Source organism: Biomaibacter sp. TOL (assembly GCF_059717795.1).
This window is the reverse complement of sequence record NZ_AP046092.1, coordinates 634387-692057: the sequence shown is the minus strand read 5'-3', so window position 1 is coordinate 692057 and position 57671 is coordinate 634387. Positions and strand designations below refer to the sequence as shown.

At 43.3% G+C, this 57671-nt stretch carries 59 protein-coding genes, 4 pseudogenes, 1 riboswitch and 1 other annotated feature (2 of these 65 only partly in view); of the genes and pseudogenes, 38 read left to right on the top strand and 25 right to left on the bottom strand.

What is annotated here, in order from left to right:
• Positions 1-164, top strand: a pseudogene (locus AC6I1H_RS03530) (helix-turn-helix domain-containing protein) (its annotated part extends 165 nt beyond the left edge of the window); the annotation flags it as partial.
• 27 nt (positions 165-191) lie between these two features.
• Here AC6I1H_RS03530 and AC6I1H_RS03525 read toward each other — a convergent pair.
• Both AC6I1H_RS03525 and AC6I1H_RS03520 read right to left on the bottom strand, forming a co-directional pair.
• A pseudogene (locus AC6I1H_RS03525) lies at positions 192-601 on the bottom strand (type II toxin-antitoxin system HicB family antitoxin).
• 54 nt (positions 602-655) lie between these two features.
• Positions 656-730, bottom strand: a pseudogene (locus AC6I1H_RS03520) (type II toxin-antitoxin system HicA family toxin); the annotation flags it as partial.
• Positions 731-742: 12 nt separating this feature from the next.
• Here AC6I1H_RS03520 and AC6I1H_RS03515 point away from each other — a divergent pair.
• Entirely contained in the window at positions 743-874 is a 132-nt protein-coding gene (locus AC6I1H_RS03515; protein ID WP_497739636.1) for a hypothetical protein, read from the top strand.
• Between the two features lie 58 nt (positions 875-932).
• Here the strand turns inward: AC6I1H_RS03515 and AC6I1H_RS03510 are convergent, their stop codons facing one another.
• The 3 genes from AC6I1H_RS03510 to AC6I1H_RS03500 all read right to left on the bottom strand — a co-directional run bounded on the left by AC6I1H_RS03510 (position 933) and on the right by AC6I1H_RS03500 (position 2461).
• The gene (locus AC6I1H_RS03510) at positions 933-1556 is read right to left on the bottom strand and encodes a superoxide dismutase (protein ID WP_497739635.1); all 624 of its coding nucleotides are present in this window, start codon (positions 1554-1556) and stop codon (positions 933-935) included.
• A gap of 216 nt (positions 1557-1772) precedes the next feature.
• Positions 1773-2099 (bottom strand): nucleotidyltransferase domain-containing protein, encoded by a 327-nt coding sequence (locus tag AC6I1H_RS03505; protein WP_497739634.1) that lies wholly within the window; start codon positions 2097-2099, stop codon positions 1773-1775.
• Positions 2075-2461, bottom strand: a complete 387-nt coding sequence (locus AC6I1H_RS03500) for a HEPN domain-containing protein (protein WP_497739633.1) — start codon at positions 2459-2461, stop codon at positions 2075-2077. The genes AC6I1H_RS03505 and AC6I1H_RS03500 overlap by 25 nt, the downstream gene beginning before the upstream one ends.
• 175 nt (positions 2462-2636) lie before the next feature.
• On the opposite strand from AC6I1H_RS03500, the gene AC6I1H_RS03495 reads away from it, so the two are divergent.
• Positions 2637-3077 carry a hypothetical protein gene (locus tag AC6I1H_RS03495; RefSeq protein ID WP_497739632.1) on the top strand — a complete coding sequence of 147 codons (441 nt, stop codon included), beginning with the start codon at positions 2637-2639 and terminating at the stop codon, positions 3075-3077.
• Here AC6I1H_RS03495 and AC6I1H_RS03490 read toward each other — a convergent pair.
• Positions 3074-4219 carry a THUMP domain-containing class I SAM-dependent RNA methyltransferase gene (locus AC6I1H_RS03490; protein ID WP_497739631.1) on the bottom strand — a complete coding sequence of 382 codons (1146 nt, stop codon included), beginning with the start codon at positions 4217-4219 and terminating at the stop codon, positions 3074-3076. The two genes, AC6I1H_RS03495 and AC6I1H_RS03490, sit on opposite strands and share 4 nt — an antisense overlap.
• 268 nt (positions 4220-4487) lie before the next feature.
• Here AC6I1H_RS03490 and AC6I1H_RS03485 point away from each other — a divergent pair, with 268 nt between their 5' ends.
• Complete coding sequence (locus tag AC6I1H_RS03485; protein ID WP_497739630.1) at positions 4488-4733, top strand: hypothetical protein; 246 nt, start codon at positions 4488-4490, stop codon at positions 4731-4733.
• Here AC6I1H_RS03485 and AC6I1H_RS03480 read toward each other — a convergent pair.
• Positions 4719-5906 (bottom strand): GGDEF domain-containing protein, encoded by a 1188-nt coding sequence (locus AC6I1H_RS03480; protein WP_497739629.1) that lies wholly within the window; start codon positions 5904-5906, stop codon positions 4719-4721. The genes AC6I1H_RS03485 and AC6I1H_RS03480 overlap by 15 nt on opposite strands.
• 111 nt (positions 5907-6017) lie before the next feature.
• Here AC6I1H_RS03480 and rfbD point away from each other — a divergent pair, with 111 nt between their 5' ends.
• The gene (gene rfbD, locus AC6I1H_RS03475) at positions 6018-6947 is read left to right on the top strand and encodes a dTDP-4-dehydrorhamnose reductase (RefSeq protein ID WP_497739628.1); all 930 of its coding nucleotides are present in this window, start codon (positions 6018-6020) and stop codon (positions 6945-6947) included.
• Here the strand turns inward: rfbD and AC6I1H_RS03470 are convergent.
• Positions 6944-7906: a magnesium transporter CorA family protein gene (locus AC6I1H_RS03470; RefSeq protein ID WP_497739627.1), complete on the bottom strand. Its 963-nt coding sequence runs from the start codon at positions 7904-7906 to the stop codon at positions 6944-6946. The two genes, rfbD and AC6I1H_RS03470, sit on opposite strands and share 4 nt — an antisense overlap.
• A 143-nt stretch (positions 7907-8049) precedes the next feature.
• Here AC6I1H_RS03470 and AC6I1H_RS03465 point away from each other — a divergent pair, with 143 nt between their 5' ends.
• From AC6I1H_RS03465 to AC6I1H_RS03420, 10 genes are all read left to right on the top strand, one after another.
• Complete coding sequence (locus AC6I1H_RS03465; RefSeq protein WP_497739626.1) at positions 8050-9177, top strand: alanine racemase; 1128 nt, start codon at positions 8050-8052, stop codon at positions 9175-9177.
• Positions 9178-9335: 158 nt separating this feature from the next.
• Complete coding sequence (locus AC6I1H_RS03460; RefSeq protein WP_497739625.1) at positions 9336-10088, top strand: gamma-glutamyl-gamma-aminobutyrate hydrolase family protein; 753 nt, start codon at positions 9336-9338, stop codon at positions 10086-10088.
• A gap of 28 nt (positions 10089-10116) precedes the next feature.
• On the top strand, positions 10117-11334 hold the full coding sequence (locus AC6I1H_RS03455; RefSeq protein WP_497739624.1) for an ABC transporter substrate-binding protein: 1218 nt from the start codon (positions 10117-10119) through the stop codon (positions 11332-11334).
• Between the two features lie 77 nt (positions 11335-11411).
• Positions 11412-12290, top strand: a complete 879-nt coding sequence (locus AC6I1H_RS03450) for a branched-chain amino acid ABC transporter permease (RefSeq protein ID WP_497739623.1) — start codon at positions 11412-11414, stop codon at positions 12288-12290.
• A 10-nt stretch (positions 12291-12300) separates the two neighbouring features.
• Positions 12301-13179, top strand: coding sequence for a branched-chain amino acid ABC transporter permease (locus AC6I1H_RS03445; RefSeq protein ID WP_497739622.1), 879 nt, complete (start codon positions 12301-12303; stop codon positions 13177-13179).
• A 10-nt stretch (positions 13180-13189) separates the two neighbouring features.
• Positions 13190-13966, top strand: coding sequence for an ABC transporter ATP-binding protein (locus AC6I1H_RS03440; RefSeq protein ID WP_497739621.1), 777 nt, complete (start codon positions 13190-13192; stop codon positions 13964-13966).
• On the top strand, positions 13959-14687 hold the full coding sequence (locus AC6I1H_RS03435) for an ABC transporter ATP-binding protein (RefSeq protein WP_497739620.1): 729 nt from the start codon (positions 13959-13961) through the stop codon (positions 14685-14687). The genes AC6I1H_RS03440 and AC6I1H_RS03435 overlap by 8 nt, the downstream gene beginning before the upstream one ends.
• Before the next feature lie 100 nt (positions 14688-14787).
• A complete protein-coding gene (gene sspI / locus AC6I1H_RS03430) occupies positions 14788-15030 on the top strand; it encodes a small acid-soluble spore protein SspI (protein WP_497739619.1) in 243 nt (80 codons plus the stop codon).
• Positions 15031-15164: 134 nt separating this feature from the next.
• The gene (locus AC6I1H_RS03425) at positions 15165-15431 is read left to right on the top strand and encodes a hypothetical protein (protein ID WP_497739618.1); all 267 of its coding nucleotides are present in this window, start codon (positions 15165-15167) and stop codon (positions 15429-15431) included.
• A gap of 32 nt (positions 15432-15463) precedes the next feature.
• Positions 15464-15652 (top strand): hypothetical protein, encoded by a 189-nt coding sequence (locus AC6I1H_RS03420; protein WP_497739617.1) that lies wholly within the window; start codon positions 15464-15466, stop codon positions 15650-15652.
• Positions 15653-15747: 95 nt separating this feature from the next.
• Here AC6I1H_RS03420 and AC6I1H_RS03415 read toward each other — a convergent pair whose 3' ends face one another.
• A complete protein-coding gene (locus AC6I1H_RS03415) occupies positions 15748-15984 on the bottom strand; it encodes a peptidoglycan-binding domain-containing protein (protein WP_497739616.1) in 237 nt (78 codons plus the stop codon).
• Positions 15985-16132: 148 nt separating this feature from the next.
• Here AC6I1H_RS03415 and AC6I1H_RS03410 point away from each other — a divergent pair, with 148 nt between their 5' ends.
• Positions 16133-17758: a putative manganese-dependent inorganic diphosphatase gene (locus AC6I1H_RS03410; RefSeq protein WP_497739615.1), complete on the top strand. Its 1626-nt coding sequence runs from the start codon at positions 16133-16135 to the stop codon at positions 17756-17758.
• 75 nt (positions 17759-17833) lie between these two features.
• Here the strand turns inward: AC6I1H_RS03410 and mobB are convergent, their stop codons facing one another.
• Positions 17834-18349 (bottom strand): molybdopterin-guanine dinucleotide biosynthesis protein B, encoded by a 516-nt coding sequence (gene mobB, locus AC6I1H_RS03405; protein WP_497739614.1) that lies wholly within the window; start codon positions 18347-18349, stop codon positions 17834-17836.
• A gap of 283 nt (positions 18350-18632) precedes the next feature.
• On the opposite strand from mobB, the gene hisD reads away from it, so the two are divergent.
• Together hisD and AC6I1H_RS03395 are read left to right on the top strand one after the other, a co-directional pair.
• Entirely contained in the window at positions 18633-19901 is a 1269-nt protein-coding gene (hisD, locus tag AC6I1H_RS03400) for a histidinol dehydrogenase (RefSeq protein WP_497739613.1), read from the top strand.
• A gap of 11 nt (positions 19902-19912) precedes the next feature.
• Positions 19913-20059: a hypothetical protein gene (locus tag AC6I1H_RS03395; RefSeq protein ID WP_497739612.1), complete on the top strand. Its 147-nt coding sequence runs from the start codon at positions 19913-19915 to the stop codon at positions 20057-20059.
• Positions 20060-20392: 333 nt separating this feature from the next.
• Here AC6I1H_RS03395 and AC6I1H_RS03390 read toward each other — a convergent pair.
• Positions 20393-20675: pseudogene (locus AC6I1H_RS03390) on the bottom strand (UPF0236 family transposase-like protein); the annotation flags it as partial.
• Positions 20676-20810: 135 nt separating this feature from the next.
• Here AC6I1H_RS03390 and AC6I1H_RS03385 point away from each other — a divergent pair.
• The 19 genes from AC6I1H_RS03385 to AC6I1H_RS03295 all read left to right on the top strand — a co-directional run bounded on the left by AC6I1H_RS03385 (position 20811) and on the right by AC6I1H_RS03295 (position 44605).
• The gene (locus AC6I1H_RS03385; protein WP_497739611.1) at positions 20811-22214 is read left to right on the top strand and encodes a sodium:solute symporter family protein; all 1404 of its coding nucleotides are present in this window, start codon (positions 20811-20813) and stop codon (positions 22212-22214) included.
• 315 nt (positions 22215-22529) lie between these two features.
• Positions 22530-24065, top strand: a complete 1536-nt coding sequence (gene hutH / locus AC6I1H_RS03380) for a histidine ammonia-lyase (RefSeq protein WP_497739610.1) — start codon at positions 22530-22532, stop codon at positions 24063-24065.
• Between the two features lie 147 nt (positions 24066-24212).
• Entirely contained in the window at positions 24213-25019 is an 807-nt protein-coding gene (locus tag AC6I1H_RS03375; protein WP_497739609.1) for a histidine racemase CntK family protein, read from the top strand.
• A 127-nt stretch (positions 25020-25146) separates the two neighbouring features.
• Positions 25147-26433 (top strand): YjiH family protein, encoded by a 1287-nt coding sequence (locus AC6I1H_RS03370; protein WP_497739608.1) that lies wholly within the window; start codon positions 25147-25149, stop codon positions 26431-26433.
• A gap of 19 nt (positions 26434-26452) precedes the next feature.
• Positions 26453-28105 carry a urocanate hydratase gene (hutU, locus tag AC6I1H_RS03365; RefSeq protein WP_497739607.1) on the top strand — a complete coding sequence of 551 codons (1653 nt, stop codon included), beginning with the start codon at positions 26453-26455 and terminating at the stop codon, positions 28103-28105.
• A 10-nt stretch (positions 28106-28115) separates the two neighbouring features.
• A complete protein-coding gene (locus tag AC6I1H_RS03360; RefSeq protein WP_497739606.1) occupies positions 28116-29339 on the top strand; it encodes a helix-turn-helix domain-containing protein in 1224 nt (407 codons plus the stop codon).
• Between the two features lie 83 nt (positions 29340-29422).
• Positions 29423-31459, top strand: a complete 2037-nt coding sequence (gene hutU, locus AC6I1H_RS03355; RefSeq protein WP_497739605.1) for a urocanate hydratase — start codon at positions 29423-29425, stop codon at positions 31457-31459.
• Positions 31460-31533: 74 nt separating this feature from the next.
• The gene (gene ftcD / locus AC6I1H_RS03350; RefSeq protein WP_497739604.1) at positions 31534-32430 is read left to right on the top strand and encodes a glutamate formimidoyltransferase; all 897 of its coding nucleotides are present in this window, start codon (positions 31534-31536) and stop codon (positions 32428-32430) included.
• 49 nt (positions 32431-32479) lie between these two features.
• Positions 32480-33760: an imidazolonepropionase gene (gene hutI, locus AC6I1H_RS03345; protein WP_497739603.1), complete on the top strand. Its 1281-nt coding sequence runs from the start codon at positions 32480-32482 to the stop codon at positions 33758-33760.
• Positions 33761-33843: 83 nt separating this feature from the next.
• Entirely contained in the window at positions 33844-35517 is a 1674-nt protein-coding gene (locus AC6I1H_RS03340) for a formate--tetrahydrofolate ligase (protein ID WP_497739602.1), read from the top strand.
• A 41-nt stretch (positions 35518-35558) separates the two neighbouring features.
• Positions 35559-36185 carry a cyclodeaminase/cyclohydrolase family protein gene (locus AC6I1H_RS03335; RefSeq protein ID WP_497739601.1) on the top strand — a complete coding sequence of 209 codons (627 nt, stop codon included), beginning with the start codon at positions 35559-35561 and terminating at the stop codon, positions 36183-36185.
• Positions 36186-36247: 62 nt separating this feature from the next.
• Positions 36248-36351, top strand: a riboswitch (THF riboswitch).
• 68 nt (positions 36352-36419) lie between these two features.
• Positions 36420-36953 carry a folate family ECF transporter S component gene (locus AC6I1H_RS03330; RefSeq protein ID WP_497739600.1) on the top strand — a complete coding sequence of 178 codons (534 nt, stop codon included), beginning with the start codon at positions 36420-36422 and terminating at the stop codon, positions 36951-36953.
• A gap of 300 nt (positions 36954-37253) precedes the next feature.
• Positions 37254-37646: a 4Fe-4S binding protein gene (locus AC6I1H_RS03325; RefSeq protein ID WP_497739599.1), complete on the top strand. Its 393-nt coding sequence runs from the start codon at positions 37254-37256 to the stop codon at positions 37644-37646.
• A gap of 19 nt (positions 37647-37665) precedes the next feature.
• Complete coding sequence (locus AC6I1H_RS03320) at positions 37666-39825, top strand: aldehyde ferredoxin oxidoreductase family protein (protein WP_497739598.1); 2160 nt, start codon at positions 37666-37668, stop codon at positions 39823-39825.
• Between the two features lie 85 nt (positions 39826-39910).
• Positions 39911-40108, top strand: a complete 198-nt coding sequence (thiS, locus tag AC6I1H_RS03315) for a sulfur carrier protein ThiS (RefSeq protein ID WP_497739597.1) — start codon at positions 39911-39913, stop codon at positions 40106-40108.
• Positions 40109-40544: 436 nt separating this feature from the next.
• Positions 40545-41831: a [Fe-Fe] hydrogenase large subunit C-terminal domain-containing protein gene (locus AC6I1H_RS03310; RefSeq protein WP_497739596.1), complete on the top strand. Its 1287-nt coding sequence runs from the start codon at positions 40545-40547 to the stop codon at positions 41829-41831.
• Between the two features lie 107 nt (positions 41832-41938).
• Positions 41939-42505 (top strand): GDSL-type esterase/lipase family protein, encoded by a 567-nt coding sequence (locus tag AC6I1H_RS03305; RefSeq protein WP_497739595.1) that lies wholly within the window; start codon positions 41939-41941, stop codon positions 42503-42505.
• Positions 42506-42540: 35 nt separating this feature from the next.
• Positions 42541-43509 carry a 2-hydroxyacid dehydrogenase gene (locus AC6I1H_RS03300; RefSeq protein ID WP_497739594.1) on the top strand — a complete coding sequence of 323 codons (969 nt, stop codon included), beginning with the start codon at positions 42541-42543 and terminating at the stop codon, positions 43507-43509.
• 286 nt (positions 43510-43795) lie between these two features.
• Positions 43796-44605 (top strand): undecaprenyl-diphosphate phosphatase, encoded by an 810-nt coding sequence (locus AC6I1H_RS03295; RefSeq protein ID WP_497739593.1) that lies wholly within the window; start codon positions 43796-43798, stop codon positions 44603-44605.
• Positions 44606-44620: 15 nt separating this feature from the next.
• Here the strand turns inward: AC6I1H_RS03295 and AC6I1H_RS03290 are convergent, their stop codons facing one another.
• From AC6I1H_RS03290 to AC6I1H_RS03225, 14 genes are all read right to left on the bottom strand, one after another.
• Positions 44621-44803, bottom strand: coding sequence for a LytTR family transcriptional regulator DNA-binding domain-containing protein (locus tag AC6I1H_RS03290; protein ID WP_497739592.1), 183 nt, complete (start codon positions 44801-44803; stop codon positions 44621-44623).
• Positions 44804-44914: 111 nt separating this feature from the next.
• Complete coding sequence (locus tag AC6I1H_RS03285) at positions 44915-45118, bottom strand: hypothetical protein (protein ID WP_497739591.1); 204 nt, start codon at positions 45116-45118, stop codon at positions 44915-44917.
• Complete coding sequence (locus AC6I1H_RS03280; RefSeq protein ID WP_497739590.1) at positions 45111-45554, bottom strand: PIN domain-containing protein; 444 nt, start codon at positions 45552-45554, stop codon at positions 45111-45113. Before AC6I1H_RS03280 ends, AC6I1H_RS03285 begins: the two co-directional genes overlap by 8 nt.
• Before the next feature lie 27 nt (positions 45555-45581).
• Positions 45582-46091 carry a copper amine oxidase N-terminal domain-containing protein gene (locus tag AC6I1H_RS03275; protein ID WP_497739589.1) on the bottom strand — a complete coding sequence of 170 codons (510 nt, stop codon included), beginning with the start codon at positions 46089-46091 and terminating at the stop codon, positions 45582-45584.
• A gap of 540 nt (positions 46092-46631) precedes the next feature.
• Positions 46632-47528, bottom strand: coding sequence for a copper amine oxidase N-terminal domain-containing protein (locus AC6I1H_RS03270; protein WP_497739588.1), 897 nt, complete (start codon positions 47526-47528; stop codon positions 46632-46634).
• A gap of 22 nt (positions 47529-47550) precedes the next feature.
• Entirely contained in the window at positions 47551-48519 is a 969-nt protein-coding gene (locus AC6I1H_RS03265; RefSeq protein WP_497739587.1) for a hypothetical protein, read from the bottom strand.
• Positions 48520-48764: 245 nt separating this feature from the next.
• Positions 48765-49127 carry a LytTR family DNA-binding domain-containing protein gene (locus AC6I1H_RS03260; RefSeq protein ID WP_497739586.1) on the bottom strand — a complete coding sequence of 121 codons (363 nt, stop codon included), beginning with the start codon at positions 49125-49127 and terminating at the stop codon, positions 48765-48767.
• Positions 49128-49333: 206 nt separating this feature from the next.
• Entirely contained in the window at positions 49334-50236 is a 903-nt protein-coding gene (locus tag AC6I1H_RS03255) for a copper amine oxidase N-terminal domain-containing protein (RefSeq protein WP_497739585.1), read from the bottom strand.
• 22 nt (positions 50237-50258) lie between these two features.
• The gene (locus AC6I1H_RS03250; RefSeq protein ID WP_497739584.1) at positions 50259-50408 is read right to left on the bottom strand and encodes a hypothetical protein; all 150 of its coding nucleotides are present in this window, start codon (positions 50406-50408) and stop codon (positions 50259-50261) included.
• A 61-nt stretch (positions 50409-50469) separates the two neighbouring features.
• Entirely contained in the window at positions 50470-50862 is a 393-nt protein-coding gene (locus tag AC6I1H_RS03245; protein WP_497739583.1) for a hypothetical protein, read from the bottom strand.
• Complete coding sequence (locus tag AC6I1H_RS03240) at positions 50849-51319, bottom strand: DUF8814 domain-containing protein (protein ID WP_497740704.1); 471 nt, start codon at positions 51317-51319, stop codon at positions 50849-50851. Before AC6I1H_RS03240 ends, AC6I1H_RS03245 begins: the two co-directional genes overlap by 14 nt.
• A gap of 229 nt (positions 51320-51548) precedes the next feature.
• Positions 51549-52591 (bottom strand): IS630 family transposase gene (locus tag AC6I1H_RS03235; RefSeq protein WP_497740703.1). Its coding sequence is split into 2 segments (ribosomal slippage): positions 51549-52088 and positions 52091-52591, totalling 1041 coding nucleotides; the frame shifts between segments, so codons are not numbered across the junction.
• A 68-nt stretch (positions 52592-52659) separates the two neighbouring features.
• Positions 52660-52962, bottom strand: a complete 303-nt coding sequence (locus tag AC6I1H_RS03230) for a hypothetical protein (RefSeq protein ID WP_497739582.1) — start codon at positions 52960-52962, stop codon at positions 52660-52662.
• A 359-nt stretch (positions 52963-53321) separates the two neighbouring features.
• Complete coding sequence (locus AC6I1H_RS03225; protein WP_497739581.1) at positions 53322-54437, bottom strand: acyltransferase; 1116 nt, start codon at positions 54435-54437, stop codon at positions 53322-53324.
• Positions 54438-54686: 249 nt separating this feature from the next.
• Positions 54687-55055, top strand: a binding site (T-box leader).
• 110 nt (positions 55056-55165) lie between these two features.
• Between AC6I1H_RS03225 and AC6I1H_RS03220 the strand changes: the two genes are divergently transcribed.
• Positions 55166-57671, top strand: partial view of a valine--tRNA ligase gene (locus AC6I1H_RS03220; RefSeq protein WP_497739580.1) — the 5' portion only. 140 nt of this gene lie beyond the right edge of the window; only the first 2506 of its 2646 coding nucleotides appear in the window; it begins with the start codon at positions 55166-55168; its stop codon lies beyond the right edge, outside the window.

Here is a 57671-nt window from a genome sequence, read left to right as displayed (position 1 = left end):
AGGCCTACAGGCAAAAAGGCATTGATGGATTAATGCCAAAAGAGCGCTCCGATAAGGGACAAACAAGAGCCATACCGGAAGATATCCTAAAAGAAGCCATAAGTCTAAAACAAGAACTGCCCCAAAGAAGCATTGCAAGGATAATAGAGAGCCTGGAGGGGGAATGGGCATCCTGAAGGTAATTGTGCCTATTATGGCCTATCATGAATGCCGAGTTTTTCTTTTAGTGCATATTGAAGCACATGAGAAAAGTTAATATTTGCCTTTTCCGCCGCATCGTTCAGCCAACGGGAAGGGTGAGTGTTTTATTTATACTTTTATTCGCCATTTCATCTCGGACAGGTTGCATATAGACTTCAATGAGATTTAAAAAGGCACCTTTAGGGACTTTTATTTTTTCCGGTGGAGTAGGCGTTGGAATAGGTTCTTCATTTTCTTCTAAACTATATAAATAAAGCTCTAATGCATCCTTTGCCATATAAAGTGCTTCATCCAGGTTATCTCCCTCAGTAATGCATCCGGGGAAATCAGGAAAGGTGATTGTATAGCCTCCATCAACATCCGGATCAAAGATAGCAGGAAATATATATTTATCAGCCATTTTTTAAACCTCCATTTTATGATTTATTTTATAGTGAGACTTTAGTAAAAAGTATTATTTAAGCCCTGCTTGTTTTAATATTGAATTTAATGTTTTTGGCTTTAAATCTTTATTATGATATGGGATTTGAGGAGAAATATAATGTATAGACAGTTTTGCAAGAATTATAAAAATTTCATAAAGCTCAATAATACCGGTTTGGAAAAAAATGAGTACCGTCTAAAAATAGCAGAATCTATTAAAGGTCTAGTGGATTTAGAAATTTACAAATAGGTACAAGTTACTGGTCTGATAATACTGATAATACTGATAATGTCGATAAATAATGGACTCAAGAAGGATCTTGTTGCGTTGTCAGCTTTTCCCACCTTCTTTCTGCTGCCGTCCAATCCACATTTTGCATGAATGCCGTTATATAGTCAGCCTTTCTTGGACCGTAGTCTATAAAATAGGCATGTTCGTAGACATCCAGCACCAACAGGGCTGCGGTATTGATTATAATGCCCTGGTCATGGGCGTCCTGAAGGTAATTATGAAGGCGCCTATCGCGGGGGTTAAAAGCAAGCACCACCCACCCTCTGGCCGCCATCCCCGCTGCTCTGAAATCCTGGAGCCAGTCGTTAAAGGAGCCAAAATCATTTTCGATCCGGCGCAGCAGGCTTCCTTCAGGCATACCTCCAAAGCCACCCAGGTTTTCAAAGTAAAGTTCGTGCAATATGACACCATCCATGGCAAAAGTTTCTCCTTTTTTGAGACCCCTGTATTCACTGTAAGTCGCATTGGCTTCCCGGCGGTTAGCTGACGCCAATTTTTGCTGCACTTCGTTTACCTTGTTTACGTACCCCTTGTAAAGTACATTAAAATGCTCTAGGATTTGCCTTTCGGAAAAACCCGGCATGGCCAGAAGACGGGGATTTAGTGGAATTGGAGTTATGCTGGATCCAATGACAGGCATATTTTAACATCTCCTTATCTTTAAAAGTAGAGATCTATTTCAATTTATGGCACTTTCGGTGAATGAAGAAGATTGTAGCTATGAAAGCAAGAGTGCTATCCCGTTGCTTTTTCCATTCAAGCTTGAGCTACTTATAATATATTCATTAGGGATAGAAAAAGTTAGTTCATTTAGTTTACCGGGCAATATTGGATAGAGATTATGTGATGAGACAATTTATTGAAAAATATCTATACCCGTTTTTAATATTTCCGATACAAAGCTGATTTTTTTCGATTTTTCCTCAATTTCCTCAGGAGTATATCCCAGTATATCGGCACCTATGTCGTAACTCCATAACCTTTGGAGCAGTTCCAGTCTATCGAAGAAACTCATATCTTTAAAGTCCCGGGACACCACCAAAAAATCTACATCGCTGGAGCTCAATGCTTCATCTCTTGCATATGAACCAAACATGATAACTCTATCTATTTTTACGTAATCGCTCAACTTCGATATATAGTCATTAATCATTTTAATTATTTCATTTTTTGTCTTAACCATTCCAGCACCCTCTCAGTTTCTTTCAAAAACTCCAGAGCAATTTGCTCGTTATACATCTTATGGCTGGGGCCTCCAGCAGCATCCGGGTATCTTGAAACCATATAATGTGGATTTAATTTTAATATTATCGTTTCCATCTCTTTATCGGGGTTCTGGTCAATCGCTTCCAACAATATAATCAGATTGTGTGTCTTCGGCGGAAACTCTTTATTTAGAAAAATTATCAATGCTTTCAACAATTTTTCTACAGCCTGATGGCACATAAAAATACAGTAGTTGTATCTTTTGGCTTTAAGCATGGCTTTGGCTGTCTCAAAATCGTATTCGGAACTTTCTGTCCAGTCTATTACTTCCGGGCGCAATCAAAACAACTCCTTCAATTAATTTGATATACCTTTTTTATATTATATCAAATTATGGTAAAAAAGCCACGTATTATAATTTTTGCTGGCCTTTTTACAGGTATTTTTTAGTCCATTTTGTCCTATAGTTTCATGGCTTCTCAACCGCGGACCAGTAAGTAGATATTCTGAAAGTGTGTTTGACGTTTGGGTGGGCAATAAAGCACTAAAAAAGAAATATAAGACAAAGGAAGGGGAGTACGAGCAGATATTCTGGAGAACCCAGCAGGGATTAAAGGAGAGAAAGCCCAGGGTAAAGCTCACCGCCAGAGGAGATGCCCGTATCCATGTCCTGATAGATATCAACGAAAAATACCCCTGGAAATTTCAAGAATGCGTCGTGGAGAGAAAAGCCCTCCCGGCTGGCGATTATGCTCTATTGAGGGATGACGGGATTGCGGCGCTGGTGGTGGAGGCCAATTACTCTGATTTCTTGAATCCGAAAAAACTGACAGTTTATACTCCGACATATGCGGCTAAAGTCCTGGCAGAGCTTTCCGCACTGCATCCCGGCACCAAGAAAGGATTGATTACTTCAATGGGCAGGGGTAAGAAAAGCCGGTGGACAAAAGTTTAGGCATTTATGTTCCCTTTCGGCCTTGGCCCAAAATATTGGTAGTAATAGCATTTTATCATGCCGTTATAGAGCTTTCGGTTTTTATCCGCCTTTCTGCCGAAGAGTCTTTCAAAACCCTCGTGAGATGTAAGGATATAGTAAGACCAGGTATCGAGCTTTTTAAATATATGACCCATATCCCTGTAAAGTTTTTCAACTTCTTTTAATTCTCCAAGCCTTTCGCCGTAGGGCGGGTTGCAGATGATGCATCCATAGTCGTCCGGAGGAATTATGTTTCTCACATCTTTTTTTTCAAAAGTGATATATTGATCTACACCTGCCTTTCGGGCATTATCCCTGGAAAGTTTGACCGCCTTTTCATCTATGTCTGAACCGTAGATCTGAAGCTTTACATCTTTTACTTCAGATTCGTGGGCCTCTTTTCTAGCATCCCACCAGAGCTTTTTTGGTATGTTGGGCCATTTTTCAGCGGTAAACTCCCGCTCAATGCCCGGAGCTATGTTGGCGCCTATAAGAGCTGCCTCGATGGGTATGGTGCCGGAACCGCAGAAGGGATCGAGAAGGGGCCTGTCATATTTCCAGCCGGATAGCTGCACCATAGCGGCTGCCAGAGTTTCCCTTAACGGAGCTTCGTTGGAAAGGGCCCGGTATCCCCTTTTGTGCAGTCCTTCTCCGCTGGTGTCTATCATCAGCGTGGCCCTATCCTTCATGAGAGAAAACTGAATGCGGTAAAGGGGGCCTTTTTCCTCAAACCAATTCTTTTTGTATTTATTCTTGAGTTTTTCCACAACAGCCTTTTTCACTATGGCCTGACAATCGGGCACGCTGAAGAGCTTTGATTTTAGGGAATGGCCTTTTACGGGGAATGCTGCCTCCATGGGTATCCACTCATCCCAGGGCAATGCTTTAGTGCCTTCAAAGAGCTCGTCAAAGGTAGTGGCTTTAAACTCTCCTACTTTCACCAGTACCCGCTCGGCGGTTCGAAGCCATAGGTTCGCCCGGCATATGGCAGTCTCATCGCCTTTAAAGGTTACCCTGCCGTCTTCCACTTTTACATTCGTATATCCCAGCTTTTTCAGTTCCCGGGCTGCCACAGACTCTATCCCGAAAAGTGTTGGCGCCACCAATTCTACTTCTGTCATTTTAGCTTATTCTCCAATCATTCAGTTTTAACCTGGGTAAGGCGGTATTCATATATCTGTTAAACCTGCTACCATGACAATTATACCAGATTATGCATAAGATACAAAATCTGTGAGGATATTTTTAATGTTTACTCGATAATTATGTAAAAATTGTGATATAATAAGCTAATGAGCAAGTCCGTCTAGAAACTTCGTCCAGAAACGTATCAAATGCATGCTCTTGTGTGATGGATATTCAGAAATCTGAAACTGGATATGAGATATTATGGAAGAAAACGAAAAATACATTAAAATTGCCGTGTTGGAAAATGAGATTGAAGCGCGTCTTCTGGATTCCATATTGACCGAGCGGAGTATTCCGCACGTGATAAGATCTTATCATGATATTGTCTACAACGGCATATATCAGACGGTAAGAGGATGGGGTTATGTGGGCTCTCTGGAATCTTACCGGCAGGAGATAATGGAAATTTTGATGGATATCAGAAAAAGTCCGTCAGGAGATATCTGATTCTATTCTATTTCTTCCGCTGTTTTTCGCCTGGTAAAGGAAGTTATCCACTTTTTTTAAAAGCTCGATTAATTTTTCATTGTTGTATTGATAGACACCACCGCTGACGGTTATTTTCATATCCTGACCCGCCCAGGTTATATTTGAAATATCCTGCCTTATTCTTTCGGCTACAACAAATGCTTGCTCTTTATGAGTTTCAGGCAAAATCACCATGAATTCCTCACCGCCCAGACGACCGAATATATCCGTTTCTCTAATGTTGTTCTTTATGGTCCTGCATACTTTTTTCAAAACCTTGTCACCTGCAACGTGTCCAAAAGTATCGTTGATTGCTTTGAAATGGTCTATATCCAGGAGAATAACAGAAAATGTTTGGCCATATTTCTCAGCTGTTTTTCTTAGCGAATTCAGACATTTCAGAAGATACCTCCGGTTATATGTACCGGTCAGGCTGTCGATGACTGAGATTTCCCTGAGCTTAAGGTTCAGCTGTTCCGTTTTTTGTTTTGCTTCTTTCAGCTCTTCGTTGTTTTTTTCGAGAAGGTAATTTTTTTGTTCTATTTCTTTTCTCTGTTTTTCCACTTCGCTCAGATATAATATGACCCGCTCATGTTCCATGTTGTAACCGTTTATTACCGCTGCCATGGTCACTGCATTGAAAATGACGGCAATAATAAATCCGAAAAACACATCTAAGTATCTGGATAAGCTTGAATCATATCCATGAACAAACCAGGGAAATTTGTATTCAAATATAAAAAGAGCCATGATGGTTCCTAAAAACAGAATAATGGCCAGCACTCTTTTAAAACCTTTTAGCAAAACGGCAATAAATGCGGAATATACTATCAGATAATAGGGGATGCTTCCTAAGGACCCGCCGTTGATTAACCACATTGTGGGAAAAAATATAAAAGTCAACATGATGAGAGCTAAATATACTGAAAGTGTGTACTTTTTTTTGTACATTGATAAATAATAAAGATAAATCGATATGATACCGCAAACAAAAGGGATAATTACCGTAAAGATTCCAAGATCTAATAGATAGTTTATTATACTTGCCGAAAAAGACATGAAAAACCCTATAAGGGCAATGACGTGGAAAAATCTGTATTGTAGCGGAAAATTGGAAGTGTTACCAACCAGTTTGGAAAAAACAATCCTCATGTGGTCCTACCCCCTCTATTAGCTTTTGGGAACAATTTTTATGTTATTATAACAAAATTTTGATTGCTGGTCCAAGACTTATTTTATGAACCGAAATGTTGGATAAAAATTTTGAATTATGTTATACTGGAATTAAAAGACACAGTAAAGGGAAGGGTGATACTTACTATGAGAGTCTTAGTTACCGGTGCATCGGGGCTTCTAGGAGAGGCCATCTGCAATGCCGTCCAAAAAAATCATGAAGTAAAGGCGCTAAAAGGCAGAGCCGACGGGGATATCACCGATGCGGGGGATATTATTGGGAAAATAGATGATTTTAATCCGGATGTGGTAATCCATGCCGCTGCCATAAAGGACCCGGATACTGCCGAAAAGGACCCGAGGATGGCGTATCTTGTAAACTGTATCGGTGTCAGGAATGTAGCCCTGGCGGCCCAAAAAACCGGGGCAAAGATGCTGTACATATCCACCGAGTCGGTGTTTGACGGGGAAAAGAGGGCGCCATATTATGAATACGAGAAGCCCAACCCGGTAAATGTCTACGGACAGACAAAGCTCATGGGAGAGCAAATTACCATGAGCCTCATAAAAAATTATTTTATCGTGCGCCTGCCGCTTCTGTTTGGATATACCGGCAAGCCTCAGGATAATATCATTTTAAAAACCGTGGGCAAAATTAAAAATGGAGAAAAAGTGGTGGCTGGGGCCGACCAGTACAGCCAGCCCACTTATGTGGACATGGTGGCCGATGTCATTGCGAAGCTGATTGACACCGAATATTATGGTATATACCATGTTTCAAATTCCGGTTCAGCTTCAAGATACGAATTCCACAAGGCAGTGCTTGAATATTTAGGCATGGATGACTCCAATTTGATCCCGGCCTCGGATGTGAACATGAACCGGCCCGCTGTGAGACAACGGTATGTGGCCATGCACAACCTTGCTCTTGAAGCCACCCTTGGCATCAAGCTGCCGCCATGGGAGGAAGCCCTCAGAATGTGCCTCGATAAAATGAAATCCATGAATCTGGTGCCTTAAAACATCTTCCACTTGATAAACACAATTACCGTCACAAGTGATATGACAAAAGACGCAATCAAAATACCGGCAAATGCAAAGGGGGATTGCTGGAAAGGAATGGGCACATTCATACCGTATAAACTGGCAATCAGGGTTGGAATGGATAAAACTATGGTTATGGATGTGAGGAATTTCATCACTATATTTAAATTGTTGGAAATTACCGAGGCATAAGCATCCATGGTACCGCTCAGGATACTGGAGTAAATCTCACTCATTTCTATAGCCTGTTTATTCTCAGTGATCACATCTTCCAGCAAGTCCTCATCCTCTTCGTACATCTTTATAAGGCCGCTGTTTTCCGGCACATGTAGCCCTTTTAAAAGGCGGGATTTTAATAATTTTTCCATGACTATCTCATTGGCCTTAAGAGAGGTGGTGAAGTAAACAAGGCTTTTTTCAAGCTTTAAAAGTTGTATAAGTTCTTCATTTTTCATGGACTGGTGAAGTTTTCTCTCAATCTCCTCACTTTTTTTGTCGATTTGTTTTAAGTACCTCAAATAATAGGCAGCGGTTTTAAAGAGTATCTGCAAAAGGAATCTTGTTTTTTTGTAGGTATAAAAATCCCTCTGCCGGATTTTTATAAACTCGTCCATAATGGGATTGTCATTAAGGCACACCGTTACGAAGCAATCTTCGGTGATGATAATTCCCAGCGGCAGGGTATCGTATATGTCATTGTTTACAACCGGAATTTTTATAATGACCAGTACATAGTTATCGTCATAATCGATACGGGAGCTTTCTTCCTCATCGAGGGCATATTTAATGACTTCAGCGGGTACCTGGCAGACATTGCTGGTATAAGACACCTCTTCATCGGTGGGATTGGCAATATGTATCCAGGAGCCCTTTTCGAAAATATTGTTTAGATTTTTCAGCCCTTCACCTTCAAAGGTCTTGTATATGGTAAGCATTTTTTCACCCCATTTTCATAGGAGTATTATACCATTTTTATTTTTAATGATTCAAATATTTTTTGGGTAACTATTCATCATCTGTTTGAGGAAAAGTTACGCCGACTCAAGCAAGATGAATAGTACCCTACTGGAGGGATAGTATGGATATAAAAAATCTTTCCACACCGGCTTTTTTAGTAGACCTGGACCTTCTGGAATTTAACATTAAAGAAATGGCCAGCCTTTGCAAAAAAAATAATAAAAAGCTCTGGCCCATGATAAAGACTCACAAGAGCACTCAAATTGCGCTCATGCAGCAGACGGCTGGAGCTGAAGGCTTTCTTGTAGGAACTCTGGATGAGGCGGAAAAACTTGTGCAGGAAGGGTTTTTGAATATTATGCTGGCATATCCTGTGGCCGGGGAAGAGAATGTTGCAAGAGCGGTAAATCTGGCAAAAAAAGCCCGTGTTATCCTCAGCCTGGATGGCATTGATGCTGCAAGGGTTTTAAATGATGCAGCAAAGTGCCACGGCCTGACTCTGGAATATCTCATCATAATCGACAGTGGTCTTCACCGCTTTGGGGTTTTGCCTGAAGAAGCGGTGGAACTGGCCAGTAATTTATCGGTTTTGGAGTATCTAAAACTAGTCGGCATAGGCACCCATCCCGGCCATGTATACGGCGCCTCAAGTCCTGAGGAGGTCAGAAAAGTAGCAGGCGAAGAGAGGCAAGCCATGAAGCAGGCAAAGAAAAATCTGAAAATTGCAGGATACAAAGTTGACATCGTGGCCACCGGCAGCACTCCTACAGCGATGTATGTGGCTGAAGATGAAAACATCACGGTGCTTCGGCCCGGGAACTACGTGTTTTATGATAATATCCAAATGGCTCTAGGATTTGTTTCGGAATCGAGATGCGCTCTCACCGTGCTCGGCACGATTGTATCCCATCCCAGGGAAGATACTTTCATCATGGATGTGGGCAGCAAATGCCTGGGGCTTGATAAAGGAGCCCACGGCATCTCACTGGTGAAAGGATACGGGATGATAAAAGGCCATCCCGAGCTGCTCATAACAGATTTGTCTGAAGAAGTGGGCAAAATAAAATTATTGGGAAAAACCGAGATAAAGGTGGGCGATAAGGTACGGGTTATCCCAAACCACGCCTGCTCCACCGCCAATATGACGGATTATCTCATAGGCCATAGAAATGGCAGGATAGAAAAAACAATATACATCGATATGCGGGGCGGTTCCTTCCGCAAACCGCCGGGCCGGTTAAATAAATAACCCAATAGATTGCATAAATATAAATATTTATATATATTTATAATTTATCGTAAATGGACAAATGCTTGTTTTTGTGCTAATATTGAGTTAATATAATTACAATAATATATTAACTAAACAAATTATGAAAAATTAACAGTTGAGAAAGGAGTCCTCGTATGAAGCCAATTATAGGAATATGCGCTAATTATGCAACAGACGATAAGATAGGCATAATTACAGAATTGGGATTTCCGAGACAGGAGTGGCAGTTATTGGCCAATGATTATATTAAAGCTATAGAATTGGCTGGAGGTTCTCCTTTAATAATTCCCGTTGTGGAAGATTTCGAAAATACGGAAAGAATATTGCCCATTTTAGACGGCATATTATTTTCCGGAGGCTCAGACATAGATCCCTCATATTACGGGGAGTTGCCTCAATACGGTCTCAGAACGGTGACTCCTTTTAGAGATTCACATGAAATTGCTTTGGCAAAAAAAATTTTGTTTGAAACCTCAATTCCAGTATTAGGCATCTGCAGAGGAATACAATTGTTAAATGTAGCTGCTGGAGGTACCTTATATCAAGATCTGCAACAGTATAGGAGCGAGGGTTTTAATCATACTCTTATCAACGTCCCGAAAGACTATCCTATGCATGAAGCGGCAATCAAACCCGATTCCAAGCTTCATAAGATTTTCAAAAAAGACAAAATAAAGATAAACAGCTTTAATCATCAGGCCATTAAAACAATAGGAGGTGATTTCGAGGCGACTATGATAGCGCCGGATGGCCTTATTGAAGGAATTGAATCGCCAGGAAACAGATTTGTTGTAGCTGTGCAGTGGCATCCCGAAACTATGATAGAACGCTATCCGGAGTACCTGGTTTTATTTAAAGAGTTTGTCAGAAGCTGTAGTGTATCATAATATTTCAAAAAAAAATCGGAGGTGCATTATGAGAAAATTCTGGGGGATCTTTTTAGTTTTAGTGCTGGTAGTTTCTATCGTGGCTGCTGGATGCGGCCAGAAGCAGGAGGCTGCGAAGGAGGAACAAAAAACACAGGAGGCTCCCAAAGAAGAAGCCAAACAGGAAACTGCAGGAGATGTGGTGAAAGTCGGATGGATCGGTTCACTGACAGGAGACCAGGCTGTTTGGGGCCAGTGCGAATTTAACACGGTAAAGATGCTGGTGGAGGAAATAAATGCGCAAGGAGGACTTCTGGGCAAAAAACTGGAAGCCGTAGGATATGATACCCGGGGCGATGCCATGGAAGCGGTGAATGCCGTAAGACGTCTCACCAGCCAGGATAAAGTGGTGACCATTATAGGCCCCAATGCCAGCGGCCAGGCCATCCCCATTTCCACGGTGCTGGAGGAAATGAAGGTTCCGGATATCGCGACGGTGGCTACCAATCCCAAAGTTACTGTGGTAGACGGAAAGACAAAACCCTTCAACTTCCGGGTGTGCTTTATAGACCCTTATCAGGGTGCCGTTGCAGCGGGATATGCCGCCGATGTGTTGAAATTTAAAAAGGCTGCGGTGCTCTATGATGTAGCCGATGACTATTCCCAGGGGTTGACCGAGTTTTTCATCAAGACCTTCACCGAAAAGGGCGGAGAAATAGTGGCAAAAGAAGCCTTCAAATCAGGGGATACCGACTTTAGACCCCAGCTTTCCAAGATAAAAACCGCCAACCCCGATATAATATTTATGCCCTATTTCTTTAAGGAAGTGGCTCTTAGCGCCAATCAAGCCCGGGAGCTGGGAATCAAGGCCGTTCTCATGGGTGGAGACGGCTGGCCTTCTGAAGTGCTTCTGGAGATGGCCAAGGATGCAATAAACGGCAGCTACTTCGTAAATCACGTAGACTTTGATGACCCGGCAGTCCAGGACTTCAAGAACAGGTACATGAAAAAGTACGATAGAAAAGTGGAGTTGAACGGCTACCTGGCCCATGATGCGTTTCTAATGTTTGTAGACGCGGTAAAGAGAGCCAACAGTTTCGACCCAGTGGCGATCCGCGATGCCCTGGAGACCACCAATATTCAGGGTATAACGGGCAATATAAAGATAGGCAAAGATACCCACAACCCCGAGGGCAAAGAAGCCGCCATTATAAAGATAGTTGACGGTAAGTATGTATTCCAGCAAAAATATTCTCCAAGCAAATAATTTGAGGTTCGAAGTTAGAAGTTTTCAAACTTCTAACTTCGAACATTTAATATGTACGTAGTGAAGGAGCGATACCCTTGATTCAATTTTTACAGCAGATGATAAACGGTCTGTCTATCGGCAGCGTATATGCGCTCATGGCCGTCGGTTATTCGCTGGTTTACAGCATCATGAACTTTTCCAATTTTGCCCATGGCGGTATCATAATGCTGGGAGCTTATTTTGGTTTTTTCTTTTTAACGTTGTTTAACTGGCCTTTTGCAGTAGCTTTTCTTGGTGCGGCCATATGTGCGGCCATCCTGGCAGTGCTGGTGGAAAGAGTGGCGTATAAGCCCTTGAGGATGCGCAATGCGCCGTTTTTATATTTCATCATATCGGCCATGGGAGCCTCCATGTTCATAGAAAACTTTGTCATAGCTACCATAGGCCCTACTTTCAAGACATATCCCGCCGTATTTTCCCGGGAACCCTACCACTTGGGGCCGCTCTTTATCGGCAGGCTTGATACCATGATGTTTATCATTTCAGCCATATGCCTTGCGGCATTGATCTATTTCATCGATTTTACTAAAATAGGGAAAGCTATTCAGGCAACCGCTTTCAACCCCAGAGCCAGCGCTCTGATGGGAATTAATACAGACCTCATAATCATTACCGTCTTTGCCATAGGCGGGTTTCTAGCTGGCATTGCAGGAGTGCTTTTTGGTATGAAGTACACAGTTTACCCCCAGATAGGATTTATAACCATAAAATCCTTTATAGCGGCGGTTTTCGGCGGCCTGGGAAGCCTTCCCGGGGCGGTGATTGGTTCGGTGATTCTGGGCGTTTTGGAGACGCTGATTTCGGGATATTTTTCATCCCAGTTCCGGGACCTTATTTCCTTCAGCCTGCTCATCATCATCCTGGTGTTCAGGCCCATAGGGCTGATGGGCAAATCCACAGAGGAAAAGGCATAGGAGGGATAGCATGGACTGGTTTTACATCAAAGGCATCTTCATATTGTCCGGCATAAACCTCATGGCAGTTCTGGGGCTTTCCCTCTTGACGGGATTCACGGGCCTTTTTTCCTTCGGTCATGCGGGCTTCATGGCCATAGGGGCATATACTGCGGCCGCCATGGGGATAAAACTGGGATTGCCTCTTATTCCATCACTTTTAATCGGTGGGCTGACTGCCGGGATTTTCAGCCTCTTTATCGGTAAATTGACCCTCAACCTGAAAGGCGACTATTTCTGCATCGCCACCCTGGGATTTGGCGAAGCCATCCGCTTGATCCTGGATAATGTCCAGTACTTCGGCGGTGCCCGAGGTTGGCCGGGGATTCCGCTTAAGATAGATTTGTGGAATGTGATTATAATAAACGTTATTGGAATTCTTATCCTCATAAATCTCATAAATTCCCGCCATGGACGGAACATGATTGCCATCCGTGAGGAAGAACTGGCCGCCAAAACCATAGGGATAGATACTTTTAAATACAAGATGATTTCTCTTTTTATAAGTGCCGTATATGCGGGCATAGCTGGTGGCATGGTGGGATATTATACGGGGTTTTTACAGCCCAAAATGTTCAGCATGAACAAATCCACGGAACTTACCATCATTGTAATCTTCGGCGGCATAGGCAGCATTTCCGGCAGTGTGCTGGGGACCCTATTACTGACAGCCCTGCCTGAAATATTGAGGGCTTTTGCGCTGTGGAGGCTGGTAGCCTACGGAGCGGCAGTTATTTTCATAATGATAAGCAGGCCTGAAGGGCTTATGGGTGGAAAAGAGATTACTCTAAAAGGTATTATGAGGCTGCTGAGGCTGAAAAACCGTCCCGGAAAAGCTGCCGAGGGTTAGGAGGTATAAAATGGGAATGCTCGAGATGAAAAATCTAACCAAAACATTTGGCGGTCTGACTGCCGTAGAAAAGGTTAATTTTATGGTGAAGGAAGGTTCCATTTCGGGTCTTATCGGTCCTAACGGGGCGGGAAAAACCACAATATTTAATCTCATAACAGGCATCTATAAAGTTACCGAGGGGGAAATTATTTTTAAAGGGATACCCATTCAAAATCTTGAGCCTCATAGGATAGCAAGCATGGGTATCACCCGTACTTTCCAGAACATCCGGCTCTTTAAAAAACTATCGGTATATGACAACATCCTGACTGCATGTCACCACAATGCCGGGTATAATTTAATAGAATCGGTGTTAAGGCTGGGAAGATTTAAAAAAGAAGAAAAAGATTTGAGGCAGGATACCGAGGATTTAATGGAAATAATGGGCCTCGCCAAATGGCGGGACCATGCTGCCCACAGCCTTCCCTATGGACTGCAACGCCGCCTGGAGATAGCCCGGGCCCTGGCGGTAAAGCCGGAGCTACTGCTTTTGGACGAACCCGCAGCCGGAATGAATCCCGATGAAACCCTCCAGTTGATGAACCTTATCCGGGAGATAAGGGATAGATTCAAGTGTACAATTTTCATAATAGAACACCACATGGACCTGGTGATGGGGATATGTGAAAACATCATGGTGCTGAATTTCGGCAGGAAGCTCACCGAGGGTCCGCCTGAAAAAGTGCAGCGGGACCCGCAAGTCATACAGGCTTATCTGGGAGAGGGGGCGAAGTTGGGTGCTTAAGGTGGAAAACCTTCATGTGTATTACGGAGGCATTCACGCCCTCAAGGGAATTGATATTTCGGTGGAAAAAGGCGAGATAGTGACCATTATAGGAGCCAACGGAGCCGGAAAATCCACACTGCTCAATACCATATCCGGGCTTGTAAGGAGCAGGGAAGGCAGGATTATTTTTAAAGGCAGCCTCCTACGACCGGTGCCCCATCATATTGTGATGAAGGGCATATGCCAGGTTCCGGAAGGAAGGCTGGTTTTTGCAAACCTCACCGTGAAAGATAACCTCCTGCTAGGAGCCTATTTACGAAAGGATAAAAACGTAAAAAAAGATCTGGAGAAAGTTTACGAACTTTTCCCGAGGCTTGCGGAAAGGCAAAAACAGCTGGCTGGAACCCTTTCCGGAGGCGAACAGCAGATGCTGGCCATGGGCAGGGGTCTCATGAGCAATCCGGAGCTCATGCTTCTGGATGAGCCATCCCTGGGCCTTGCGCCCATTCTGGTGGATACCATCTTTACCGTCATACAGGATATAAAAAAAATCGGTAAGACCATACTTCTGGTGGAGCAAAATGCTTATAAAGCCCTTTCCACCGCCGACAGGGCTTATGTGCTGGAACAGGGGAAGATAGTCAAGGCCGGGAAGGCCGCGGATCTCATCAAAGACCCTACCATTCAGGAATCATATCTGGGACAAAAAGCAGAGGCCGGAGACCGGAAGTCAGTATAGAAGGATATTCTTTGCCTCGAAACGACACTGAATCGATTTTTTTTACATCGGAATAAAATATAAAATAAATTAGAGGGGAATTATAAGTAGAGAAAAATATATGAAAGGTAGGGATAAGATGACGGCACTTGATATTCGAAGCCTGGTACTGAAGAACCTGGCGGGCAGCACTCGGGAAGAAGTAGAGGGCTATATCACCGAAACCATTGAGACCCGAGAAGAAGAGGCCCTTCCCGGTATGGGGATTCTCTTTGAGACGGTGTGGCAAAAATCTAACGACAACGAGAGAAGCAGCATGATGGATAAGATTATGGAGACCATAAACAACCAGCCTATGTCTTAAACTAAACTTAAAAAAATATTTCAGAGCTCCGGCTTTAAGTCGGAGTTATTATTTTGCTTTTGCTTTAAACATAACACTTTAAGGGATATCTTCATATATTGTATTAGACCTGTAAGAGAAAGGGGGAAGATAGAATGGACTGGTATCACGGCATTCACAGAGCCTATGAGATAGATCTGGAGGAAATCCGGATTATGACCGAAGTGGCAAGAACTGCTCCGCCTCATGTAGCCCACAGTATATTGAGGATGATGATGGAGGAATTGATGGAAGCCATGCACTGGCATATGATGCTTATGATGAAGCCCGGATATTCCGATTCGGATTACGACTATGATTATGGCAAGCCTCATTACGGCGCCCCATTTGCGACCGAAGAAAAAAAGAGCGAGGGAGAATAAAATTCTATACTGCGATAAAAGGAGGGATAGAAATGGATTGGAGAGAGGGGCTGAACAGAATTTTACGGCTGGATGAACAGGAATTGGCCCTATGGGAAAAATTGATGATGACGGCTCCCAATGAGCACATGAGACGGATGATAAGGGGTGCGATAGCCCGTGAAAGGGAAGAAATGCGAATGATCAAAGAATTGATGATGGGTGAGCCTATGGACCCATAGGCAACCATTCATATAGATTTAATGAACCGGAGTGAGCAAGACTCCGGTTTGTTGCTTTTTTTGAAATAATAAATCCGCTATTACAGCGGATTTATTTACGGAAGGAGTTTATTGAGCATGTCATAAGTTTGCGGGCCTACTATACCGTCAACCTTTAGCCTGTTGTCTTTTTGAAACTGTTTTACAGCCCTTTCGGTAAGAGGGCCGAAAATTCCATCGATAGGTCCTACATCATATCCCAAGCTTTGAAGTTTGGTTTGAAGTTCTTTCACATCATTTCCCCGCATGCTCCGGCGTAAAATCCTGCTGCCGAATTCATACTGAAACTCCATGGCTGAATCCCTCCCCTATGCTTTCAATATATTATATTTCAAAAACTTGCCCTTGTTGCTTTTCTGCGCTATAATTTTTTACAACGTCTCAATATTTTTTAAGGCTGGAGTTTTAAAAGGCAATTTATTATGATGAAGAGGAGATTTTATGAGCACGGTATATATAATAGGGCACAAGAACCCCGATACTGACTCTGTTTGTTCGGCAATAGCGTATGCCGAGTTTAAAAGTTCATTGAAAAAAGAACATAATTTCATACCTGCTAGGCTGGGGCCCATAAACAGAGAAACACAGTTTGTCCTGGAATATTTTAAAGTGCCGGAACCGGAACTCATAGAGAATGTATACACCCAGGTTAGCGATATTACTTTTGACAAGCCCATAAACATTTTAAAAGATTCACCGCTGTCGACGACATGGGAAACCATGATGAAACATAATGCGCGGACGGTCAACATAATAGACGCAAGCGGAAAGTTCATAGGGCTTGCCACCGTAGGAGATATTGCAAAAGCGTATCTGGAATCTTCCGGGGATTTTTCAAGATTCAAAGTCCCCATGCAGAATATAATCAAGACGCTAGGCGGAGAAGCGGTGGTGCTTAAGGATGATGCTTTTAGCGGGAACATCGTGGTCGCGGCCATGCAGGCTGATGATGTGAGGAAAAGGTTAAGAAAAGGAGATCTTCTTATAACGGGCAACAGAGAAGATGTCCAGCTTCTGGCAGTAGAGTATGGCGCTGGAGTCCTCGTCATCACCGGTAATCACGACATTTCAGAACTTGTTCGGGAAAGGGCGGAACAAAAGGGCGTCAATGTAATAAAAGTTCCCCATGACACTTTTGACACTGTTAAACGCATAAATCAAAGCATCCCAGTTCACTATATCATGAAAACAGAAAATCTCGCTGTTTTTCGCACAGACGATCTGATACAAGATATCAAAGAGGCTATGCTGAAATATAAATACAGAAATTTTCCCATCCTGGGCCATGACGGCAAACCAGTGGGTATGCTTGCAAGGCGCCATATCCTCGACCATGCCCGTAAAAATGTAATACTTGTGGATCATAACGAGAAGTCCCAGTCGGTTAACGGCCTGGAAGAGGCAAGAATACTGGAAATAATAGACCACCACAGGATATGCTGCATGGAAACGGATCAGCCCATTGTTTTTATAAATCGGCCTGTGGGATGTACTGCAACGATAATTTTTGAACTGTACGAGCAGAAAGATTACATTCCCGACAGAATTATAGCTGGGTTGATGTGTGCCGCCATATTGTCCGATACTCTTGTTTTCAAATCACCAACATGCACCTGCCAGGACATCCGCGCCGCAAAGAAGCTGGCGGAAATTGCAGGCGTTGATATAGAACGTTTTTCTTCCGCCATGTTCCAGGCGGGCACATCTCTGGAAGGCAAGAGTGAGGAAGAAATTTTTTACACCGATTTTAAAGATTTTAATATAGGCAAATACAAAATAGGTGTCAGCCAGGTAAATATATCTCAAAAAATCTCCGAATCCTTGAAGAGCCGGATGATAAATTTCATGGAAAAGCTTAAGACTGAGAGGAATTATGACTTATTGCTCCTGATGCTAACGGACATCATTAATCAAGGATCGGAATTTTTGTGTGTTGGGGAACATAAAGAACTGCTCGGTAGGGCTTTTAACGTGGAAATCAGGGAGGAAAGTTTCCACCTTCCTCTGGTGGTATCCAGGAAAAAACAGGTCATACCCAGAATTATTTCCGCCATAAATTCCGGATGAGTCATGAGTCAGGGGACGGTTCTTTGACTCACAAAAAGTGAGTCAAAGAACCGTCCCCTGACTCAAAAAAGTGAGTCAAAGAACCGTCCCCTGACTCACTCTGATCCTGTCGATGTAATCCTGAATTTCTGCTGCTATGCCTTTTGCATCGTCTATATGATAGCAGGGTATGCCGATATCAAATTTCACATCGCTGGCTATGGCTATTAATTCTTCCGGCTTTGATAAAAATTCTGTGCCAACTTCCGACCTGATAACTTCTATTTTTGGATTATTCTCTTTTTTATATCCTTCTGTAAGAATTAAATCGACGTCTGAAATCCTGGAGGCAATTTCATCCAGGGTCATTTCTTTTTGGCGTTTTTCTATAAGGGCGAATTTATCCTCAGAGGATACAGCTACTATATCCGCTCCCGCCTGTGCATGCCGCCAGGAATCTTTCCCCGGGTGATCTATTTCAAATTCATGGGCATGCTTTATTACAGCAATCCTGAGACCCCGGTTTTTGAGTTCTTTTATCACCTTTTCCAGAAGAGTGGTCTTCCCGGTGCCGGATTTTGCCACAAATGAAATGATAGGTATATGGCTCATGCAAATATCCCCTGCCTAACGTCCTTTTTTTGATAATATAATTGACAAAATTATAATATGTTAAATTTCTTTATATGTCAATGTTACTTTCCTATGCTATGAAATGTTAAACAATAGCGAAGCCGATAAGTTGAGGCAAATTGGCTGAAAGTGAAAAAAGCTTGTCACCATTGACAAAGATTAACAGAATAAAGTATTATAACTGTAATGTAACCTGGAGATATTCTTCAGTTTGAGGTGTGAGGGAAATTTTTAAATTTATAAAAAACAGAGGTGTATAGAAATGATTAAGTTAAAGGAGCCGGCTATGACTGAAAACCAGAGGAATGAGTCTACTCAGCAGAGCGTTGCTGAAATCATAGATAAGGTTAGAAGGGAAGGCGATAAAGCTTTAAGAGAATACAATTTATTATATGATGGATGCGACAGGGAAAACTATATGGTTACTAAAGAAGAAATAGATAAGGCCTTTCAGGAGGTGAGCAGAGATATCATAGATGATCTGCACTTTGCCGCCCATAATATAGAAAATTTTGCCCGAAGGCAAATGGAAATCATAAAATCTTTAGAAGAAAAGGAAATAATGCCGGGGGTATTTTTGGGGCACAGGGCCATTCCAATAGAATCATGTGCCTGCTATGTTCCGGGGGGACGATATCCACTGCCGTCATCAGCATTAATGTCCATAATTCCGGCAAAAGTGGCAGGTGTCAAGAGGGTCATAGCATGTTCACCTCCGGCTAAAGACACAAAAGTTATAAACCCATTCACGTTGGCGGCCATGAGTATAGCCGGAGCCGATGAGATATATGTCATGGGGGGAGTTCAAGCCATAGCGGCATTTACCTATGGCACAAAAACCATCACACCCGTGGAAAAGATCGTAGGACCGGGCAATCAATACGTAACAGAGGCAAAGCGTCAGGTGAGCGGTGAGGTGGGCATAGATTTTTTAGCAGGTCCCAGTGAGGTAGTGGTCATTGCTGATAAAACCGCCAATCCTGTAAACATTGCCGCAGACCTGTTGGCCCAATCGGAACACGATCCGCAAGCCCGGGGCATATTGCTGTGCACCGATGAAGCCATAGGTAAAGCTGTTATAAAGCATGTAGAGGATTTTCTTTTCGATTTGTCCACGGCCGATATAGCCCGCCAGGCATGGATCAACAATGGTCAGGTTACCGTCTTTGATACCCTGGAAGAGGCAATAGATACGGCCAATGAAATTGCTCCAGAACACTTGGAACTCCAGGTGCAAAACCCTGACGAAGTGGTGCCTAAATTGACAAATTACGGTTCACTGTTCATTGGAGAAAAAGCCGCGGAGGTTTTTGGAGATTATGTTTCCGGGACAAATCACATATTGCCTACTATGAGGGCAGCCAGATACACCGGCGGAGTATGGGTGGGCACTTTTATGAAGATCGCGACAAATCAACGCTTGACTGATGAAGGAGTAAAAACCATTGCGCCGGTGGCATCGAGATTAGCACATCTTGAAGGCTTATATGCGCATAAGCTTGCCGCTGATGTAAGATTAAAAAATATGTGAGGAGGGATAGCATGGGTAGTAATTCTAATGGTGGAGACTCGTTACCAATAAATCCCAGCATTGGTGCACCGGCAAGATATTTATTCAGCATGGCTAGAGATGGAGTATTATCGCCGATTTTTGCAAAACTCCATGAAAAGTATAAAGCCCGTATGTAGCGGAGACATCCGAATTTATCCAGACCATACAAAGCCCCCGCCGGAATAGCGGGTGCGCTGATAAGCATCATCGCTTATCTAATAATGATGACACAGCTGCCGAAAGATGGTATAAAAACAGGCATTATATAGTGCGCTGTGGGGCTCGCGTTTTGTTTCATAAGAAATTATGCAAAAAAAGGATCTGATAATACACCAGATGTGAAAGAAGAAGATATATTGAGAGAAATTATCCCGGAAATGCCGTCATAGCCTGTTATGGATCAGTTAAATAAAGATACCGCCTATGGAAAAACATTGTAGGCATTGCTTTTTTAGCTGCACTATTGCTTTATGTTTTTCCTTATATGTGATATCTCCAAATTCTGTTGTCACTGTCCTTTGAAAGTCTTTTTGAACCACCATCCAGTTTTCCTTTTCTTGTTTTTTCTTTATATATTTTTTTATCATATATTTTTTTATCAAGTTCGTGAAGTATTTCTGTACAGATTTCTCCCCAGATCATTTAACATTTTTTCGGTTCCATTTTAAATTATGGATAGGTATATTTACCATCCAGCAAGTCAATTATTTTTTCTCCGGTAAGTATCTTTATTATATTAAATTGGTAACATATTAATACAGAAAATTCATACAACAGCAAAATAATGCTAATTTTTAAGTTTTAGTTTAGAGGAAAATATATAATTATATAGAAAAAAAATTAAAATAAAAATTAAAAACATAAATTAAATTAAGGGGGAAGATGGGAATGATTCTGTTTATTGTGATTCTTTACATGGCTTTAATGTTATTTATAGGTTGGTGGTGCAGTAAATATTATATCAATGGCATGACAGATTTCCTGCTGGCTGGCAGGAGGCTCGGGATATGGCTCCTGGCCGGAACGCTGGCGGCCACCCATTTTGGCGGAGGGGCCGTCATGGGTGGAGGTGAATATGGTTTTAATTATGGTATATCCGGTGCATGGTACGGCGTATCCTGCGGTATAGGTTTATTACTCCTGGCATTTATGACGGCCAGCAAATTCAGAGACCTGTCCCTATACACGGTACCTGATTATCTTGAACAAAGATATGGTGGCAAGACAGTTAGGGTCCTCGGAGCAATACTTTCATTGATAGCTCTTGTTGGCATCCTTGCGGCCCAGGTACTTTCAGCAAAAGGTGCACTGGGTATTCTTGGCATAAAAGGTAATGCCGGAGCAATCATAGCCACGTTGGTGTTTATAGTCTATACTACTTCGGGGGGATTATGGGCTGCTACCATTACAGACTTCGTTCAAATAATACTTGCTGCAGTTGGCGTTATTATAGCCAGCGCCGTGGTTTTAGCAAAAACCGGCGGATTTGGCGGGCTTTCTACAATGCTTGCGACAAAAGGTGTCGAAGCAGGTTACTTTAATATCTGGGGCATGGGTACAGCCAGCATTATGTGGGTTTTACTTCCCACTGTAATGTATACCCTCATAGGTCAGGATTTTTACCAGAGGCTTTTTGCTGCAAAAGACGCAAAAGTTGCAAGAAATGCTTCAATCGTGGGTGGGATAGTACTTGTAATCGTGAGCTTCTTCCCAGCTATCATAGGTATGGGTGCCAGAGCCCTTTCAAATATTGATGAGGCCGGCATGTCGGTACCATGGGTTATGGAAAACCTACTGCATCCGGTAATAGGCGGCATTGTGCTGGCGGCAATATTAGCTGCCATCATGTCTACTGCCGATTCTCTTTTAACTGCGGCCGCTTCTCATGTAGTAAAAGACCTTTGGGTAGAGACTTTCAAGCTAGATGAAGTAAGAGATGAAAAGAGACTTCTTAATATTTCAAGAAACTTTACTTTTTTAATCGGTATATTGTCTTTGATAATAGCTCTGCTGGTGCCTGGGATAATCGATGCCCTTATTTATTCATATACCATGTATACCGCCGGGGTATTTATCCCCGTAATTGGCGGGGTCTTATGGAAAGGTGCTACCAGGGCCGGTGCCCTATCATCCCTTATAGGTGGTTCAATAGTGGCCCTTTGGGGAATACTTTCTAAAGCCAATATTTTTGGCGCACCGGCAGAAATATATGCTGCCCTGGTTTCACTGGTGATCTTTGTGGTGGTGTCACTAGCCACCCAGAAAAAGCCGGTCGATGGAATAACGAAGTAAATTCGTGTAGCTTATTTCTATATCAGAAAAATCCATGCCGTACAGAGGTATAAAACTGCATATATAAAATTTCAAAACCAACTAAATAGGTTTTAAGGGAAACCCCTTCGAGATTTGAGACTCGAGTTTCGAAATGAACATCGAAAAGGGTTTCCCTTAATTCACTTTTAAGGGTCATTTACGATGTTAAAGTATCACAGTATCTCTATATTAATTAATAAAAAAATATCTGTTTTGCCGGCTAGTCTATGTAAAAATAAAATCTTTCCACTAATTTCATGCGGAAAATGGAAAAATATTGGGAGGTTAACCAACATGATAGTAAATGGAGAAAACTTAACTATTCAAGATGTAGTAAGAGTTGCGGTAATGGGAGAAAAGGTACAACTTTCACCCGAATCCATACAAAAAATCGAAAAATCCAGGAAGTATGTGGAACAAATCATACAAAGAGACGATATAGTTTACGGTGTGACGACAGGATTTGGGAAATTCTGCAATGTGGTCATATCTCCGGAAGATACCAGAAAGCTCCAGCTAAATCTCATTAGGAGTCATTCCGTAGGAATCGGTGAGTATTTCCCTGAAGAAGTGGTGAGGGCTATGATGCTTTTAAGGATAAATGCTCTTGCCAAAGGGTATTCGGGTATAAGGCTTTCTACATTGAAAACTTTGCTGGATATGCTAAATAAAGGGGTAATACCCCGGGTGCCAAGTCAGGGGTCACTGGGAGCCAGTGGCGACCTTGTTCCTTTGGCACATATGGTTCTTGTAATGATCGGTGAAGGTGAAGCAGTGTATAAAGGAGAAGTCTTGCCCGGGGAAAAGGCGATGGAAATAGCAGGAATAAAGCCCATAGCTCTGGAAGCTAAGGAAGGCCTTGCCCTCATCAACGGCACTCAGGCTATGTCGGCAGTGGGGAGTTTGGCCCTGGCTAAAGCTGTCAATCTTTCCAAAACTGCCGATATATGTGGGGCTTTGACTCTTGAGGCTTTAAACGGCATCATAGACGCATTTGATGAAAAGGTACAGACGGTAAGGCCACATTCCGGACAAAAGTTATGCGCCGCTAACATAAAAAAGTTGCTGGAAGGCAGTGAATTTATTACCAGACAGGGTGAGTTTAAAGTCCAGGATGCTTATGTTTTGCGATGCATCCCCCAGGTCCATGGAGCAGTGAAAGATGCCCTCTCCCATGTGAAAAATGTTATAGAAATTGAAATAAATTCCGCCACTGATAATCCCCTCATTTTCCCGGATGACTCAGCAGTAATTTCCGGTGGAAATTTCCATGGAGAACCTGTGGCCATAAATATGGATTATATGGGTATAGCCGTTTCAGAACTAGCCGGTATATCCGAGCGTCGCATAGAGCGTCTGGTGAATCCCAACTTAAATGAAGGCTTGCCCGCTTTTTTGACCGGACACGGCGGCCTAAACTCAGGACTCATGATAAGCCAGTACACCGCAGCATCGCTGGTGTCGGAAAATAAGGTTTTAGCACATCCGGCCAGCGTTGATTCCATTCCTTCCTCGGCAAACCAGGAAGACCATGTTAGCATGGGTACTATAGCGGCAAGAAAGGCCATGAAGATAGTGGAGAACACCCAAAATGTGCTGGCCATCGAGCTTTTATGTGCAACACAGGCTATAGATTTGAGAAGAGCAAAGATGGGTCGTTCTAAAAAACTTGGCAAAGGGACCCAGGTCGTATATGAATTGGTGAGAAAACAAGTACCTCAAATAGTAGAAGACAGAATATTGAGTGATGGTGTTAAAACCCTGGCAAAGTTGGTAGATAGTGGGCAATTGGCTAGAGCCGTAGAAGAATGGGTAGGTGAATTGGGATAACCCTGGCAAAATTGCCGGACAATTAACAAGGTGCCCGGCAATTCTTTATGTAACTGTTATTCCGGATTCTGATATATGTTCAAAAATCTCTGTTATATAAAAAAAGTTATGGTATGATTTTTTATAACAGGCTTAGGGAGTGAGGTTATGAAATTAAATTTCATTAAAATGAGTCCTTGTCAAAACACCACGGTGCTTGTTACGGAATATTGCCCGAAGAAATACTATATTGCGGTAGCCGGGCAAGCCATGAGCTATGACAGTCTATGTGCCGAACAGGTGGGATTTATTGTGCCGCCTAAAAACGCAGATTCGGTTTTGGGCATGGAGATGGCCGGAGGTGAATTTTGTGGTAACGCCAGCCTTTGTGCAGCCGTCTATGTGAGATATAGTGGAATTTACGAAAAAGACGATTTTTTTATAGATGTGTCAGGTGCAAGTGACCCTTTAAGATGTCGTGTGGAGGAAAAATCCAATTATGTTTATAGCGCAAAATGTGAGATGCCTTTTCCCATTTCGGTTAAAGATGCAAACATTGAAATTAACAAGAAAAAGATAAAAGGGAGTATCATAGATTTTAAGGGAATATCACATTTTATATTTAATTCATGGCGCGATTTTAATGATTATGATAAAGTTATAGATCTCCTTAAATCAAAAATAGAATCTGATGCCATCGGTATTGTCCCGTACATTGAACTGGGGAAAGGAGAATACGAGATAAAGCCTTATGTCTATGTTAGGTCCACCCAAAGCCACGTTTTTGAAAAAGGTTGTGGTTCGGGGAGCATGGCATTGGGGGTATACCTAAAAAAATATATGGGTTTAAGAGGTAAAATCGGGGTGATGCAGCCGGGAGGTACTATAGGTGTTGAAGTAGGAGATAAAAACTTTATATCCACCAAAGTTAAGATAACTTGTGAGGGATCTATATTGATATATATAGACAAGTAATAAAGATAATTTAGCAAAAATATGCTGTTTTAATATTATTTTATATGAAGGATTTGCAAGATTTTTTATTTAATATATAATCCAGTTCATTATTTTATTAAAAAATATAATATTTGGAGGGATTTATATGGATAGGTCCAAAGCTGCGTGGAAGTTTGTTGTTTACAGTGCTATCGGATTTTTTATGTTCTTTATCCCTATCAAGCTCAACGGAAGTTCTTCTATTCCTCTTGATCATGTGGTTACAGGGTTAAGGCAAGCTCTTCCTGGACTCGCACTACTTTATGGTCTTATTGTTACAATCATCGGCGGTGTAATGCCATGGCTCAATGGGACTTGGAAAAAATCCACGGTAGATAGGGTATTTTCGGTGTTCAAGGTTGCGGGCATAGTTATAGCCTTTATGGTATATTTAAAGATAGGGCCCGCATGGATGATGGACCCGGATATGGGGCCGTTTCTTTTCAATAAATTGGTGGTACCGGTGGGTATGATAGTACCAATAGGGTCCGTATTCCTGGCTTTTTTGGTTAGCTATGGCCTTATGGAATTTGTGGGAACCCTCTTAAGACCAGTAATGCGAACTATTTGGAAAACACCTGGAAGATCTGCAGTAGATGCCGTTGCATCTTTCGTTGGAAGTTATTCGATAGCTTTATTGATAACAAATAAAGTGTTCAAGGAAGGTAAATATACTATCAAAGAAGCGGCCATAATTGCTACCGGATTTTCCACGGTTTCTGCAACCTTTATGATAATAGTAGCAAAGACCCTTAAAATAATGGATATGTGGAATATATATTTTTGGGCAACTCTTGTTATTACATTTGTAGTAACTGCCATTACCGCCCGCTTGTGGCCGTTGGCTGCCAAGTCAAATGAATATGTGGGTGAAGCCTCTCCTGAAAAAGAGGAAAAAGGTAACCTTTTAGCTAGCGCTTGGGATGAAGCCCTAAAAGTGGCCGATGTAGCTCCAGGGATTTGGGATAATATTGTAAAAAATATAAAAGATGGTTTCAGGATGGCTACATCAATACTACCGACCATAATGTCTATAGGACTTCTTGGGCTTGTACTGGCAGAATTTACACCAATATTTGATTGGATAGGATGGATATATTATCCCTTTACGGCACTATTGCGCATTCCTGAACCTTTCCTGGCGGCCAAAGCTTCTGCCGTAGAGGTAGCGGAAATGTTCCTCCCCGCATTATTAACAGTAAGCGCGCCTCTGGCGACAAAGTTCGTGGTAGCTGTAGTATCCGTATCAGCAATACTATTTTTCTCGGCTTCGATACCGTGTATACTTTCTACTGAAATCCCCTTGACCATAAGCGAGATAATGATAATATGGATAGAAAGGACCATACTCTCGATTATATTTGCCGGTGTACTGGCGATGATATTGTTTTAAAAATATGACACTAAAGGAAATGAATCTCATGGATATTGTAAAATCTCCTATAGGAAATAAAATTACTTGTAAAGGCTGGCAGCAGGAGGGGCTTTTGAGGCTCCTCCTCAATTGCCTCGATCCGGATATCGCCAAAGCTCCGGAGGAGCTAGTGGCCTATGGCGGTCGGGGCAAAGTGGCAAGGGATATAGAGTCTTTAAAGGCCATCGTAAATGCTTTGATGAATCTTGAAAACGATGAGACTCTGCTCATTCAATCAGGAAAACCCGTGGGAGTTTTCAGGACTTTTGAATACGCCCCCAGGGTCATTATGGCAGGGGCGTTGCTGGTGCCCCACTGGTCCAACTGGGAGTACTTCCATAAGCTGGAGGAAAAGGGTTTAACGGCTTACGGGCAGTCGACCGCCGGTTCCTGGGCTTACATCGGAACCCAGGGGATACTGCAGGGCACGTGGGAGACTTTTGGCCAGGTGGCCAAAAGGCACTTTGGAGGTACTCTTAAAGGAAAAATGGTGCTCACCTCGGGATTGGGGGAGATGGGCAGTGCCCAGCCGCTGGCCATTGCCGCCAACGGAGGTGTTGCCATTGTGGCCGATGCGGACAGGAGCATAGTTAAAAAACGGCTGATGTCAAGTGTCATCGATATTATGGCCGATTCTCTGGAAGAGGCGCTGAAAATAGCGAAAGAATATATAACAAGAGAAGAGCCCGTATCCATAGGAGTGTGCGGCAATGCGGCTGATGTATATGGATATTTTGTAAGCCATAAAATTACTCCCGATGTGGTAACGGATCAAACACCGGCCCATGATCTGGAAAGCTATATACCATCGGGACTTTCGCCCCGAGAAGCGCACCTACTGGCTGAGGAAGACCCAGAACGATATGAGAAAATGGTTATGGAAACCATAAGGCGTCATGTAAGGGCCATGGTGGAACTTAAGAACATGGGAGCGGTGGTGTTCGATTATGGCAACAACCTGAGAGAGCAGGGGCGAAGGGCAGGCATTGAAGATGCTTTTTGTTTTCCGGGATTTGCTGCGGAGTACATCAGGCCGCTCTTTTGTGAAGGGAGAGGGCCTTTCAGGTGGGTAGCATTGTCGGGAGATCCTGAAGATATTTACAAGACCGATGAGGTAATCCTGTCGCTTTTTAAAGGAGACACAAGGCTTCACGACTGGCTGAATTTTGTGGAAAGAAGATTTATGTTCCACGGTTTGCCGGCACGGGTATGCTGGCTCAATTATAAGGAGAGATCGGTTTTTGGGAAAATTATAAACGAGATGGTGGCGTCGGGGAAATTAAAAGCCCCCATAGCCATTACAAGAGATCATATGGATGCGGCAGCGGTGGCTTCGCCTTTCAGGGAGACCGAAAACATGAAAGACGGCAGCGACGCCGTTGCAGACTGGCCGGTGCTCAATGCCCTTTTAAACTGCAGTTCCGGAGCCACGCTGGTAGGAATATATCAAGGAGGTGGGGTGGGTATTGGATATTCCATCCACTCCGGAATGACGGTGATTGCCGACGGCACGGAACAGGCGCAAAATAGGCTGGATCATGTCCTGAAGGCAGATCCCGCTCTTGGAGTCATACGTTATGCCGATGCCGGCTATGATGTGGCAAGAGAGATAATAAAAGACTCCGATTTTCCCGCAAAAGTTGTGAACTGAGGTGAGCGGGATGGGCGACTTTTTGAAGGATTATGCCAGGAAGGGGTTCCTCAAGGACCTGCTTTTCAATGATATTGTCAGCGTAAGGGATATATGGGAACTGCAAAAGATATTGAATATTGAGCATTTACCTGATGCAGTAATGGTGATAACCATAGACAACTATTATTCCGATACCATAAATAAAAGCGAAATCCAGAAACAGGCCATCAGGGTAAAAGTATACGAGTGCCTGAAAAGGTGTGCGGAAGAGCTCGATGCCATGGTGGTTAACATGGAGGAAAACCTGTTTGCGGTTTTATTCAGGATTGAAAAGGATAGGGTGTCGGAAGTTGAATACAGTGTAAACGCTGGTGCTTATTTGAAGGAACGGGTGGAAAGGGAGACCGGAATATCTGTTTCCGCAGGTATAGGCCGAAGGTATAAAGACATTATGGATCTGCACCTTTCATACAAAGAAGCCCTTTCAGCCTGCCATCATAAATTCTTCCTGGGCAAAAGCCAGGTGATCCACATCGATAATGTGCTCCCCTTTTCAGAAGATCTGGGCCTTTATTCCGTGGAAGTGGAATCCCAGCTCTCAGTGCGGGTGCTGGCCTGCGATGAGGAAGGAGCCATAAACATTCTCCGGGAACTGATGGGAGACACCCTGCAGCAAAAGGCCATAAATCCTCTGACGATGAAAACCCGGCTTATAGAGATTATAACCACTCTTATGAGGGTGGCGGTGGAGGCCGGGGCCGACCAGGAGAATCTTGCGGTGTTGAGCGGCAAATGCGTGGAAGGAATTTTAAAGAGCGATACAATGACAGCCCTTCAAAGTTTGATGCAACAAGCCATAAAGGGTGTCATTCAGGAAGTCTATCAGGGTCGCAAGCGCATGAATCTCGAAGTCTTTGAAAAGGCTCTAAATTATATCCGAGATAATTTCAAAAAGCCCATTACTCTGGAGGAAGTATCCGACCATGTCCATATAAGTCCCTACTATTTCAGCCATGGGTTTAAAAATTTCACCGGCATGAACTTTATCGATTATGTTACAAAGCTCCGCATAGATGAGGCCAAGAAGCTACTCCTGACTACGGATATGAGCGTAGGCGATGTAGGAAAGCAGGTGGGGTATTATGACCCCAATTATTTCGGCAGAGTTTTTAAAAACGTAGTGGGAATGCCCCCCAGCAAATTCAAGGTAAGCAAAAAAGTCCGCCTGGAAAGAATTTTTTCCGAAGGTTAAAGCTTTTTAAATATAGTATATATTTATGTAGCAAGCAAAACCGCAATGGGTTTGAAAATATTTTAGGGGGAGGAAATATTTGGATGCTAAGCAATTTTGACATATCAAAAGCTATGACGGTAAAACTGGACGATGAGTTGCCGGAAATGCCGGATTTTGTGGAGGGGATAAGGAGGGCGCCGGCCAGAGATTTCCGCCTTTCAAAGGAACAGACAAAAATTGCCCTGAAAAATGCGCTCCGATATGTGCCGGAAAAATACCATGAAAAGCTTGCTCCGGAATTTTTAAACGAGCTGATGACCCGGGGAAGGATCTATGCTTACAGGTTCAGGCCCGCAGGCAGGATTTACGGAAAACCTATAGACGAATATAAAGGCAAATGCCTTGCGGGTAAAGCCTTCCAGGTAATGATAGACAATAACCTTGATTTTGAGGTGGCCTTATACCCCTATGAACTGGTGACATACGGGGAAACGGGCAGCGTGTGCCAGAACTGGATGCAGTACAGACTGATAAAGAAGTATCTCGAAGTCCTGACCGAAGACCAGACCCTGGTCATCGAGTCGGGCCATCCGGTGGGGCTTTTCCCTTCAAAGCCCGATGCCCCAAGGGTAATTATCACCAATGCCCTGATGGTGGGTATGTTCGATAACCAGGATGACTGGGAAATTGCCGAAGAAATGGGTGTGGCCAATTACGGGCAGATGACCGCCGGAGGTTGGATGTACATTGGCCCTCAGGGCATCGTCCACGGCACCTTCAACACCCTTTTGAACGCCGGTAGGTTGAAACTGGGAATACCCCACGATAAGGATTTGAGAGGATATTTGTTTGTGTCTTCGGGCCTCGGCGGTATGAGCGGCGCCCAGGCTAAAGCCGTGGAAATAGCCGGGGGAGTCGGCATTATAGCCGAGGTGGATTACTCGCGGATTAAGACCCGCAAGTCCCAGGGGTGGGTGAGCAGGGTATCCTCCGATTTGGAAGAGGTTTTCAGGATAGCCCGCGAATATTTGCAGAAAAAAGAGCCCCTTTCCATAGCGTACTATGGAAATGTTGTAGATCTTCTTGAATACATCGTCAAAAACAATATAAAAGTCGACCTGCTGTCGGACCAGACTTCCTGCCACGTGCCCTATGATGGCGGATACTGCCCCCAGGGACTCACTTTTGATGAGAGGACCCGGATGCTCGCTGAAGACAGGGAGAAATTCCGGGAATTGGTGAATAAGAGTTTGAGGCATCACTTTGAATTGATCAAGACCCTGGTTGACAGAGGCACTTATTTCTTCGATTACGGTAATTCCTTCATGAAAGCAGTGTATGATGCCGGTGTCAGGGAAATTTCCAAAAACGGCGTTGATGAGAAAGACGGCTTCATATTCCCATCCTATGTGGAGGATATAATGGGACCGGAACTATTTGATTACGGCTATGGGCCCTTCAGATGGGTGTGCCTTAGCGGAAAGCATGAAGATCTTATAAAAACGGACAGGGCGGCCATGGAGTGCATCGATCCCAGCAGGCGGGGCCAGGACCGGGACAATTATATATGGATCCGCGATGCCGAAAAGAACAACCTGGTGGTGGGAACCCAGGCCAGGATCTTATACCAGGATGCCGAAGGAAGGGTCAGGATAGCCCTCAAGTTCAATGAGATGGTGAGAAACGGTGAAATCGGGCCGGTGATGCTGGGGAGAGACCATCACGATGTGAGCGGTGCCGATTCGCCTTTCCGGGAAACGGCAAACATCAAGGATGGAAGCAATATCATGGCAGATATGGCCACCCAATGTTTTGCCGGAAATGCCGCCAGGGGCATGACCCTTGTGACCCTTCATAACGGGGGTGGCGTTGGCATAGGTAAGGCTATCAACGGCGGTTTTGGACTACTGCTGGACGGAAGCCAGAAAACCGACAATATCATAAAATCTGCCCTGCTCTGGGATGTCATGGGCGGCGTGGCCCGGAGGTCCTGGGCCAGGAATCCACATTCCATAGAGACCGCCGTGGAATTCAATAAAAATTATCGTGGTCTCGGCCACATAACGATTCCTTATATTCCCGACCAAAAGCTTATTGATGAAGTCGTAGAAAAGGGGTTAGGAGAATCTACCAAGTAATTTCTGCCCGGCGGGCATCGCCACCCGCCGGGATTGCTTTAATACAATAAAATGTTGAAACTGGAGGAATGAAGATGGGTTCAATAGTAGAATGTATTCCAAACTTTAGCGAGGGCCGGAGGACTGAAATTATGGAAGCCATCGCCGGTGCGATAAAATCGGTGGACGGCATCCGGCTTTTGAATTATTCTTCTGACCAGAGCCACAACCGCAGCGTTTTTACATTCATAGGGGCTCCGGAATCTGTTAAAGAGGCGGCTTTTAAAGGAGCCGAGAAGGCAGCGGAACTCATCGATATGACAAAACACAAAGGGGAACATCCCCGCATGGGTGCCGTGGATGTAATACCTTTCGTGCCCGTAAAAAATGTAACGATGGAAGAGTGCATAAAATTGTCAAAGGAGCTAGGCGAAAGGATCGCCCGGGAGCTTTCCATTCCCGTATTTTTATATGAAGAATCAGCCACCAGACCCGAGCGCAGGAATCTGGCGGATATAAGGCGGGGGGAGTTTGAAGGAATGGCCGAGAAAATAAAAGACCCCGTATGGGCGCCGGACTTTGGAAAGGCCGAGATTCATCCTACCGCGGGAGCTGTTGCTGTTGGCGCCCGCATGCCCCTGATAGCGTACAATGTAAATTTGGGCACAACGGATATTAATATTGCCAAACAGATAGCCAGAATTATCCGTGAAAGCAGCGGAGGTCTCAAGTATGTCAAGGCCATAGGAGTGATGCTGGAAGACAGGAACCTGGCCCAGGTCTCTATAAACATGACCAACTATGAGAAGACTTCACTTTACAGAGTTTTTGAGCTAATTCGCACAGAAGCCAGGAGATACGGTGTCCACATTGTGGGCAGTGAAATCGTGGGGCTCACCCCCATGAATGCATTGATAGATGTGGCAAAATACTACCTGCAGCTGGAAGGATTTGATGATAAAAAGCAAGTGCTGGAAAACTATCTGCTCTGAAAAAACTTGCCTTTATAAAAAACATTTTTATAAACTTTAGAGGTGAATCATGAATAATTTTTATGATATGATAGTAAAAAATATAGGTCTGCTGGCTACGCCGGAGGGCAAATGTGCGAAGAAAGGCAAAGATCAGGGCAGAATAAAATTTATGGAAAATGCCTTTATAGCCATTGATGGGGAAACCATAAGCGAAGTAGGTGCTGGGGAACAGCTGAAAGCACTTGAAAACCAGGGGAGGATTTGCAGCAAAACCAGAATTGTAGATGCTGGTGGCAGTCTTGTGACACCTGGCCTGGTGGACCCGCACACTCACCTTATCTTTTCTGGATGGCGGCAAAAGGAGCTTTCCCTCAAACTCAAAGGTATGAGCTATCTTGAGATCCTGAAGATGGGCGGGGGGATCCTAAATACCGTAAAAAATACCCGCCGGGCAAGTTTAGATGAACTGATAGAATATGGCAGAAAGGCCCTGGACAGAATGATGGCCCACGGCACCACTACCTGTGAGGCCAAGAGCGGATACGGGCTGAATGTGGAAGACGAGATAAAATCGCTGAAAGCCATCCGGGAACTGAATGCGATTCATCCTGTGGAGCTGGTGCCCACTTTTATGGGTGCCCATGCAGTGCCGGAAGAATACAATGGAAAAACGGCGGAGTATTTAGACTTAATAAATAGTGAAATGCTTCCGAAAGTGGCCGAAGAGCATCTTGCGGAGTTTTGCGACGTTTTCTGCGAGCAGGAGGTATTTAGTGTAAATGAATCCAGGGAGATTCTGGAGTGCGGCAAAAATCACGGTCTAATCCCGAAGGTCCATGCCGATGAAATAACCTCCCTGGGAGGAGCAAGCCTTGCGGCAGAAGTGGGAGCCATTTCCGCCGATCACTTAATCCATGCTTCCGATGAGGGTCTTTTTGCCATGGCGGAAAAGAACGTAATTGCGGTGCTTTTGCCGGGCACATCGTTCTTTTTAAATGAGGCTTTCGCCCGGGCCAAGACCATGATGGAAATGGGAATTCCGGTAGCACTGGCCACCGATTTTAATCCCGGTTCATGCCCGACCGAATCCCTGCAGCTTGTGATGAACCTTGCGTGCATCAAATATAGAATGACACCGGAAGAAGTCCTCACTGCGGTGACCCTCAATGCAGCATCGGCCATAAACAGGGCTTCTACCATCGGTAGCATCGAGCCGGGCAAACAGGCGGATATTGTGATATGGAATGCCCCGGACCTGGACTTTATCATCTACCACTTTGGAGTTAACCTGGTAAGAACAGTTATCAAAAAAGGAAAAATCACGGTCAATGACGGACAGATAATATAAGAGCCGGGCCGTCACCAACCACCCAAAGCGACTTTTACACTGGAATCAATATTTATTTTACATGAAAGCAAGGAGGGTTTTCCGTGAAGACAGACATTGAAATTGCCCAGGAATCAAAACTCAAGCCCATAAAAGAAATCGCAAAATCCATCGGCCTTTCGGAGGAAGACATTTCCCTGTACGGCAAGTATAAAGCAAAGGTGGACCACAGGATTCTGAAGAAATTAAACGACAGGAAGGATGGGAAGCTGATCCTTGTCACAGCCATAAACCCTACACCAGCTGGTGAGGGCAAGACCACGACTACGGTGGGCCTGGGGGATGCCATGAAAAAACTCGGCAGGAAAGCGGTGATAGCGCTCAGGGAACCATCCCTCGGCCCTGTCTTCGGAGTGAAGGGCGGTGCCGCCGGTGGCGGGTATGCCCAGGTAGTACCTATGGAGGATATAAATCTGCATTTTACAGGAGATTTTCATGCCATAGGGGCCGCCAACAACCTGCTGGCGGCCATGCTGGACAACCATATCTACCAGGGAAATGCATTGAATATAGATCCCAGGAGAATTACATGGCGTCGCTGCATGGATATGAATGACCGCCAGCTCCGATTTATTGTGGACGGCCTGGGAGGGAAGGCCAACGGTGTTCCCCGGGAGGATGGGTTTGATATAACGGTGGCATCGGAAGTCATGGCAGCGTTCTGCCTTGCTATTAGTTTGCAGGATTTAAAGGAACGCCTTTCAAAAATAATTGTGGCCTATACGTATGACGGCAAACCAGTGACGGCAGGGGATTTAAAGGCTGAGGGAGCCATGGCGGTTCTATTAAAAGAAGCCATAAACCCCAACCTTGTTCAGACCATCGAGCATACTCCTGCTTTCATCCATGGCGGTCCTTTTGCCAATATAGCCCATGGCTGCAACAGCTTGATTGCCACAAAGCTGGCGCTTAAACTGGCGGATTACGTGGTGACCGAGGCAGGATTCGGTGCGGACCTGGGTGCCGAAAAATTCGTAGATATCAAGTGCCGCCTTGGAGGAATAAAACCCGATGCTGCTGTCCTGGTAGCAAGCATAAGAGCCCTGAAACACCACGGCGGGGCTTCAAAACAGGAACTTTCAAAAGAAAATCTACCGGCCCTTGAAAAAGGAATACCAAATATGATAAAACATATAGAAAATATAAAAAATCAGTATGGTCTCCCGGTGGCGGTGGCCATAAACCGCTTCCCTTCCGATAGCGAAGAGGAGCTCAATATGGTCTTTGATGCATGCAAGACTATGAATGTACCTGCAGCCGTCTCCGAAGTCTTTACAAAAGGCTCCGAAGGTGGCATTGATCTGGCTGAAAAAGTATTAAAATTGATTGAAAAAGGGCAAAATGAATTTAAATTCGTATATCCCCTCGATATTAACTTAAAAGACAAAATTGAAACCATAGCCAGAAATGTCTACGGAGCCGAAGGCGTGGATTTTACCCGGGAAGCGGAAAAGGAGATAGAAAATCTGGAAGCTCTGGGTTACAGGCATTTACCCATCTGTATGGCAAAAACCCAGTATTCCCTGTCCGATGACCCCAAGCTTCTTGGAAAACCCGAGAGATTCAGGATTACGGTAAGACAGATTAAAATTTCTGCAGGCGCAGGCTTTATTGTGGCGCTGACCGGCGACATTATGACGATGCCGGGCCTGCCCAAAGTTCCTGCGGCAGAAAAGATAAATATAGATGAAAATGGAAGAATAACTGGTTTATTCTGATTATGATAGCTTTATGATTTTACAAAATAAAGGGGATGAGCATGTTGTTATCTGCGCTTCCGATCAAAGATTTTATATCACTGCTCGCCTCAAAGGAACCCGCCCCCGGAGGCGGGGCCGCTTCTGCACTGGCCGGGGCTATCGGAAATGCCCTTTCCTCCATGGTGGCAAACCTCACTCTCGGCAAACAGAAATTCCAGGGAAAAGAGTCCCTTATGCAGGAGATATTGAGGGAAGGAGAAGAATTGCAGAAAACCCTGATTTCGTTGATTGATAAAGACACCGAAGCCTTTAACCAGGTGGCCGGGGTTTTTAAGATGCCCAAAGAAACCGAAGAACAAAAAGCCGTAAGGAGTAAAGCCATGCAAAAGGCTCTAAAAGAAGCTACCCTGGTTCCATTTAGCATAATGGAAAAAAGCGTTTCAGCCCTTCGCCTTCATGAAAAAGCCCTTTGCAACTCAAACCCTTCCGCAGCAAGCGATCTGGGAGTGGGGGCATTGTGCCTCAAGACCGCTCTGCAAGGCGGCTGGCTCAATGTAATGATAAATTTGAACAGCATCAATGATACTGATTTTGTCCGAGAATATAAAAGTAAAGGCGAAAAGTTATTAAAGGAAGGAATGAAATTAGCCGATAGAATTTATCAACAGGTACTTGAGAATTTATAAAATTAGTGCCCAGGCTTATCTTGCAAAAATATAAAAAGAATGATAAAATGTTGACTAACATGAGCAGAGTAGGTGTCCCGCGTCAAGTGCCGGGGGATGGGACGTTGCCTCCGGACGAAAAGCCAAAAATAAACCGAGCTTGCGGTGGGCCACCGCGTTCGCTGCCACATCAAGAGGAAGCCCTTTCCACCGGTGTGGCAGTTCTGCCATACCTAAAGTGGAAGGAGGCTGAAAATGAAGAAGATTACCACTCGAGAATTGGTCTTTATGGCCTTGCTGGTAAGCCTTAACATTGTTTTAACACGGGTTGCCAGTATTAGGCTGAGTATTGGCGGTGTGGAGGGCATAAGGATTGGCTTTGGAGGGTTTCCGGTAATCCTTGCGGGCATTATGTTTGGTCCTGCCGCAGGAGGAATTGTCGGTGCTATCGGCGACGCAATGGGGTATTATATCAACCCCATGGGGCCATACATGCCTCACTTTACGCTGACGGCAGCGCTCACCGGTATTATCCCCGCAGTGATACTTGCTCCTATAAAAAAACCAGTTCCTTCTTTCTGGCAGCTTCTGCTGGCAATCAGCGTCGGGCAGATAATTACATCAATAATCCTCGTGCCGTATTTTTTGCAAACGCTCTTCAAAATGCCGATGGCTGTAACACTTCCGGGAAGAATTATAGGGCAGGCCATACACGTCCCGGTTTATGCCCTGTTTGCGGAAGTGCTGCTCAAAAGGATAAATATGGTATTGCATTACAATACCCGATAGGCAAATCATTGGTGATAGCAAAGTCTATCACCTTTTTATATGTGCTTGAAACAAAAATTTTGACGAATCGTTTGCTAAACGCTGCACAGCTCTTTTAGCTGCTGCACAGTTATAAAAATTTTTTATATCAGCAGGAAAAATTTAAAATGTATAGAATATAATTATAAAAGAAGTTATTATATTAATGTATTTTAGGTGAACTGGACTACTAAGTAACCTAGATTTTATATGCGGCAGAAGAATCCACAGCGGGCAAGATACTGCCGCAGTTGCTATAAAAATTGGCTGGGGGTGACTTTTATGAAAATTGTGAAAACAAAACCAGAACTCTGCAACGGTTGCGGAGCGTGCATGACAGCGTGTTCAAAAACCCGTTACAAGGTGGAGGACCCGCAAAAATCGGCTATTAGAATTAATGAAAAAGCAGAAAAACCGGGTAGTTTTGAGATTGTTGTATGCAATCACTGCGGCGAATGCATACCAGTTTGCAACACAGAAGCGCTGTACCAGGCCAAGAATGGGACGGTAAGGATTGATGACAAGAAATGCGTGGGATGTTATATTTGTGTGGGCTTTTGTCCAAACAATGCCATGTTTACTCATCCAGACATCAACGAACCCATAAAATGCATCGCCTGCGGTGTATGCACCAGGGTATGTCCCACCGGGGCCATTTACATGGAAGAAAAATAAATTATACGGAGGTGTTAAAATGGTAGGGAACGTAATCGAAATGAAAAAAGCTCATAAACTTCTGGCAAGAATGGATTACGAGTTGGGAAAAGTCGAAAAAGGCTATACCAACCGCACCCTCTATATAAATCTTTCCGACAATACCATAAAATCAAAACCTGTTACTGAGCAAATGAAAGAAATTTTTATAGGCGGCAGGGGGTTCGGATTGTGGTACCTGTGGAATGCCATCACGGATAAAACAAAATGGAACGACCCTGAAAATGAGATAATAATTTCCACCGGGCCCATAGGAGGGACAACGCAGTACCCTGGAGCGGGCAAATCTCTGGTGGTCAGCCTTTCTCCTACAACGGGGTCTGTCATAGATTCCAATGTGGGAGGATATTTTGGCCCTCTCCTGAAGTTTGCTGGATGGGATGCGCTCGAGATTCAGGGCAAGGCTGAAAAAGATGTCATAATATATATTGACGGAAACAACGGATATGTGACCATTGAGGAAGCCCCTGAAGAAGCTGTAGACTCTCATTTAGCGGCAGAACAGTTTACAGCCATGTACGCTGATTCCGAAGAGGATAAAAGGAATGTGGCGGTGGTTTCAGCAGGGCGCGGTGCGGAAAATACACTAATCGGAATGCTCAACTTTTCTTTCTTTGATGTAAAACGCGGTGTGCCCAGATTGAAACAGGCAGGAAGAGGCGGCATAGGTACGGTTTTCAGGGATAAAAAGATAAAAGCTCTAGTGGTAAAATACACGGGTGTAAAGGGAGATACCAATGGTCCCGCCGACAAGCAGAAAATTGTTAACGCGGGTCTCAGACTTCATAAGGAAATCCATGATCTTGATAAGGTGCAAAACCGGATGAGGGAAGTGGGTACGGCTCACCTGACCGAAATAATGAACGACTATGACCTGCTGCCTGTCATGAATTTCCAATACGGTTCCCACCCAGATGCCGTGAAACTTAGCTCCGATATATTCAAAGAAAAATACTTTACCCAGGGGTTGCCGGACGGCTGCTGGTATGGCTGTTCTATGGCGTGCGCCAAAGCGGTGGATAATTTTGAATTAAAAACAGGACCGTACAAAGGGCAAAAAGTATGTGTAGACGCGGCGGAGTATGAGACCATAGCAGGTATAGGTGCCAATTGTGGTATATTTGACCCCGAATATGTAGTAGAAGCCAATTTTTACTGTGATACTTATGGCATTGACAGTATTTCTACGGGTACATTGATGGCTTTTGTCATGGAATGCTATGAGAGGGGAATAATAAACAAGGAGATAACCGGTGGATTGGAGCTTAAATTTGGCAATAAAGAGGCGGCGCTGGAACTGATTCACCAGATGGGCAACGGCTACGGCTTTGGGAAGATCGCCGGGCAGGGCGTGCGCCGAATGAAAAAAATATTCGCCGAAGAATATGGCGCAGATCCGAACCTGCTTAATGACATTGGGATGGAGGTCAAGGGCCTGGAGTGCTCACAATATGTGAGCAAGGAGTCTCTGGCCCAGCAAGGAGGATATGCCCTGGCAAATAAAGGACCGCAGCATGATGAGGCATGGCTCATATTCATGGATATGGTGAACAAGCAGATTCCGACTTTTGAGGATAAAGCCCAGGCGCTGTTTTATTTCCCGCTTTTCAGGACTTGGTTTGGATTGAACGGTCTTTGCAAACTGCCGTGGAATGATATTGAGCCAGCGGATAACGGACTTACCGACGAACCCGCCAAAGTGCCCGAACACGTGAGAAACTATGTGGATATTTTCAATGGCGTTACCGGCAAGAACATTACAAAAGAAGACCTGATCCTGCAATCCGAGAGAGTCTACAATTTCCAGAGAATATTCAACCTTAGAATGGGGTATGGAACGCGAAAATACGATATTCCGCCTTATCGTTTCATGGGACCGGTGACAAAGGAAGAATATGAGTCCAGGGCGGAAAGATACGATAATCAGTTAAAAGAATTGGGATATGAAATAGAAGGAAAGACTGTGGAAGAAAAAATGAAGTTGCTCCGGGAATACAGAGAAGATCAGTATCAAAAACTGTGCGATGCGGTCTATAAGCGCAGAGGATGGACGCAGGATGGCGTGCCCACCCTGGAAACCGTAAAGCGACTGGGCATCGATTTCCCGGATGTTGTGGAACTCATAAGTAAGTTTCAGTGATTAAATCGTTGTTCAAGGTTTATCTAAGACATGAAAGGATCGACATACAGTTCCAGAATGACCGGAATTTGGGAGGTACGGGATTTTGATAAAAGTCAACAAAGAGGACATGGAGTATCAAGAAGGTATGACTGTGGAAGATATTCTACAAAAAAAGAAATACACCTTCCGGATGATAACGGTGATTGTAAATGGCAGGGTGGTGCCCAAAGACCAGTATGCCACATACAGGATAAAGGACGGCGATAACGTTGATGTGGTGCACATCATGAGCGGAGGTTGATGCACACGTCAGATAAAAGGGGGTGTGGTATGAGAGCGGAAACTTCCTCGTGGCTTAAGGCTTATATCAGGGAACATGGCGGAGTCATGAACATTACCCGTCGTATTAACATCCATGGGTGATGAAACGCGTTCTATTCCCCGTCAGGTTTGGCGGGCAAACCAGAAAAGCCGGATAATTTTACAAAATTTAACATAGGAGAAGACATCGAGATATATGTTGACAATGAAGTCTTGAGCAAATTGGAACCAGGAACAAAGGAGCTAAAATTTGTTTTGCCCGAATATGGATGGCAACACTTGACGTTTTTAAAAGAGGATGATGCGTAAGCATCCTTTTTTTTATTACAGCTTGTGATATAAGGCGGATTGTGCTAATATTTTATTTGAATAGTGTGGCAAACATATTCTTACAAATTCAAAGCGAGGTAACAAAATTGAGGGAAGAAAAACTGAAATTAAGGCGGAAGATATACAGGCTGGTGGCGGAACATGCAAAAAAGCTGGATAACCTTCAGGATGTTTACAGTGCCGTGATGGATTCTATTGGCGAGGACATAAATCGGGAAGAAGCTGAAGCCAGAGTAAGGGCTGCTCTTGGTACCTTCGAGGAAGGTGAAATTCCCAAAGAGGTGGATTTTCCTTTCATATCAGTTATAGAAAAGGCCTGTGATAGGTATGATGAAAACTGCGGCTGCCATATGTCTTGCGAACCCGGAGCCATTAAAAGGGATGAGAGGGGAAAACCTGCCATAGATATTGACAAATGCCTTTCCTGCGGGCTTTGTATAGTGGCATGTCCCGAAGGCGCCATTGCGGACAAAACCGAAATAGCCCAGACAATAGATTTAATTAAAAAGCATAAAAGGGTCTATGCCGTGCTGGCGCCCGCCTTTGCAGGGCAATTCGGCCCGGATGTAAGTGAAGGGCAAATAAAGACGGCGCTTTTAATGCTGGGATTTTATGATGTGCTGGAAGTTGCTTTGGGAGCCGATATGATTACGGTAAAGGAAGCGGAAGAATTTTTGCGCCGCATGGATCGGGGGGATAAATTCATGATAACCTCCTGCTGTTGTCCTCCCTTTGTGCGCATGGCCAAAGGCTACAGGCCGAAGATAGCCGGCCTCGTGTCCGACTCGGTTTCACCAATGGTGGCCATCGCCCGGTTTATAAAAGCCGAGGATGAAAATGCAAAAGTTGTCTTTATCGGGCCATGTATTGCAAAAAAGACTGAAGCAAAGCTTCCGGAATTAAAGGATGCGGTGGATTGTGTGCTCACTTTTGAAGAGCTTTCGGCCATTTTTGAAGCATATAAAATTGAACTTGATAAGCTTGAAGTTAAAATGCCGATGACGGATGCATCCCATGACGGAAGGATCTACGGTCATACCGGCGGCGTTTCGACAGCAATCATGGCCAGCATTAAAAACCTCAGGCCTGGTACCAATGTCAAAGCCCGTCATGGCAATGGGATAAAGGAGTGCAAGCAGATACTGGATGCCGTGGAGCAGGGCTTTCTGGAGGCAAATTTTGTGGAGGGCATGGCCTGTATCGGTGGATGTGTGGGCGGTCCCGGGAAACTGGTGAACCCCGAAGAAGGGGCGAGAGCGGTGGATGAATTTGCCCAAAAGAGTGGCGTAAGAGAAGCTGTCGCAAATCAGACTGCAAATATATTATTTCAGAAATATAAAGATAGAGTAAAACTGGAATCGCCGAAGATGTGATCAAATTATGAGACGCCTGCCGCATGAAATATATAGGGTCAGGCTCGCATAAGTACGAAATATTACTTTGCGATGGGGACTATTTTGGAAAGGAAGTCAGAAGATTAATGGGAGCAAATATTAAAAAGGATTTAAAAATAGTAGCACTGGGAGACTCCATCACTCAGGGATATCCATTTGATGCGGATGCTTCCTGGGTACATATTTTAAATGTTGAAAAGGGATTTAACATTATAAATAAAGGCATAAACGGCGATACCCTGGAAGGCATGTTGAAAAGATTCGAAAAAGATGTGATATCCCTTTTGCCTCACATGGTCATTATCATGGGAGGTACCAATGATGCCTTTGACGGGTATTCCATTTCCTCTATGGAATATAATCTAAAGGAAATGATAAAAAAGACCAGGGTATCAAAAATAGTTCCGGTGATAGGTATACCTATACCCGTAGACGAACCTGGAGTAGAAATAAAGCTACAGAAATTTAGGAATTTCTTGAGAAATTTCTGCGAAGAGGAAAAAATTGCCTATATAGATTTTTATAAAACCATGGCGAATGAATGTAGTAAGATAAAAGATGAGATGGATTTCGATGGTATTCATCCCAATAGGGATGGCTACAGGGCGATGGCGGATACAGCGTACGATATATTAATTAAAATGTCAAAATGATTACTGTTGAAACCATTTAACAGGAGGAGGGCAAAATGTATACTCAAAAGCCTAAAGTATTAGTAACCAGGAATATTCCAAAAGAAGGGCTCCAGGAGCTTTTTGAAAAGTATGAAGTGGACTATCATGATTCCAACGAGGTGATCCCAAAAGAGGAGCTCTACGAGAGGGTCAAGGATATTGACGGCCTACTGGCGGTTTTTACAAAGGTAAATGAGGAATTTTTGTCCCATGCCCCAAAATTAAAGGTCATAAGTAACTACGGTGTAGGTTTTGACAACATTGATATAAAGGCGGCCTCCCGCCGGGGTATCATTGTGACCAACACTCCCGATGTGGTGACCGAAGCCACAGCGGAGCTGGCCTTCGGCCTGATGCTGGCGGTGATGCGGCGCATTGCTGAAGCTGACAGGATTTTGCGGTTCGACAGACCCTACCGATGGGGCCCCATGGCTATGCTGGGTACGGAACTTTTAGGTAAGACCCTCGGGATAATAGGCTTCGGAAGGATAGGGAAGGCTGTAGCAAGAAGAGCCCGGGCATCGGGCATGAAAATAATATACTTCCAGCGAAATCCGAGGGAGGCATCTCAGGATTTGGAAGATAGTTGTTACTACAGGCCTCTGGACGACCTCCTGGCAGAATCCGATGTAGTAAGCATCCATGTGCCTTTGACTGAGGATACCCGTCATCTTATAGGGGAGAAAGAACTTGCAAAGATGAAGAGAGGGTCATACCTCATAAATACGTCCCGAGGGCCCGTAGTAGACGAGGAAGCACTGGTGAAAGCCCTGGAATCGGGTCATTTGAAAGGGGCCGGCCTTGATGTCTTTGAAAAAGAACCCAAGATACATCCTCGGCTGAAGGAACTGGAAAACACCGTGCTCACGCCCCATATAGGGACATCTACCTATGAGACCAGAGTTGAAATGGCCCGCATGGCTGCCCGGAATTTGATAGATGCCCTGGAAGGCAGAAGACCGGTGCACACTATAAACATTTAAAAATATCTTTATCACAAATTCATGATAATTAATTCATACCGCAGCAAAGCTGCAATCAAAAAAATAAGGACAGTAGCCGTCCCTCAATAATAAAATCGATGACTTGCTCACCAGAAGCGAATGGTTTAAAATAACCTTAAGTGTTTGGCCAAGCCAGTGACACAATCGCTTAGGAGGTAACGGCTATGCAAGCCGCACAGTTAGTGGCTTCTGAAGAACTTTTTGTATGAAAGTTTGTTTTTCTTTAAGACTTTATTAATGAAGAACGCGGAAGGGAAGATTTAATGTGTCGATATTCATAAAAGCGTTTATAATGGGCATCGTCGAAGGATTGACGGAGTTTTTACCGATTTCTTCTACAGGGCACCTGATTATCGTCGGAGACCTTATAGGATTTAAGGGTAGCAGTTTTACTGTTATGTTTGAGATTGTGATTCAACTGGGGGCAATACTGGCAGTGGTCTTTTATTACAGAAAGAAAATAGTTGACTCCCTGTTGAACATCTTGCCTGGCCGGTGGGGTTTTAATCTATGGTTTAAGATGCTTATTGCTTTTATACCGGCAGCAGTGCTGGGAGTGCTGTTCAATGACTATATAGAGGCGCACCTTTTTTCATCCTTCACTGTGGCTATAGCACTGATTCTTGGCGGCCTTTTAATGATTCTGGCAGAAAATGTTTTCGGCCGCTACGGTATGGACGACATGGGCAAGACGAGTTTGGGCCAATCTTTTGCTATAGGCGTTGCTCAATGCCTCTCCCTCTTCCCAGGCATGTCCAGGTCTGCCTCCACCATCATGGGCGGCCTTGCTGCAGGCCTTTCTGCCAGGGCGGCGGCGGAATTCTCATTTTTTCTGGCGATTCCAACCATGCTGGGTGCAACCGTTTATTCTCTCCACAAGGGTATATCGAGTATGACTCCATTGGAATGGAAGGCTATCGGAGCGGGATTTGCCATGTCTTTTATAGTGGCGCTTTTTGCGGTGGATAAATTCTTATCTTACCTTGGCAAACATTCCCTGAAACCCTTTGCATATTACCGGATAGTTGTTGGAATTTTAATGATAGTGCTTATTACAGCCGGGATAGTAAAATAGGTGCATGGCATTTACTCAGTAACTCGTGCAATTTTCAGATAAATATCTTTCTATTATCATTTTCCTGCCCCGCCCGCTAACAGGCGCTTTTTCTTTTATATAATTGAACTCTATTTCCCAGGTGCCCAAATTGTTGGCGATTCTTTTTATGAAATCGGTATTTATCAGGTATGACTTATGGCATCGGACAAAATTCAAAAAAGTTACATCAAATTTAAAAGAATATAAAAAAAGCCTTTAGTTATCTACGAAAACAAATAACTAAAGGTTTTTATACATATAGGTAATCGGGGGGCCTGTAGGGATATATCAGTTCCTTTTTGCTTCCACCTGCTTTACGATTGTCTCAATATCTATTCCGTCAAGCCATTTGTGGCGTTCTTTGGTATAATCACCATAACCGGAATCAAATTGCCGTATAAATTCAACCATACCCACAGGGCCAAGCTTTTCGATTAAGGCCTCAATGCCCATTCTGCGTATAGTGCTTAAATCTCTTGTTGTGCTATTCATTTTCATCCACCTCCATAAACCAATTTAACGGATTTGCTGTTTTAATATTTAGTTTTAACCGTTCTGCTGCATGTAATAATTTTCTATCGGTAGTTAAAAATACATCTGCTTTTGAATATTCAGCTGAGGCCACATGCAAACTGTCAAATGATTTTAATCCAGAATTTTGAATCTCAAATGCTCGTTTTATGATTTTATCATTCAACATTATCTTTTGTTTGGCCAATTTATAAAGCTCATAAACCTTACTCTTTTTCCATTTATCTGGCGTGTTTTCAATTTCAATATCAAGCACTTCACTTGATAGCAACTGCCATTCTCCTGAAATGCATTTTGACAAAATAGCGAGTATAGCATCGCTTTCAATTCGTATCTTATCCTGCGTTTGATCATCAAATGGCCTACTGAGACAACACACATCCATATAAATTTTCATTAGCAATACCTCGCTTTATACTTCACTTCATATTATACAGCAATTTCGGTAAATTGACAATCCGCTCGTGCCGGATACTCGTAGAGCTTGTATACCATCGGTTATGGTGACCGGCGGCTTTACCAATTTACTTCCTTTCCTGACGTAGATGACTGTGCGCGTATCGTTGTCCCAGGTTATGGTATCTCCAGTTACTGCGGACAGAGCACGCAACGGAACGAAATAGCTGTTGTTCATTAGGAGCAGGGGCATGTCCGTTGTTTTATCGCCGACAGTTATTTTGTGTGTAGCTTTGTTCAGGATCATCTTATCGCTGTCGTTGTATATGGTTATATTGTCGTCATCCTTTTTCCAATCGATTTTATATCCCAGAATGTGGAAGGTCAGCCTCAGCGGCAGGTATGTCTTTCCGTCCTTTATGAAGGGCCGCTGAGACATGAGCGGGAAGATGTATCTCGGGACGTTTTCGACGACCCGGATTTGCCCATCCATAAAAGCGGTTAAAAAAGGCCCTACTTTCGGTTTAGATTTATTCAAATGATTAATTTTTTTCCGGATCAATGACGTAAGTGACTGCCGCTTTTTTCAAAATGATTACGCTTTTAAAGTTCCGAAAAAAGCAATTATGTCATTGTATGATTTTGGGAACGCCTTTTTCCAAGCGCTTTTCACCCCATACAGCCCCTATTCCCGGAAAATTTCATCTTAGACCTATCACTATTATAAATTATACCATTAGCTTATGCTAATTTTATGTCATTTTCGCCTTACTCCCTAACTGGTTGGATTTACTGCCTTAAATGCAGGTTTTGCTGCCTTATCGGTCGGTTTTACTGCTTTTTCGGTCTTGCGGTTGGGACAAATAGGGACGCACACAAATTGTCAACAAATTATATCATGATATTTTATTTGCTTTGATTTGTCCTTTATAATAATAGACGAAGAAAATCAAAAAAAGTTCCATTAAATTTTAAAGAATATAAAAAAGCCTTTAGTTTCGTGAAAGCAAATAACTAAAGGCTTTTTGCATGATATCAAAAGGGGAACACCACCGGGGTGCTCCTGATGGTCCACTGTTTAAGATGGAGGGACGGGCACCCAGTATAACTTCATGTATGGGTCGTTATCCCTTCCTATTATATACGCTTCATAAGCTCCTGAACCATCAAATTGAGGCACACCGTTTATAAGTGTGACGGAAGTGGTTAGATACGTTGAATCGGATATCGTTTGACCATTGATCAGATCTTTATTCTCGTTGAGGCAATATCTTGACAACCAAGTATACAGCATTATATCTTCGTCTGTTCGTGCCGGATACCTTATGGAGCTTGTATACCAAAGGGCGCCCTTGGGTATGGTCTCTCCCGATGTGTTTTTGATGGTAAAGTAGATATCGACCGTTTCATTATCTTTATCTTCAATACGACGTTTATACTTTATGTCGGTTATGGTGACCGGAGGCTTTACCAATTTACTTCCTTTTCTGACGTAGATGACTGTGCGCGTATCGTTGTCCCAGGTTATGGTATCTCCAGTTACTGCGGACAGAGCCCGCAGGGGAACGAAATAGCTGTTGTTCATCAGGAGCAGGGGCATGTCCATTGTTTTATCGCCGACAGTTATTTTGTGTGTGGCTTTGTTCAGGATCATCTTATCGCTGTCGTTGTATATGGTTATATTGTCGTCATCCTTTTTCCAATCGATTTTATATCCCAGAATGTGGAAGGTCAGCCTCAGCGGCAGGTATGTCTTTCCGTCCTTTATGAAGGGCCGCTGGGACAAGAGCGGGAAGATGTATCTCGGGACGTTTTCTACAACAATGCTATCTTTCCCGCTCATAAAACCGTTTAAGAGAGGCCCCACATACAGCAGCTTTATGTTGTCGTAGTTTATGTTGTCTTTGGCCAGGGCAAGAGGAGGGCTGAACACGGTACAAATGATGAGCAACAGTGACATCAGTATTTTTTTCATGTAACCATCTCCATCCACGGTTTTATCTGTAATCTATATCTACTGCTTCTTCATAATCCGGGTGAATAGTGTTTACTTTAACAATAGACGCATCATTAGGATAAGACTTTGCCTCTGATGTTAGTTCAGGCTTCCATAATGTCATCTTTTTGGTATTGGCGATATATATGTCCAACCATTTGCTTCCAAGAGAGTATTCACCTGTATCAAAGTCATTATACTGTTGTGCAAGAGTTGTCAATCTCTTCATTTTCACTCCTTTTCCGTCTTCGTTCCATGTATTTTTGGTTTCGAACGGATATGTTTTTGAATCACCACTGGATTGCTTTACATAGAGCACGATGCGGTTGGAATCTTGAATATAAAATCGTAAAAATACCTGCTTACCAGGTTTTATCTGATATTCTGTATCTCTAAATATGTAGTTATTACCGGACTCCTTTACAAAAGGTATCCAAGCTTTCAGATCAATACGGTATAACAACCCCGCATCAATTTCTCCATTGGATGAACTGCAACCCAAATAAAGATATGGGGTAGTATTAGGTTTGCCTGTAGCATGAGGGTTAATGTTGATTTTATTTGCTGTATTGACGTATCCCTCTACTTTTCGGTAACCGGAATTTGATTTTATGCGTCTATAGGCCCCTGTACCGCTTTCTTTTACGGCGGAAGAATTACCGTCCGGTATAAGCCAGTCTTGGGGAACAGCGTATTCGATTCCATTTAATTTAAAGGAACCTTTTTCCTGGTCTAAATTCATCGGATGGATCCCCTTGGCCAAGCCCGGCTTGTTGGAATAAACCTTGCCGTTTTTGTCTATATATACAACATTTTCTTTTTCTTCCTCACTTTCTAAGCCTGCGATAACTTCTTCCATTATTTCTGCTTCCGTTTTTTGCACATCCTGAGTATTATCCTGCGCCAACACGAAAACAGTTGATGTTACGATTAAAAAACTTACTATCACAGCAACCCATTTCTTTAGCATTTCAAATTAACCTCCTTTAAATTTTGTGGATTTTTCAACTTATTGAACTGACATTAGATATCCCAACGGAACCACCCTCTTTCATATAATTTTACTTCATGCAACGCTGTCCTTTAGCAAATTCATCATAGTCCTTTCACTATTCCCAATTATATCACTAATTTTATGTAATTTTCGCCTTACTCCCTAACTGGTTCGATTTACTGCCTTAAATGCAGGTTTCGCTATCTTATAGGCCGGTTTAACTACTTTTTTGGACTTTGTTTGATTATTTGCATTATCATTTTCCTGCCCCGCCTGCTCAGCGGCGCTTTTTCTTTTATATAATTGAACTCTATTCCCCAGGTGCCCAAATTGTTGGCGATTCTTTTTATGAAATCGGTATTTATCAGGTATGACTTATGGCATCGGATAAAATTCTTCCCTTTTAATCTGTCTTCTACTTCCTTTAAATTGCCGAAGAAGTTATAAATGTCTCCGGTTTTTGTATGTATTGTTACGTGTTTTTTGTTGACGCTGCATAATACAATCTCATTGTGCTCAAGAATAATTATCCCCTCACGGCAGTTAAAGGCTGTTTTTCCCTCTTGAGTTACCGCAGCAATCATGATGTCTACCTCCTAAAGATATCATGATATTTTATTCGCTCTAATTTGTCTCCCTATAATATAGACGAACAAAATTCAAAAAAGTTACATCAAATTTAAAAAAATATAAAAAAGCCTTTAGTTGTCTATGAAAACAAATAACTAAAGGCTTTTATAAATAATATCTAAAGAGAAACACCGTCGGGGTGCTCCTTATGGTTTGTTGTCTAAGGCAAAGGGGGAACCCAGTATATCTGACGCATATAAGGGTCTTTATCCAGTATACCCAATATATACACTCCATAAGCTCCTGAACCATCAAATCGAGGTACGCCATTTACAAGTGTGACGGAAGTGGACACAACAGTGGAATTAGATATAGTTTGACTGTTGGAGAGGTCTTTGTCCTCATTGAGAGGGTATCCTGCGGGCCAAGATAATTGGCGAAGGATTATTTCTTCGTCTTTTAGCGCTGGATATCTCTCATCAATTATATACCAGAGTTTGTCCTTTGGTATGGTATCTCCCGATGTGTTTTTGATGGTAAAGTAGATATCGACCGTTTCATTATCTTTATCTTCAATACGACGTTTATACTTTATGTCGGTTATGGTGACCGGAGGCTTTACCAATTTACTTCCTTTTCTGACGTAGATGACTGTGCGCGTATCGTTGTCCCAGGTTATGGTATCTCCCGTGGCTGCGGACAGAGCCCGCAGGGGAACGAAATAGCTGTTGTTCATCAGGAGCAGGGGCATGTCCATTGTTTTATCGCCGACAGTTATTTTGTGTGTAGCTTTGTTCAGGATCATCTTATCGCTGTCGTTGTATATGGTTATATTGTCGTCATCCTTTTTCCAATCGATTTTATATCCCAGAATGTGGAAGGTCAGCCTCAGCGGCAGGTATGTCTTTCCGTCCTTTATGAAGGGCCGCTGAGACATGAGCGGGAAGACGTATCTCGGGACGTTTTCGACGACCCGGATTTGCCCATCCATAAAAGCGGTTAAAAAAGGCCCCACGTACAGCAGCTTTATGTTGTCGTAGTTTATGTTGTCTTTGGCCAGGGCAAGAGGAGGGCTGAACACGGTACAAATGATGAGCAACAGTGACATCAGTATTTTTTTCATGTAACCATCTCCATCCACGGTTTTATCTGTAATCTATATCTACTGCTTCTTCATAGTCTCTGTGAATCGTATTTACTTTAACGACAGATGTATTGGGATAAGTCTTTCTCTCGGACGTTTTGGCAGAATCCCATAATGTCATCGTCGACGTATTGGCAATCTGCAAATTCAACCATTTGCTTCCATAAAAGTATTCACCCGTCTGAAAATCAAAAGGGTAAAAGGTCTGTAAACTAATTTATATACCGGTAAGCCTCAACTGCCCAAATTCCTCTTTTATCATTTCCTAAAGGCTGAATTAGTCGCAACTCGATCATTTTTCCATTGTCCAGATTAAACGTTATTATCTTCTTCCCATCGTCTAATGTTTGAATTGGCTGTGAGCGTTTGCCCTTCAAATTAAGGTAATTTTCTAAAAACTCGTGAGCTACTTGTATCGGATCTCTCAATCCCGGACGATGGCCTTCTTGGACTTCTTCTTGCATTTTCTTCAACTCGGATTGATTTAAAGATACTTTTGTCCAATTTCCCTGTTCGACCTTTCCAGCATTCTGACATCCAGTTATAATCGCTAAGAGGATAATAACTATTATACTCCATTTGATCGAGTTTCTAAGGTAAATCACTGTAACACACCCATACCCAAGCATTTTCCAAGTATTCTAATCCTAAATCTTCTGCCACGTCGGGGGTTAAATCTATTCCGGCGGGATTTGTGACTTCATCACCAAATTGGTTTTCCCCATTATTGTAATCATTATAAAAAGCTTCTTCCGCTTCAGGTTGCCCTAAATCAAGATCTTGAAATAATCGACGTTCATTAGCATCATCTGCAGCATCCCAATAATTGTCATCTTCATTCCATGGGCCAACTTCTCTTACTTCTACATCAAGTACACTTTCATCTGTTTCTTCATAATAAACATTAACAGTATATGGCGGATTACTATAATATGGTTTCCTGAGATCAGGAATCTCATCATCCCATCCTATATTTGCAAATTTTATATATTTATCGGGTAAAGCGACTTCATAATCCGTATGGCCTGCATATTGGGTTGCATATACTAATACTCTATCAATGCTTGCCTGTGGGCCAATCTCTCCGTTAGCTTCTGCCCTATTTTTCTTTAACCATTCCTTTCGATATTTTTTCTCTTCATTCCACCACTTTATGATCCATTTTCGAAAATCCTCATATTTCCCCTCTAGGATTTTTTGAGAAGCGTTATCTATATCGCTAAACGTCTGCTTTATTTCAGCGTTAAATGACTTATTTCTTCTATATAAGTTGAATTAAGTTTTTAGGTTTTTATAGTCTGCAGCATAACCTTTGTATTACAGCTTCTGGGTCGGCACTTATGGTTTGCAGAAAAGCATTTACATTTTTTCTGATTTCAGGAATTGTTTTATAAAAAACATTGTAAATGACCTTTTCTTTTAACCATTTCCACAGCCCTTCTATAAGATTCAGATTTGGGCTATAAGGTGGTAAAAACATCAGTTGCAAACGATGTTCATTTTCCTTCAAAAACGGCTGAAGCAGCTTCGCATGGTGAATACGCGCATTATCCAGTACCACAACGGTTTTTCCATTTATGTTCTTTGTCAATAGATTCCCCAGAAACCTGAGGAATACCTTTGCATCGTATGTATCATGTTCTTCACAATATACTTCTCCTGTTTCATAATTCAGGTAGCCAACAAGTTTGACGCCTCTATGTTTACCGAAGGTTTTAATAATCCTCTGCTTGCCACGCTCAAACCAAGTTTGATGAATGGCCTGGTAGTCACGAATCATAGATTCATCGACAAAGAGGATTTGCTGTATTTCACCGTCCAACAATTTTTTTTTACCTTTTCAAAGTCCTTTACAAACTGTTCTTGCTTTTGTTTATCTGCTTTAGCAAGTACATAGGTAGGGCGAGTATATGAAAGCCCCATCCGTTTTAACATTCCAGTTATTCCACGGATAGAATAGTCATAACCATACTCGCGCTTAATGTACTTTCCAATAAGCCCGGCTGTCCAGTTAAATTCTGCTGGAAACCCTACCTCTGAGGGTACTTTGTTAAGAATAACCGATTTTAATTCAACCTGCTGCTCCTTAGTAAGTCTTGTAGGTCTACCTGGTATTGGCTTATCGGGAATGCCTGTTAAACCTTCGTTTTTGTAAGCTGTATGTATGTTGCTAATCGTATTTGGGGATATCCCCACAATTTTAGCTGCCTCTTCACGCGTTTTGCCGGAAAGAAAGAGGTAGAGAGCCTGATATCTTTTAAAAACTCTAACCTTTTTTTCCGAATCCATTGCTGCTTTTATTGAATTTAATTCTTCTTGTGATGCTTTCATAATCATTTTCATCCTTTACAAAAAGTATCACAAGTATTATCGGAAAAAATTGCACAATTGTTTAGTTCAACTTATATATTCTGCATTTTTTCACGAATTAATTCATGCTCTTGCAGTGCTAATATTTTTAGCCGTTCCATCTGGCTGTCAGTTAGTTCAAGGTCTTGTTGAAGTTGTTTAACATCATTTTGCAATTTATCATCTGCGGTACATAGAAGATAATTTAATATTTCCTTTTGTCCCCAAGGATCCGATGGCTCTATATTGTTTTTAGTTTCACTTTGATTAGCAATTGTTGCAGACATATTTGAAAATAATATTCCTGCAAACAAGGTTAAAACGGCAAGGACAATTAAAATATTTTTCAATCTCACTCTCTTTATCCTCCTTCCAAAACTTGTTCTTGGCTTTTATATTACTATTTTCTGAAAACCACAACCTATCTCAATGGAACCGCCTTCTTTCATAATTTTTTACTTAATGCAAACCCCTATTCCTTCAGCAAAATTCATCATAGTCCTTTCACTATTCCCAATTATATCACTAATTTTATGTAATTTTCGCCTTACTCCCTAACTGGTTGGATTTACTACCTTAAATGCAGGTTTCACTGCTCTATCGGTCGGTTTCACTGCTTGTTTGGTCTCGTACTATACTATCATTGCTCCCCAAATCATTCTTAAGCAAGGCTTCGAACTTTGGGATCGGTTCCCGTAGGCATGCAAGTCCTGTTTTAAGCTTGCTTTTTGCTTTCCAATCCCAAGAGTGCCATCCTGAGAGGGGAATTGTCCACTATCAGGCAAAACAAATAAGAAAGGGCGAATGTCAGGAAAATCAGGAGCAACATATATATCATCCTTGATGTAAATAGGCCGCCTGTTATGCACCCGAACGCAACATTCAGGGCCGCCAGTATCTGCGGATGTACGAAATAAATACCATAGGAATATCGCGATATGTTTTTCTGCACGTTCAAAACGGCTTGATGGCACCGGGCTTTTTCACCTATTAGGAACAGGAAAGGGATTATTGTCAGGGTATTGATCAGCACCGGAGGGCGAACAGACGCATAGCTTCGAAGATATGGCTGGCCTTTTTCAAGGAATCCCATGTATGCTTCTGCTATGACAAGGGCTGTTGATGCAAGGTAAAAAGTACCCATGATATATGTATTTACTTTGATTTTCTTCGCTCTGTCCCAATTTGCCGCCAAAAGACCGCCGATTATGAAGTAATAATACCATACCAGGGGAGTGTAAGAGCAGTATTTCTGGATAAAGTCTATGGGAGCAAAGCCGATTTGAGTTTTATAATATCTCAAGTATATGGTTAAGAGCAGATATATGGCCGTGTTTATAATGAAAGCTTTAACTGGTTTTGCATTTTTTATGCAGTTGAACATGAGGGGAAACAGAATATACATCTGCATTATCATCAATATGAACCATAATGGCGTATCTATATTTTTCCAAAACAACCATTGGATGTATTTTAAAAAAGCTTTCAAAGCGGGCAGTTTTAAAAAGCAAAAAGCAGGATCGGTAAAATCCCGGCGGACCATATAAAGAAAGGTCCACGTGCAATAAGGCAAAAATACGCGGACGAGGCGCTTTTTTGCATATGTTTTTAATTCAAATTCCTTGTTGTTGTAAAATAGGCCAAATCCAGAAAGAAATACAAAAAGCGGCAGGCTGACTCTTGACCACTGGTTGAGTGCAAGACTCAGCATGAAGGTGCGGCTTTTTGAAGGGCCGTACACCATAAACCTTGCGGTGGCATGCAATACTACTACCATGAATATGGCGACTGAACGCATGAAATCAAGTTCAGTTACTCTTTGTTTCGGCAATTTGTGCTTTCCTCCCAGGGATTCTATTATTTTCTGTTAAAATTATATCACAAAATTTTATTTATTTTTCCATACCTCTAAACGGTTGGATTTTCTTCCTTATACAGTAGATGTGAAGGGCGAAGAATGGCAGATTATCACAAACGATACTGTTAGATTTGGCATGGAAGAAGTTGTATTGAAATTATCCGCAAATCCTTGACAAAACCATGTTCGAAAGTTAAAATTATACCAAGTACAACTGAAGATAAAAAAGCATTGAAGGGGAGGAGTAGGAGCAGTTTCTCATAAAGAGAGAAAGGCCGTGGCTGCAAGCCTTTCTGAGAGTTGCTTCGAAGGTCGCCCCTGAGCTTTTCCGGCGAACATCAGGATTTTTGCTAAAGTTTGCGGCATGTTTGGCCTGGCTTTGCAATGCATATCTAAAAAGTAGCCGGAAACGGTTTGTCCGTTAAAGCTTGGAGTGCTCGGCGGCCTTGCGTGCAAGCTTTACTTGTTTATTCGGACAGGCAATATTGATTTTTGGCTTTTGATTTGCCGGGGAAAAAAAGGCCGTAAGACTTATTATCTGTTGAGCGAGAATTAAGGTGGTACCGCGGAAGTAAACCTTTCGTCCTTTGCCGGATGAAAGGTTTTTTATCTTGGCTTGTCGCCGCTATCAATGTAAATTGGTTTTCGTGGCAAACGAAAGGTCCCCTTGCCACTATGAAAAACGGACAGGAGTGATGCAGATGGAAAGCAATTTGCCTTCGGTCTACAACCCTAAAGAGGTGGAGGACAAATGGTATGAGTTCTGGGAAAGGGAGAATCTTTTTTATGCAGAAACAGACCCTGCTAAAAAGCCCTTTACAATTGTCATACCGCCGCCCAATGTGACGGGGCAGCTTCATATGGGGCATGCCCTGAACAACACATTGCAGGATATAATCATCCGCACAAAGAGAATGCAGGGCTATTCTGCCCTGTGGCTGCCCGGTACCGACCATGCGGGTATCGCCACCGAGGCCAAAGTGAAAGAGCAACTGGCAGAAGAGGGCCTGTCCAAATATGATCTGGGCCGGGAAAAGTTCCTGGAGCGGGTGTGGGCATGGAAGGAAAAATACGGCGGGACAATAATCAACCAGCTCAAGAAGTTGGGTTCCTCCTGCGACTGGTCGCGGCTTAGATTTACCATGGATGAAGGGTTGAGCAGGGCTGTGAGGGAGGTCTTTGTCCGGCTCTATGAAAGAGGGCTGATATACAGGGGAGACTATATAGTGAACTGGTGCCCAACCTGCAAGACCACCCTCTCGGATATCGAGGTGGAACATGAAGAGGAATCCGGCAAGCTGTATTATATAAAGTATCCTCTTTGCGATGGCTCGGGGCACCTGACGATAGCCACCACGCGCCCTGAGACAATGCTGGGTGATACCGCCGTAGCCGTAAACCCGGAAGATGAGCGCTACCGTCATCTGGTAGGCAAGACCCTCATCCTGCCCGCAGTGGGGCGCGAAATTCCGATAATAGCGGACTCTTATGTGGATATGGAATTCGGCACGGGTGCGGTCAAGGTGACTCCAGGACACGATCCCAACGATTTTGAGATGGGGCTGCGGCACAATCTCGAGGTCATAAATGTAATGGATGAAGACGGCCGCATGAATAAAAACGCCGGCAAATTTTCCGGCCTGGATCGTTATGAATGCAGGAAACTGATATTAAGGGAGCTGGAAGAGGGAGGTTTTCTGGAAAAAATTGAGAATATCAGCCACAGTGTGGGCCACTGCTACCGCTGCGATACTGTGGTAGAGCCCATGGTTTCCAAACAGTGGTTTGTAAAAATGAAGCCGCTGGCAGGGCCTGCCATTGAAGTGGTAAAGCAGGGCAGAGTACAGTTTGTGCCCGACAGGTTTACGAAAATATACCTTAACTGGCTGGAAAATATCCATGATTGGTGCATCTCGCGCCAGCTCTGGTGGGGGCACAGGATTCCAGCATGGTACTGCGAGGAATGCGGAGAAATGAGCGTATCGAGAGAAGATATTGTTACCTGCCCCAAATGCGGATCTAGTAGGATAGAGCAGGACCCCGATGTGCTGGATACGTGGTTCTCTTCGGCTCTGTGGCCTTTTTCGACCCTGGGATGGCCCGAAGATACCGAGGATTTGAAATACTTCTATCCTACATCAGTGCTGGTGACGGCATATGATATCATATTCTTCTGGGTGGCAAGAATGATATTCTCTGCCATGGAATTTATGAAAAAGGAGCCGTTCAGTTACGTGGTGATAACAGGGCTGGTAAGGGACGCGCTGGGAAGGAAAATGAGCAAATCCCTGGGCAACGGGATAGACCCTCTTGAAGTCATCGAAAAATACGGCGCCGATACCCTTAGGTTTACTCTCAGTACCGGTAATGCCCCCGGAAACGATATGAGGTTTTATCAGGAAAAAGTGGAAGCCAGCCGCAACTTCGCCAATAAGATATGGAACGCATCGCGCTTTGTCATAATGAATTTGGAAGGTTTTGAACCCGGTGATTTTGACGCAGAAAAACTTTCGTTGAAAGACCGCTGGATATTAAAGAGACTAAACGACATCACGAAAGAGATAACAGAAGCGATAGAAAAATTTGAGATTGGGGTTGCAGCCCAGAAGATTTACGACTTTTTCTGGAGCGAGTTCTGCGATTGGTATATTGAGATGGCAAAAATTGATTTATACGGTGAAGATGAACATGCAAAAAAGAGGACTCAGCAGGTCCTATGGATATCGCTGGAAAGAGCGCTGAAGCTGCTTCACCCCTTTATGCCATTCATAACGGAAGAAATATGGCAGAAATTGCCACATACAGGGAAGAGCATAATGGTTTCCCGATGGCCGGAATATGACCCGGAGTGGGACTTTTCAGATGCGGATAAAATGGACGTGATCATGGATGCGGTGCGCTCCATAAGGAACATCAGGGCCGAGATGAATGTTTCCCCAGCCAGAAAGGCAAGGGTTATTGTTAGGATTGGCGATTCAATTGTCGGCGATATATTACAAAACAATATAAAAATAATATACAGCCTTGCAAAAGTTGAAAATATGGGATTCATATCTCAGGATGAGCCAGCGCCTCATAAAGCCCTAACCGGCGTTATTAAGGGAGCAGAACTTTTCGTTCCAATGGAAGGCCTGGTGGATATAGACATGGAAATCGAGAGACTAAAAAAAGAGTATGCGAACCTCGAGAAAGAAATCCACAGGGTGT

What these genes read in the sequence shown, in the direction of transcription:
- AC6I1H_RS03515 (WP_497739636.1), top strand. Translation starts at nt 743, where the DNA reads ATGTATAGACAGTTTTGCAAGAATTATAAAAATTTCATAAAGCTCAAT.
- AC6I1H_RS03510 (WP_497739635.1), bottom strand. Translation starts at nt 1,556, where the DNA reads ATGCCTGTCATTGGATCCAGCATAACTCCAATTCCACTAAATCCCCGT.
- AC6I1H_RS03505 (WP_497739634.1), bottom strand. Translation starts at nt 2,099, where the DNA reads ATGGTTAAGACAAAAAATGAAATAATTAAAATGATTAATGACTATATA.
- AC6I1H_RS03490 (WP_497739631.1), bottom strand. Translation starts at nt 4,219, where the DNA reads ATGACAGAAGTAGAATTGGTGGCGCCAACACTTTTCGGGATAGAGTCT.
- AC6I1H_RS03485 (WP_497739630.1), top strand. Translation starts at nt 4,488, where the DNA reads ATGGAAGAAAACGAAAAATACATTAAAATTGCCGTGTTGGAAAATGAG.
- AC6I1H_RS03480 (WP_497739629.1), bottom strand. Translation starts at nt 5,906, where the DNA reads ATGAGGATTGTTTTTTCCAAACTGGTTGGTAACACTTCCAATTTTCCG.
- AC6I1H_RS03470 (WP_497739627.1), bottom strand. Translation starts at nt 7,906, where the DNA reads ATGCTTACCATATACAAGACCTTTGAAGGTGAAGGGCTGAAAAATCTA.
- AC6I1H_RS03465 (WP_497739626.1), top strand. Translation starts at nt 8,050, where the DNA reads ATGGATATAAAAAATCTTTCCACACCGGCTTTTTTAGTAGACCTGGAC.
- AC6I1H_RS03460 (WP_497739625.1), top strand. Translation starts at nt 9,336, where the DNA reads ATGAAGCCAATTATAGGAATATGCGCTAATTATGCAACAGACGATAAG.
- AC6I1H_RS03455 (WP_497739624.1), top strand. Translation starts at nt 10,117, where the DNA reads ATGAGAAAATTCTGGGGGATCTTTTTAGTTTTAGTGCTGGTAGTTTCT.
- AC6I1H_RS03445 (WP_497739622.1), top strand. Translation starts at nt 12,301, where the DNA reads ATGGACTGGTTTTACATCAAAGGCATCTTCATATTGTCCGGCATAAAC.
- AC6I1H_RS03440 (WP_497739621.1), top strand. Translation starts at nt 13,190, where the DNA reads ATGGGAATGCTCGAGATGAAAAATCTAACCAAAACATTTGGCGGTCTG.
- sspI (WP_497739619.1), top strand. Translation starts at nt 14,788, where the DNA reads ATGAAAGGTAGGGATAAGATGACGGCACTTGATATTCGAAGCCTGGTA.
- AC6I1H_RS03425 (WP_497739618.1), top strand. Translation starts at nt 15,165, where the DNA reads ATGGACTGGTATCACGGCATTCACAGAGCCTATGAGATAGATCTGGAG.
- AC6I1H_RS03420 (WP_497739617.1), top strand. Translation starts at nt 15,464, where the DNA reads ATGGATTGGAGAGAGGGGCTGAACAGAATTTTACGGCTGGATGAACAG.
- AC6I1H_RS03415 (WP_497739616.1), bottom strand. Translation starts at nt 15,984, where the DNA reads ATGGAGTTTCAGTATGAATTCGGCAGCAGGATTTTACGCCGGAGCATG.
- AC6I1H_RS03410 (WP_497739615.1), top strand. Translation starts at nt 16,133, where the DNA reads ATGAGCACGGTATATATAATAGGGCACAAGAACCCCGATACTGACTCT.
- mobB (WP_497739614.1), bottom strand. Translation starts at nt 18,349, where the DNA reads ATGAGCCATATACCTATCATTTCATTTGTGGCAAAATCCGGCACCGGG.
- hisD (WP_497739613.1), top strand. Translation starts at nt 18,633, where the DNA reads ATGATTAAGTTAAAGGAGCCGGCTATGACTGAAAACCAGAGGAATGAG.
- AC6I1H_RS03395 (WP_497739612.1), top strand. Translation starts at nt 19,913, where the DNA reads ATGGGTAGTAATTCTAATGGTGGAGACTCGTTACCAATAAATCCCAGC.
- AC6I1H_RS03385 (WP_497739611.1), top strand. Translation starts at nt 20,811, where the DNA reads ATGATTCTGTTTATTGTGATTCTTTACATGGCTTTAATGTTATTTATA.
- hutH (WP_497739610.1), top strand. Translation starts at nt 22,530, where the DNA reads ATGATAGTAAATGGAGAAAACTTAACTATTCAAGATGTAGTAAGAGTT.
- AC6I1H_RS03375 (WP_497739609.1), top strand. Translation starts at nt 24,213, where the DNA reads ATGAAATTAAATTTCATTAAAATGAGTCCTTGTCAAAACACCACGGTG.
- AC6I1H_RS03370 (WP_497739608.1), top strand. Translation starts at nt 25,147, where the DNA reads ATGGATAGGTCCAAAGCTGCGTGGAAGTTTGTTGTTTACAGTGCTATC.
- hutU (WP_497739607.1), top strand. Translation starts at nt 26,453, where the DNA reads ATGAATCTCATGGATATTGTAAAATCTCCTATAGGAAATAAAATTACT.
- AC6I1H_RS03360 (WP_497739606.1), top strand. Translation starts at nt 28,116, where the DNA reads ATGGGCGACTTTTTGAAGGATTATGCCAGGAAGGGGTTCCTCAAGGAC.
- hutU (WP_497739605.1), top strand. Translation starts at nt 29,423, where the DNA reads ATGCTAAGCAATTTTGACATATCAAAAGCTATGACGGTAAAACTGGAC.
- ftcD (WP_497739604.1), top strand. Translation starts at nt 31,534, where the DNA reads ATGGGTTCAATAGTAGAATGTATTCCAAACTTTAGCGAGGGCCGGAGG.
- hutI (WP_497739603.1), top strand. Translation starts at nt 32,480, where the DNA reads ATGAATAATTTTTATGATATGATAGTAAAAAATATAGGTCTGCTGGCT.
- AC6I1H_RS03335 (WP_497739601.1), top strand. Translation starts at nt 35,559, where the DNA reads ATGTTGTTATCTGCGCTTCCGATCAAAGATTTTATATCACTGCTCGCC.
- AC6I1H_RS03330 (WP_497739600.1), top strand. Translation starts at nt 36,420, where the DNA reads ATGAAGAAGATTACCACTCGAGAATTGGTCTTTATGGCCTTGCTGGTA.
- AC6I1H_RS03325 (WP_497739599.1), top strand. Translation starts at nt 37,254, where the DNA reads ATGAAAATTGTGAAAACAAAACCAGAACTCTGCAACGGTTGCGGAGCG.
- AC6I1H_RS03320 (WP_497739598.1), top strand. Translation starts at nt 37,666, where the DNA reads ATGGTAGGGAACGTAATCGAAATGAAAAAAGCTCATAAACTTCTGGCA.
- AC6I1H_RS03305 (WP_497739595.1), top strand. Translation starts at nt 41,939, where the DNA reads ATGGGAGCAAATATTAAAAAGGATTTAAAAATAGTAGCACTGGGAGAC.
- AC6I1H_RS03300 (WP_497739594.1), top strand. Translation starts at nt 42,541, where the DNA reads ATGTATACTCAAAAGCCTAAAGTATTAGTAACCAGGAATATTCCAAAA.
- AC6I1H_RS03285 (WP_497739591.1), bottom strand. Translation starts at nt 45,118, where the DNA reads ATGAATAGCACAACAAGAGATTTAAGCACTATACGCAGAATGGGCATT.
- AC6I1H_RS03280 (WP_497739590.1), bottom strand. Translation starts at nt 45,554, where the DNA reads ATGAAAATTTATATGGATGTGTGTTGTCTCAGTAGGCCATTTGATGAT.
- AC6I1H_RS03270 (WP_497739588.1), bottom strand. Translation starts at nt 47,528, where the DNA reads ATGAAAAAAATACTGATGTCACTGTTGCTCATCATTTGTACCGTGTTC.
- AC6I1H_RS03265 (WP_497739587.1), bottom strand. Translation starts at nt 48,519, where the DNA reads ATGCTAAAGAAATGGGTTGCTGTGATAGTAAGTTTTTTAATCGTAACA.
- AC6I1H_RS03260 (WP_497739586.1), bottom strand. Translation starts at nt 49,127, where the DNA reads ATGATTGCTGCGGTAACTCAAGAGGGAAAAACAGCCTTTAACTGCCGT.
- AC6I1H_RS03255 (WP_497739585.1), bottom strand. Translation starts at nt 50,236, where the DNA reads ATGAAAAAAATACTGATGTCACTGTTGCTCATCATTTGTACCGTGTTC.